Genomic DNA, 56271 nt, shown 5'->3' on the forward strand with positions numbered 1-56271 from the left:
AGTTCCGCCAGAGCGTGCGTGCCGCCAGCAAGGCGCTGCACCTGGCCAACACCACCCGCGATCCCAATCTGCTGGCGTTGTCGAACCGGGACCTGTCCATCGTCTACAGCTACTCCGGCCAGCTCGACAAGGCCGAGGAATTCGCCCGCGAATCCCTGCGCTACACCGCCAAGAATCCCAAACTCACGGTTGGCCCGGCCCACAAGGTGCTGGGTGACGTGCTGACCCGCCGGGGCGACTTCGCCGGCGCGGTGCTGGAATACGACCAGGCCCTGGCCAACAGCACCGAGCGCTACGCGCCGCTGGTGAAGGCCTCGCTGGTCAATGCGCTGATCGATTCGGGCGACACGGTGCGTGCCCGCCAGGTCTTCTCAGAACTCGCCAAGCCGCAGGACGCGACGCTGGCCCTGCAGATCGACCGCACCCGCGCCCGCCTGCTGCTGGCCGAGAAAAAGCCGGCCGAGGCGCGCGACGCCTACCTGCAACTGGCCGCGCGCAAGACCGGCAACGACGCGGGCTACTACCAGCTCTGGGCCTGGGACGGCGTGGCGCAAAGCGAGCTGGCCCTGGGCAATCCCAAGGCCGCGGCGGACGCCACCGGCAAGGCGCTGGCCGACATCGACTCGGTGCGCGCCAAGTTCCGCAGCGAGGAATTCAAGATGGGCCTGTTCTCCGACCTGCAGTCGGTGTTCGAGCGCGCCATCGACCTCTACGGCAGCACCGGCCAGACCCGCGAGGCCTTCGAGGTCAGCGAACGCAGCCGCTCGCGCGCGCTGCTGGATGCGGTGCGCGGCCGGGCCAAGGTGGGCGGCGAATCGCTGGCCACGGTGGACCTGGCCACGCTGCAGCGCGACCTGCGGCCGGACGAGCGGGTGGTGGAGTTCCATTCGCTGCCGGGGCGGCTGCAGGTCTGGCTGATCGGGCCGGACAGCATCCGCGGCAGCAGCGTCGCCATCACCCGCGACGCGCTGACCGAGCTGGTCGAGGGCTTTCGCAACTCGGTGGTGCGCGGCCGCCGCACGGCCATCGCCAATGCCGACAAGCTGGGCGCGGCCCTGCTCGGCCCGCTGGACCTGCAGCCCGGCCAGCGCCTGGTGGTGGTGCCGCACGGCCCGCTGCACTACCTGCCCTTCCAGGCGCTGCGGCTGAACGGCCGCTACGTCATCGAGACGCATCCGGTCTCGGTCGCGCCTTCGATGAGCATCGCGGTGCAGCTGGCCCAGCGCTCGCCGGTGGTCAGCGCCAGCCTGACGGCCTTCGGCAACCCGCGCATCGAAGACAAGTACGAGCTGCCCGGCGCGGCGGCCGAGGTGAAGGAGCTGGCCCGCATCATCCCGGCCAGCACGCTCTACACCGGCACGGCGGCCACCAAGACGCAGTTCCGCGAGGCGGCGTCGCGCACACCCATCATGCATGTGGCCGCGCATGCCGAGGCCGACCAGGTCGATCCGCTGTATTCGCGCATCCTGCTGGCCAACGAGAACGGCAAGCAGAACTTCCTGGAAGCCAACGAGATCATCGGTATGCCCTTGCAGGGGACGGCCCTGGTCACGCTGTCGGCCTGCGAATCCGGCCTGGGCCGCATCACCCAGGGCGACGAGGTGCTGGGCTTCACCCGCTCCTTCCTGTCGGCCGGCACTTCCAGCCTGATCAGCTCGCTGTGGCCGGTGTCGGACGACGCCACCGCCGTGCTCATGGGCACCCTGTATTCCGAACTCGCCAAGGGCAACGACGTGCAGCGGGCCATGCAGGCCGGCCAGCTCGCCGTGCTGAAGGATCCGCGCCTGGCGCATCCCTTCTTCTGGGCACCGTTCAACCTCATCGGCAACTGGCGCCTGAAAATCGGGACCCCGGCATGAAGCGAAAGAACCCCTGCGCGGCCCTCGCGGCCCTGGCCCTGGCGGCACCGGCCGTGTTCGCGGCCGACGACACCACGCTGCTGCCCACCGCCGATCCCTGCGCCGCCTGCAGCCGGCCGGCCAATCCGCAGAGCCTGCCGGCCACGCCCGCGCCGGCGGCCGTGCCGTCCTTCAGGCTCGAAGGCGTGCGGCTCACCGGCGCGCAGGCGCTGGGGCCGGCCGATACCGACGACATCGTCAAGCCCTATATCGGCCGCAACATCACCCTGGCCGACCTGGAAGTGCTGGCCCAGTCGCTCACCGCCCGCTGGCGCGAGCGCGGCTACTTCCTGGCCCAGGCGGTGATCCCGGTGCAGACGGTGCAGAACGGCGTGGTCGAGATCAGCGTGGTCGAAGGCCGCATGGGCCAGATCGAGGTGCAGGTGGCCCCCGACGCGCCGATCAGCGAGGCCCGGGTACGCGGCTTCCTGGCGCCGGTGGAGGTGGGCAAGGCGGTCAACGCGCCTTCCTACGAAAGGGCGATGCTGCTGCTGTCGGACCAGCCCGGCATCCGCGTGGGTTCCGGCCTGCAGGAAGGCCTGAAGACCGGCACCACCGACCTGGCGGTGGAAGTGACCGCCGCCCCCCGCTACAGCTTCGCCGCCGAGGCCGACAACCAGGGCACCAAGGAACTGGGCCGCTACCGGGTCGGCGGCACCATGCGCTGGCTGAGCCCGCTGGGCATCGGCGACAACCTCGATGCGCGGCTGCTGGTCTCCGACACCAACGCCCTGCAGTTCGGCCGCCTGGCCTACGAGGCGCCCATAGGCACCAGCGGCCTGCGCGCGGGCGTGGGCATAGGCCGCATCAACTACGAACTCGGCGGCGCCTTCACCGCGCTGGACGCGAGGGGCAAGGCCGACGTGGCCGATTTCTCGCTGAGCTACCCGGTGATCCGCCAGCGCCAGCACAACCTGTTCCTGCGCCTGACGGCCGACACCAAACGCCTGACCGACGAGTTCCGCGCCCTGTCCTACGAATCGAAGAAACACATCAACGGCCTGGGCCTGGGCTGGACCTGGGAGCGGCGCGACGATTATTTCGGCGGCGGCTACTTCGCGAGTTCCGGCACGCTCTACCGCGGCGACCTGTCCATCCAGAGCCCCGACGCGCTGAGCTTCGACCAGAGCCCGGCCGGCCATGCCACCGAGGGCACGTACCACAAGATCAACTTCCAGCTCTCGCGGCTGCAGGCGATCACGGCCCGGCATTCGCTGTATGTGTCGGTGGGCGCCCAGCGCGCCGGCGGCAACCTCGACCCTTCCGAAAAACTCTCGCTGGGCGGCGCCCGCGCGGTGCGCGCCTATGCCAGCAGCGAGGCGCTGGTGGACGAGGGCGCCATCGGCATCGTGGAATGGCGCTGGTCGTACAACGACGAGCTGACGCCCTTCGTCTTCTACGACGCGGCCCACGGCCAGCAGGTGCGGCGCACCACGCCCTTCGACGGTACCAACGGCATCAGCCTGCGCGGCTACGGCATAGGCGCGGCCTGGTCCAAGCCGGGCAACTTCTCGATCAACGCGACGCTCGCCTGGCGCGACGGCACGCGGGTCGCACTCACGGATGGCGGCGACCGCAATCCGCGTCTCTACATCCAGCTGCAGAAGGTCTTCTGACATGACGCGCGCCATCCAAACCCGCCGCCGGCTTCCGGGCCGCCTGAAACCCGTCGCCCTGGCGCTGGCCTGCATGGGGCTGGCGCCGGCCATGGGGCAGATCCTGCCGACCAACCCGACACTGGTCGGCGGCAGCGCCACCGTGGGGACGGCGCAGGCGCTGGCCAACGGCGGCCTGGCGCTGGGCATCAACCAGACGACCAACCGCGCCATCCTGAATTGGCAGAGCTTCTCCATCGGTGCGCTGGACCAGGTCAACGTGGTGCAGCAGGCCGCGTCGGCCGTGCTGCTCAACCGCGTGACGGGTCTGCAGGCCTCGACCATCGCCGGCAAGCTCACCAGCATGCTGGCCGGCAGCCCGGGCACGACCGGCGGATCGGTCTACCTGATCAACCCGAACGGCGTCACCTTCGCCAACGGCGCGGTGGTCAATACCGGCGGGCTGCTGGCGTCCACCATGGACATCGACGGGCCCGACATGGCCACCCGCAACGCCACCTTCATGACCACGGGCACCGTCCCCAACGGAGCGCGCGCCGAGCTGAGCTTTGCCGCCAACGGCACCAACAGCGGCCGTGTCACGGTGGAGCAGGGCGCCAGCATCACCGCCGTACCCGCCGCCTCCACCGGCACCGGCGGCGCGGTCACGCTGCTGGGCGCATCGGTGAGCAACGCCGGCACCATCAACGCCGATCGCGGCTCGGTCAACCTGGGCGCGGCCGCCAATGTGACGCTGATCGTCGATCCGGTCGGCGACGGCCTGACCACGCTGCGCATCAACTCGCCCTCGGCCATCGGCGCGCTGGTGGAGAACACCGCCACCGGCAGCATCAGCGCCGATGGCGGCGTGGTGGCCCTGCGCGCCGCATCCACCGCCGCCGAGACGGTGGTGCGCCAGGCCGGCGTGCTGCGTGCCCGCACCCTGGGCACACGCGGCGGCCAGGTCGTGCTGGACGGCAGCGCGGGCAACACGCAGAACATGGTCCGCATCGAAAGCGGCAGCAGCACCGATGCCATGGGTACCGACGGCGCGGCCGGCGGCAGCGTCACCGTCAACGCCCAATTGCTGCGTTTCGACGGCGGCAGCATCGACGCCAGCGGCAGCACCGGCGGCAGCGTCACCCTGTCGGCCGGCAACGCGCTGGCCATGGGCCCGCAGGCCAGCATCGCCGCCAACGGCAGCACCGGCGTGGGCGGCACGGTCCGCGTGCAAACCACCAGCATCGAGACGACCGAGGACCAGTTCGGCGCCAACACCGGCGCCGCCGCCCATGTCTCCGGCCAGATCAGCGCACGCGGCGCGACCGACGGCGGCAGCATCTATACCGGCGCGGGCACGCTGGAGATCGGTGCGACGGCGGTCATCGATGCCGCAGGCGGCACTGGCGCCAACGGCCGCTGGACGCTCGACTCCGGCCACGCGCTGACCATCGCGAACAGCGATTCGGGCGGCGCGCCGACCTATTCCTCGGGCAACTTCCCTTCGGGCAGCAACGAATCCTCCATCGCGGACCTGGCCATCGGCACCACGCTGGGCCTGGCCACCGACGTGGTCATCAACAGCCAGGGCAAGCCCGCCTACACCTACTACAACAGCGATGGCGTGCAGTTCGACTACGGCAGCTCCATCGCCAAGACGCAGGGCCGCGCCAGCACACTCACCGTCAATTCCGACACCACCATCAACATGAGCTTCAGCTCGGCGATCAGCGCCGTGGCGCCGGCCGGCGCGCTGAACGTCAACTTCAATTCCGATGCCAGCGGTGCGCCCCTGGGCGCTCCGGATATCCAGAACGCCTCGGACGGCCAGCAGCGCCGGGGCACGATCTTCCTGGACAGCGCCACCATCGCCACCAACGGCGGCGATATCCGTTTCTACGGCCAGAGCGATGCGGTCAACGGCCGTGCGGTGGGCGGCCCGCCGACCCAGTTCCTGGCGCGCCTGGCCGCCGTCAATTCCAACGGCAGCCAGGACGGCATCCAGATCTCCGGCAGCACACTCGACACCTGCGCCGGCACGAACTGCGGCGGCACCGGCGCCATCTCGCTGCGCGGGCAGGGCGCCACGGTGTACGACGGTTCCAGCTATCTCGACGGCGGCAGCGGCGTCGTGCTGCAAGGGACCGTGCTCCAGGCCGGCAGCGGCGGCATCACACTGGACGGCCGCGGCGGCCTGGGCGCCAACGGCGTGGGCATCGGGCTCTATTACACCGAGGGGCCGACCGTGGTTTCCTCGCTGACATCGACCGGCAACATCGCCATCACCGGCAGCAGCCGGGGATGGCAGGCGGGCGACCCGGTGGCCACCTACTCCAGCAGCGACAGCGCGGGCGTGGCCATCGACTCGGCGACCCTGTCGGCGGCCAACATCGCCATCACCGGCACCGGCGGGGACACCAGCGTATTGCAGGCCGCGCCGGGGTTCGCCAGCACCACCCTGAACTACTACGGCGGCAACAGCCAGACCTTCGCGGCATCCAACGGCGTCGCCCTCTCGGGCAGCAGCCTCACGGCCGGCAGCGGCGGCAACATCGCCATCACCGGCACGGCCGGCTCCGGCGCCTTCATCGTGCAGTCCGACAGCGGCAGCGGCAACGCCGTCGTGGTGCAGGACGCAGGCGCCTACGGCGTGGCCATGCTCGCCAGCGCCACCAACGGCCTGCAGGCCTCGGGCGGCCAGGTCAGCATCACGGCCGGCAGCGGCGACGTGCTGCTGCAGCAATACAGCGGCAACGCCACCCAGTTCGATGCGGTGGGCAACACGAATCTGTCGCTGATCGACACCAGCGCCAGCGGCACCGGCAACGGCGGCAACATCACGATCACCGGCCGCAACATCCTGATCCAGGGCGTGGACACCACGGCCACCCTCGATGCCCGTGGCCAGAACGGCGGCAACATCACCGTGCGCGGCACGTCGGACGGCGGCGCCAACGCCAGCGGTTTCGTGGCACTGGACAGCACCACCAGCCTGCTGGCCAGCGGCGGCAGCGCCGGCAACCTGCCGGGCAACGGCGGCAACATCACGGTGCTCGGCGATACCGCGCTGCTGGCTTACGGCCTGCTGCAGGCACGCGGCGGCAGCAGCGGCGGCAATGGCGGCACCATCGAGACCTCCGGCGGCGCGCTCGACCTCACCGGCCTGCGGATCGACGCGGGGGCGCCGGCCGGCACCGCCGGCAAATGGGTGATCGACCCCTTCGATGTGGGCATCGTGCACGGCAACGCCATCGGCAGCCTGCCGACCAATCCCTTCGTGGCGCCGGCCGCCTCCACCATCCAGGACGGCGACATCAACCGCGCGCTCAATGCCGGCACCAGCGTGACCATAGGCACCGGCGCCACCGGCAGCGGCTCGGCCTTCTCGGGCGACATCACCTTCGACTCCGGCGTGGACATCAACTACTCCGGCAACCTCGGCACGCTCACCCTGCAGTTCGACGCCAACCGCAGCATCCGCTCGCTGGCGCCGGACGTCACCATCCGGTCCACCGGCATCTCGGCGCTCAACGTGGTGTTCAATGCCGACGCCAACAACAGCGGCCCTTCGGTGGGCGGCGGCCAGGTGAGCTACGACGGATCCATCCTCACCAATGGCGGCAACGTCACCATGAAGGGCAACTGGTCGGCCACCGGCAACGGCGACACCGGCCTGCACCTCACCGGCCTGATCGACACGCGTGTGGGCCAGAGCGATGCCGGCGCGGGCGGCAACATCACCCTCACCGGGCTCACCACCACACCGGTGGCCAATCCGGATTCGAGCCAGCCGGGCGTGTGGCTCAACGGCGCCTCGCTGTTCGCCAGCACCGGCAACGTGACGGTGACCGGCAGCAGCACCAACAACACCGGCGTGCGCATCGACGGCGACGGCGGCGCGGGGCAGGGCATCTCCACCACCAGCGGCAACATCGTCATCACCGGCCTGGGCACCGACCGGCCGGGCTTCGGCTCCGGCCCGGCGCAGTCGTCTTCCGGCGTGGAGACGGTCGGCGCGGTGGCGATCGGCTCGACCACCGGCGCGATCGCGCTGCACGGCCGCGTGGCCGACACCGCCAAGTCCGGCTCGACCAGCGCGGGTGTGCACCTCGGCGGCAACACGCTGGTCAGCAGCAGCGTCAGCGGCGATATCGACCTGACCGGCAGCGCAACGGCCAACGGCCTGGGGCTGTGGAACGAGGCCACGGTGAGCACCGGCGGCACCGTGGTGCTGCGCGCGGGCAACGACGGCAGCAGCGATGCCATCGCGATCGCCGGGACGGTGCAGGGCAACACCGCCATCGACCTGCGCCCGGGCGGTGTCGATGCCAGCGGCGCGGTGGCCGACCGCAATACCGATGCGGTCGACATCGGGTCGGCCGCCGGCACCGGCTTCGCGCTGTCGGCCGCCGATTTCTCGCAGCTCTCGGCGCCCGCCGTCATCGTGGGCAGCAGTGCCTTCGCGGGCAATATCGGCGTCAATGGCGCGCTGTCCCGGACGGGCGCCCTGGCGCTGCAGAACGGGGGCGGCGGCAACATCACCATCGATGCACCGCTGTCGGCCACCGGCGCGCTGGGCCTGCTGTCGGGCGGCAACATCACGCAGACATCAAACGGCGCCATCACCGCGCCCAGCCTGCTGGCGCGCAGCACCGGCGGCAACGTCGACCTGCAGAACGTGGCCAACAACGTGGCGCTGGTCGGCGGCGGCGCTTCCGGCAGCTTCAGCTATGTGGATGCCGACCAGTTGGCCATCGCCGCCGTGTCCGCGCCCGCCTACGACGCCGCAGCGCAGCAGGCGCAGACGGCCACGGCCGGCCAGCTGACCAGCTCCGGCGCGACCCTGTTGCGCACGGTGACGCAGGACCTGGTGCTGCAGGCCGCGGTGAACTCCAGCGCCACCGTGGACCTGGTGGCCGGCGGCCTGTTCCGCAACTCCGGCAACAACAGCGTGACGGCCAGCCGCTGGAACATCTGGTCGAGCAGCTATACCGGCGAGATCCGCGGCGGCCTGGCCGGCAACGGACCCCTGCCCAATCTCTACGGCTGCACCTACCTGGGCACCTGCGCGGTGACGGTGCCTGCCACCGGCAACCACTTCATCTACACGCAGCGGCCGACGGCGACCGTCACCGTGGCCGACGCCACCCGGGTGGAGGGCACGGCCAACCCGGCCTTCAGCTATGGCGTGAGCGGCACCATCCTGGGCGATACCGCATCGAGCTTCAGCGGCACGCCCACCACCACGGCCACCGCGTCGAGCGCGCCGGGCAGCTACGCCATCGGCGGCAGCTTCCTCTCCACGGCGGGCTATCTCATCAACCTGGTGCCGGGGCGGCTGGTGGTGACGGCCGCGCCGCCGGTCGTCGTGCCGCCGCCGCCGGTGGTGGTGCCGCCGCCGGTCGTCACGCCGGTCACGCCGCCGGCCAGCCTGCTGGCGCGGGTGCCGCTGGCCGAAGCCATGGCCGATACCTCGGACATCCACACCTACACCTTCGACCGCAACATCGGCCCGCCGCCGATCTGCGCGGCTACCGGGCCGCTGGACGCAGACCGGGTGTCGCAGGGCAACGACGTGCTGGCGCGGGAATGGTCGCGGGTGCGCTCACGGCCCAATCTGGCCAGCTGCGTGGCCACCGAGCGGCGTAATGGCTGCGCCGACTTCTAGCCGGGCGATGCTTTCGTCGTGCCTGCCGCGTGAAACCTGACGGGAGCCCAACCGCGCAAAACGCATGGCCTCTGCCCGTCGCGCGGCAGGAGAGTGCCGATACTGGCGGCTTCACGACAGGGGCCCCGATGAACGCTCTTCCTTCGCGCAGCCATTACGTCCGCCAGCGCAATGCACCGCTGTGGCGACCGATCCAGGCGCGCCGCCGCCGGACCGCCGAAGTGCGCAAGAAACGCGAGGAAGCCTTCGGCGATTCGCTGTTCCAGCGCACCTGGCTGCCGCCGGAGGACCAGATGACGCCCTACGACCTGGAAACCCAGGCCTGGCCCGACTCCCGCCACCTGCGCTGGGCCGTGACGGTTTCCAGCCTGGTGGCATCGACCGTCATCGCCTGGCTGCTCTGGCGCATCTTCGTGGCGACCTGAGCCGGCCCGCCGCCCCTCAGTGCCGCGAACGCGGCCCGCAGGCGGCGTTGAGGATGCGGCGCTTGGGATCGGGCGAGAGGCCGCCGAAAGCCATGGGCTTTGGCTGAACGAAGGTCTCGGTGCGGCTCTCGCCTTGCCAGAACGGTTCTGGAAAACGCTCCTGGCTGTCGTGAAAAACCGACTGGCTGGCGCAGTCCACGGTGATGTGGGAGACATAGGACTGGTAGACCTCGCCACCGTCGAGCTTGCGCGCCTGGGCCAGGTTCACCCGGAAGCGCAGCATCAGCCGGTCGCCCTTGCGCACGAGGGTGGAGCTGTCGAGCTGCGCCGTGTCCACCGCCGGATCGTTCTTGTCGCCGATCAGGGTGAACCATTCGACGGCCTGCGCCAGGCCGCACGAACCGAAGAGAAGCAAAAAGGCCAGGATACGCGCGGACATCGCCCATGTTAGCGCGCCGCGCCACGCCCACCGGCGCCGAGCCCCCGTGCCGGCCTCAGAAGAAGCGGTTGGCCGGCCGCGCCAGGCCCAGGTGGTCGCGCAGGGTGGTGCCCTGGTATTCGGTGCGGAACAGGCCGCGCCGCTGCAGCTCCGGCACCACCTTGTCGACGAAGGCGTCGAGGCCGCCGGGCAGCCAGGGGAACATTACGTTGAAGCCGTCGCTGCCGCGGGTCTCCAGCCATTCCTCCATCTCGTCGGCGATGCTTTGCGCGGTGCCGACGAAGGCCATGCCGCCGTAGCCGCCCATGCGCTGGGCGAGCTGGCGCACGGTGAGGCCTTCGCGCGCGGCCAGGGCGATGGCGCGTTCGCGGCTGCTGCGGCTGGCGTTGGTGGGCGGGATGTCGGGCAGGGGCCGTCGGGGTCGAAGCCGGAGGCGTCGTGGCCGAGCGCGATCGAGAGCGAGGCGATGGCGCTTTCGTAGTGCACCAGGCTGTCGAGCCGGGCGCGGATGGCGCGCGCCTCTTCCAGGGTGTCGCCCACCACCACGAAGGCGGCGGGCAGGATCTTCAGCGAGCCCGGCGCGCGGCCGGCGGCGGCCAGGCGCTGCTGGATGTCGGCATAGAAGGCCTGGGCCTCGGCCAGGTTGCCGTGGGCGGCGAAGATCACCTCGGCCGTCTCGGCGGCGAGCTGGCGGCCGGCGTCGGATGCGCCGGCCTGCACGATCACCGGCCAGCCCTGGGGCGGCCGGGCGATGTGCAGCGGGCCGCGCACCGACAGGTAGTGGCCGCGGTGGTCCAGAGTGTGCAGGCGGGAGGGGTCGAAGAAGATGCCGCTTTCCGGGTCGCGCACGAAGGCGTCGTCGGCCCAGCTGTCCCACAGGCCGGTGACCACGTCGTAGAACTCGCGGGCGCGGTCGTAGCGCTCGTCGTGCTCCATGTGCTCGTCCATGCCGAAGTTGCGGGCGGCGTCGGGGTTGGAGGTGGTGACGATGTTCCAGCCGGCCCGGCCGCCGCTGATGTGGTCCAGCGAGGCGAAGCGGCGGGCGATGTGGAAGGGCGCGTCGAAGGTGGTGGAGGCGGTAGCGACCAGGCCGATGCGTTCGGTCGCCTGGCTCAGCGCCGACAGCAGGGTGAAGGGCTCGAAGGAGGTGGCGGTGTGGCTGCGCTGCAGGGCCGCCATCGGCATGTTGAGCAGGGCCAGGTGGTCGGCCATGAAGAAGGCGTCGAACTTCGCGCGCTCCAGCGTCTGCGCGAAACGCTTGAGGTGGGCGAAGTTGAAGTTGGCATCGGCGAAGGCGCCGGGATAACGCCAGGCGCCGGTGTGGATGCTGACGGGGCGCATGAAGGCGCCGAGATGGAGTTGGCGGTCGCGGGTCACGGGGACGTTGCTCCTGGGTGGGATGCGGACATCGGCCATTGTGGGTGGCTGATGTTCTCCTTGCCGCTGCTCGGCTATCGGCTTGGTGCTACACGAGCCCGAGGGCGGCCAGCGCCACCAGCGTGGGCAGGGCCGCGCCCAGCAGCAGGCGCGGCGCGCCCACCGATGCCCGGGCGAAGCCATGGCGCAGCAGGGCCACGCCGCCGGGGTTGGGGCCGTTGGCGAAAACGGTGAGGCCGCCGCCGGCGAGGGTGCCGGTCAGCAGGCTGTGGCGGGCCTCTTCGGAAATGCCGGCGACCAGCGCGGCCAGGCAGGCCAGGGTGGTGTTGTCGGCAAGGCTGCTCAGGGCCGCGGCGCCGAAGAAGAGCAGGCGCGGCGACAAAGCCGAGAGGGCCGGCTGCAGCCACCACTGCTGGCCGGCGCCCAGCACGATCAGCCCGGCGACGAACAGCGCGGCCAGCAGGGCCTGGCGCAGCAGGGGCGGGTCCTGGTGGCGCCGGCTGGCCCGGGTGAAACCGAGGTAGAGCAGAAACACCGCCAGGAAGGCCGGGGCCTGCCGGCAGAGCAGCACGGTGGCCGCCAGGAAGGCGAGGTGGGCCAGCATCAGCGGCAGCGGAACCTCGCGCAGGGCCGCTGGCTCGCGCGGCGTCCGCAGGTGTGCGCGCAGCGCCCAGGCGGCCAGCGTGGCGTTGGCCAGCATCGCCAGCACGGCCCGCCAGCCGAAGCTCGCCAGGCGCAAGCCCTCGTCCCATGTGCCCGCCGCGGCGGCCAGCCTGGCCGGCGGCGCCAGCGTGGTGAGCATGCCGCCCAGCGAGACATTGACGAAGAGCACGCCGAGCGCGAGGTACTTGAGGCGCTCCGGCATGTCGGGCCGGAAGACCAGCGGCGCCAGCGTCAGCGCCGCGATCGTCATCGCAGCCGGCCCGGTGATCAGCGAGCCGAGCATCGGCACGGCCGCCAGGCCCAGCCAGACCCGCGCCACCGCCTGCCGCGCGGGTAGGGCGCCGGCCAGCGCATCGATGGCGCCCAGCACCGCCTGCAGCACCGGCCGCGAGGCGGCGATCACCATCACCACGAAGACGAACAGCGGCTCGGTATAGCGGTAGGACCCGGCATGGGCCAGGGCCGGCGCGGGCCCGGCGACCAGGGCAATGGCCAGCAGCAGCACCAGCGCCCAGAGCGCGAAGGCGATCTCGATCTGACCGATCAGCCGCCACAGGCCGGCATGGCGGGGAAAGCGCAGCGACAGGCGCAGCAGCCGGGGAGCGGCAAAGCCGTGGAGGAGGGCGGCCGCGAAAAGCAGGGCGGCGAGGATGTCCAGGAAGGGCGCGTTCGGTGTCATGGCTGGCGTGTGCGGACCGCGTGGCGGCCCGACCATCGCTGACACCTGCCCGCCGGAATGTTCCGGCCGACACCTCTTGAGGCGGCGGATTCTATCGGCCCGCCGCGGCCCTGCCGGCGGCGCGGATCGCAAATAAATTTTCAGCGCCTGTAACCCGCAGCGGGCCTGGCACGAACTTCCATGGCGACCCGATGGTGGGCCGCAGGAGAAGAAGCCCCATGTCCCAAGCCGTGTTTGATGCGCCACTGCCGCCCATCCATCCCCTGTGGATGCGCATCAGCCATTGGCTCAATGCCGCAGCCGTGCTGCTGCTGGTGGCCAGCGGCTGGCGCATCTACGACGCCTCGCCCTTCCTGGGTTTCAGCATCCCCGCCGGCTTGACCCTGGGCGGCTGGCTGGGCGGCGCCCTGCAATGGCATTTCGCGGCGATGTGGCTGCTGGTGGCCAACGGCCTGTTCTACCTGGGCATGAACATCGGCACCGGCCGGCTGGCGCGCAAGTTCTTTCCCTTGACCGCCGCCGGGGTGCTGCGCGATGCGCTGGCGGCGCTGCGCGGCCGGCTCTCGCATGCCGATCCGCGCCACTACAACAGCGTGCAGCGGCTGGCCTATCTGTTCGTGATGCTGGACCTGGCGCTGATCGTGCTGTCCGGCCTGGTGCTGTGGAAATCGGTGCAGTTCGCCTTGCTGCGCGAGCTGCTGGGCGGCTACGAATTCGCCCGGCGCATCCACTTCGCCGGCATGGCGATGCTGGTGGCCTTCATCGTGGTGCACCTGGCGATGGTGGCGCTGGTGCCGCGCAGCCTGCTGGCCATGCTGGGCGCGCGCGGGCAGGAGAAGTCGGCATGAGTTTCTTCAAACGCCCCATTGCCACCCAGGTGGATGCCGACGCGGTGCTGATCGATGCCCGCAAGCTGATCGAGAAACGTCTGTCCCCATCGTCGCGCCGGCATTTCCTTCGCGGCTCGCTGACGCTGGGCGGGCTCTCGCTGCTCACCGGCTGCGCCCTCGACGGCGATGCCGATGTGGAAGCGGCGCTGCAGCGCATCTCTCGCTTCAACGACGGCGTGCAGGGCCTGCTGTTCGATCCCCGGCAGCTGGCGCCGACCTACAGCCAGGACATGATCACCCGGCCTTTCCCCTTCAACGCCTATTACGGCGAGGACCAGGTGCGGGTGGTCGAGGAGGCGGGCTACCGGCTGGAGGTTTCCGGCCTGGTGGCCGACAAGCGCCGCTGGACGCTGGCGCAGTTGCGCGCCATGGCGCAGCAGGAACAGATCACCCGCCATATCTGCGTGGAAGGCTGGAGCGCCATCGGCCGCTGGGGCGGCGTGCCCTTCGGCGATTTCCTGCGCCGCGTGGGTGCGGACCTGGGGGCGAAATACGTCGGCTTCCAATGCGCGGACGACTACCACACCAGCATCGACATGGCGACCGCGCTGCATCCGCAGACCCTGCTGGCGCTGAGCTACGACGGTGCGCCGCTGCCGCCCAAATACGGCTTCCCGATGAAGCTGCGCATGCCCACCAAGCTGGGCTACAAGAACCCCAAACACATCACGGCCCTGTACGTCACCAACAGCTTTCCAGGCGGCTACTGGGAAGACCAGGGCTACAACTGGTTCGGCGGCAGTTGAGCGGATTTCTCCGCTCCGCGCCGCGGACGCGCGACCGGGTCCGGCTGCGGACGCCGGCGCATTTTTCTCCATCCACCCCCTAAGGACTTCAGCATGAACAAGATCTCCACCGCCGTGTTCGCCGCCTGCCTGGCCGCAGCTTCCCTTTCCGCCCTGGCTGCCGACGAGATGGGCAAGAGCGGCAGCATGGCCAAGGATTCGATGGCCAAGGATTCGATGTCCAAGGATTCGATGTCCAAGGACGCGATGAAGAAAGACGGCATGAAGAAGGACGCCATGTCCAAGGACGCCATGAAGAAGGACGAGATGAAGAAGGACGAGATGAAGAAGGACGACATGGCCAAGCCCGACGCCATGATGAAGAAGTAATCCATCTGCAACCGGCCTTTCTGCCGGCTCGCCGCCCAAAGCGCGCTAGCCTGCGCGCACCATGACACCGCCGCTGTCCGAAAAAGACGCCATGCACCTCCAGGCCGAGCAGACCCTGCACGGCCTGATGCTGGCCGGGTTGGAAGGCGACGCGGCGGCCTACCGCCGCTTCCTGCAGCAGCTGGGCCTGCGGCTGCGCTCCTTCTACCGGCGGCGCCTGTCGGGCTGGCCGGACGATGTGGAAGATCTGGTGCAGGAGACCCTGCTGGCCATCCACAACCAGCGCCACACCTACCGGGCCGACCAGCCGGTGACCGCCTGGGTCTTCGCCATCGCCCGCTACAAGACCATCGACCTGCTGCGCGCCCGCCAGGTGCGCGAGAACCTGCACGACCCGATCGACGACATGGAGACCCTCTTGTTCGACAGCACCGACAGCGATGCCGCCGAGGCCCGGCGCGACCTGGGCCAGCTGCTGGCCACGCTGCCCGAACGCCAGCGCCTGCCGATCGAGCAGGTCAAGCTCGAAGGCCGCTCGGTGGCCGATGTGGCGCGGCAGACGGGCATGTCGGAGTCGGCGGTGAAGATCGGCATCCATCGCGGGCTGAAGGCGCTGTCGGCCCGCATCTCGGCCCTGCCGCGCAAGCGGGCCAAGGAATCCTCATGAAGACCGAAGACCTGATCGGGCTGCTGGCGGCCGACACCCTACCGGTGCGGCGCCATGTGGCAGCGCGGCGGCTGGCCGTCGGGCTGCTGCTGGCGCTGCCGGTGTCGCTGCTGCTGATGGCGGCGGTGCTGGGGCCGAACCCGGTGCTGGGCGCCTATCTGCGCCTGCCGATGTTCTGGGTGAAATTCGGCACGCCGCTGCTGATGGCCGCGGCCGGCCTGGCGCTGGTGGCGCGGCTGGGCCGGCCGGGCATTTCGAGCCGCGCGGCCTGGAGCGCCTGGGCGTTGCCGATCGCCGGCCTGTGGGCCTTGGGCGGCCTGGTGCTGTGGCAGGCGCCGGCCGCCGAGGCGCCGCAGCTGATGCTGAGCCGCACCTGGCGGGTGTGCGCCGAGAACATCGCCGTGCTGTCGCTGCCGATGTTCCTGGCGGCGATCTGGACACTGCGCGGCATGGCGCCGGTGCGCCCTGCGCTGGCGGGCGCCGCCGCCGGCGCACTGGCCGGTGCGCTAGGTGCGGCGGTGTATGCCTTGCACTGCCCGGAGCTGGCCGCGCCCTTCATCGCCATCTGGTATGTGCTGGGCATGGCCCTGCCGGTGGCCGCCGGCGCGCTGCTGGGGCCGCGCCTGCTGCGTTGGTAGGCGCTGACCCGCAACCAGGTTTTCCACGATGCGCAGGCGCCGCGCGGCGGCGCACCATGGGCGCTTCATCAAAGGAGACACGCATGCACGTCGTACCCCTGGAAGAGCGCTCGGTGGAACTGCACAACGGTGCGCGGGCCGCCCTGGCCACGCTGCACCGCTTCGACAGCGGCTGGCAGATCGATGTGGTGGCCGAGCCCGATGTTCCGGACCTGACCGACGACGACACCCTGTATCCCACGCTGCAGGCCGCACGCGATGCGGCGCTGCGCCTCTGGCTGACCTGAGTCAGTCGGCCAGTTCGACGATGGGCCCGGCCGGTTGGGCCGGCTCGGCCGGTTCGGCATCGCGGGCCAGCAGCCGGGCGCGCTCCTGCACCGCTTGCGTGAACCGGGTGTGGGTGGCGATCTGGCTGAGCAGCCCCTGTTCCGGCGAGCCGGCGGTGAAGCCGGGCAACCGGTTTTCCGCCTGCTGGCGCAGCTCGATCAGGGGCTGCACCGCCGCCAGCAGGACTTCGAAATCGTCCGCATGCGCTTCGATGGCCTGCACCACCGGCGGCAGCGCGGCGCGCACGGTGCGCAGCAGCTGCGCCAGTTCCGGGCTGGTGGCGCCTGCATCGCCCTGGGCGCTGTCGGCCCAGGCCAGCGCATCGGCCAGGCCGCGCCACAGGCTCATGGGAACGTAGTCGCGGCGCTGCGGCAGCTGGATGAGCCGCACATCCGGCGCGGCGGGCACGCCGATGGTGACGGCGGTCCATGCCGATGTCTGCGGATCCTGGTGCAGTTCGAAGTGGTGCTGCAGATCGAGCGCGCGCAGGGTGGCTTCGAGCGCCTCGCGGCTGACATCGGCCCGGCAGCGGATCGCCGGCCAGCCCTGCGCATCGACAAAACTTCCCGGGCCGCCGGGATATCCCGGCTGGCGCACCAGCACGGCCTGGGCGAATCGGCCGGGGCCGTTGGGCGCGACGCGCGATTCGTCTAGCAATGCGCCCAGCGTCGATGACAGCTGCGCGCCGTGCTGCTCGTCGGCGGCCGGCGGCAGCTGGAAACGCAGGCCGAACTCGGCGCTTGCCGGCTCCTGCCTGGTGCGAAAGCGGGTGGCGGCCAGATGGCTCAGGCCGCTGACCAGGGCGGGGTTGCCGGCGTCCGCATGGTCGATGAATTTCTCTTCGACGAAGGAGGGCAGGAAATAGTCCTGCTTGTTGTGGCGGGCATGGAAGTTGAACAGCATGTTGTCGGCAAATGCGTTCTCCTCGTCGGTGCCCAGCAGCTTGAACGCCAGGTCGTTGGAGCTGCCGTACACGCTGGGCTGGTAGGCGATGGTCAGCGTCTGCGGATCGACGCGGCAGCGCGTGTCCTGGCCGGTGCGCAGCAGCGCCTGCGCGGTGGCGAAGCAGAGCGCGTTTTCCAGCGCGGTGCGCCGGGCATCGTGGAAACACATCACGATGACCGTCTGCAGCCGCGTCGGCTCCGCCTCGGATGCCTGGCGGTGGTGCACGCGGATCTCCGGCACCAGGTTCAGCGGCGCCATGTGGCGCAGCGGGTCGGCGAGGTCGGGGTGCAGAGTGCGGGCCAGGGCCTGCACTTCCTGTGCGCTCGGCAGGCTGTCGACCTGGGCCTGCGAGGGGCCGTGGATCTCCTCGGTCCTGGGGTCGGTGTAGACATGGACCGGCAGGCCGAAATACGCGGGGCGCAGGCGGGCGATGCGGTCTTCTTCCGCGGCCTGCAGGTCGTTGCTTTCCTCGGCCTCGCGCTGTTCCGCCGCCTCGATGGCCTCGGCCCGTGCCAGGAATGGGGCGAAGTCCGGTTGCGGGCCGGAGCCGTCCAGCCAGGCCTGCAGGTCGCCGGTCAGTTCCTTGCGGAAAGAAAGGTTGCGCTTGTGTGTTCCGCAGGACGCGTTGCCGAGCTTGAACAGCGCTTCGGAAGAGAGCTGGACGCCCAGCAGTCCCGCCGCATCGAGCAAGGCTTGCAGCACGGCATCGGTATAGCCCGGCTTGGCGAGATAGCGCTTGAGGGTTTTCAGGCTGGCCGGCGTGTCTTCCTGCAAGAAGGCCTGGGCGGCATCGTGCAGGGCCTGCACCAGCGGCCGGTGCGCCGCGCGCACGCCGATCGAGTCGAGCACGCGGGCGATCTGCTCGGTGCTCGGGGTGAAGTCCTTGGCGGGCAGGCGGGCCAGCACCTCGGGCAGCAGGGTCAGGGTGTCGAGCGCCAGGGCCGCCGTGAGCAGGTCGGCCTTCGGCAGTGCATCGAGCAGGGCGAAGTAGCGCGGCGGCATGGCGCGCAGTTCGCCTTGCCGGCGCAATGCCGCTGTCACGCCCGGCAGGTCGGCGACCGGCTCCTGCAGCAGGCCGGAAGGGCGCTGCAGGAAGGCCGCCTGGTCCGCGCCGGTGCCCAGCTGGTCCGGGACGATGGGCGGCGATGCCGGCTGCGGCGGCGCATCGGTTCGGGCGGGAAGGGCAGTGTCGGTGGCCGTGGCCGAGGGGATGGAAGCGGCGCTTGCGAAGTGGATCATGTGTGGATGCCTGGTTCTGCAGATGCGATGAACCTCGAGCGTCCACGGCGCAGATTCGCATCAGAAGCGGCTGCGCGAAGAAAAGAGTTGCTGCGCGAAGGCGGGTGCGGAGGAGATCCAGTCTTCCGCGCGCCGGGTTTCAGGCTTTGCTCAACGCTTCCAGGCCAGGGGCTGGCGCGACATGCGGAGCCGGCGTCCTGTTGGCCTGCCACAAGTCGTACTGCAGCTGCGCGCGCAGCCAGGACTCGGCCGTCGGGCCGGTGCCATCGGCATGGCGAAGCCATTGCTCCAGCCGCCGCGCCAGCTCGATCGAGATGCCCGCCTGTCCCTGCAGCACGCGGGTGAGGGCCACGCGGCTGACGCCGAGCTGTTCGGCTGCTCTGGTCACCGTGAGGTTCAACGCGGGCAATACATCTTCGCGAAGCGTTTCGCCTGGGTGGGAGGGATGGAACATCGTGGTGTCCTAGTGGTAGTCCTGGTAATCGACCAGGATCGTGTCCTGGCCGTCGAAAGCGAACGTCAGCCGCCAGTTCGCATTGACCCAGACGGAATAGTGGCCGTCCAGGCTGCCATTGAGTCCATGCAAGATCGCTTGCCCCGTTTTTGTCGGCCGCGCCGATGATGCCGCGCGCTACGAACCGTTCGGCGGGAGCGGGCCGGGCAGCAGGCGGGCGATGACTTCGCGGTAGATCTCGGCCAGCAGCACCGGATCGGCCGGCTGGTCGGTCAGGCGGCGAAAGGCCGTGCCCTCGTGGAGCACAGCCATGAATTCGACACGCGCCGCGGCCTGGGCGGCATCGAGATGCGGATGGTCCAGCCGCACGGTGGCCACGGCCTGGGCATGCAGGCGGCGATCGGCCAGGCGCACGATCTCCGCCACGGCCGGGTTGCGGGCGGCCTCGGCGGTCACTTCCAGCAGCAGGGCGTGGTCCTCGGCATCCTCGTCGGACAGCATGCGGCCGGCCAGCACCCGCGGCAGGTCGGTCTGGCGGCCGGTGCTGGCGATCCAGGCAAGGCGGTCGGACACGATGCGCTCCACGATGGCGTGGACGATGGCTTCCTTGTTGGCGAAGTAGCGGTAGATCTGCCCCACGCTCATGCGCGCTTCCTCGGCGATCTGCGCCATGCTGGCCGCGTGGAAGCCGTGGCGCAGCACGCAGCTGCGCGCCGCGCCGACGATCTGCACGCGGCGCAGCTCGTCACGTTCGGGTTTGGAGGGCCGGGCAGGCGAGGGGGTTTTGTCAGCTGATTTCACGGTCTTTACCGCAGCGAAACTTGGACAATGTCAATCATAAGTGAGAATGAACGTTCACACCCAAGAACCATGGATATGAACGCACCGAGATTCTTCTCCATCGCCGCCAGTGTTGCCTGCTTCGCCATTGCCGGCTGCGGCAAACCCGCCCAGCCGCCGGCCCCGGCCCGGTCGAAGTGGGCGTGACGACCCTGAAGGCCCAGCCGGTGGCGCTGACCACCGAGCTGTCGGGCCGAACCTCCGCCTCCCTGACTTCCGACGTCCGGCCGCAGGTCAACGGCATCGTCAAGGCGCGCCGCTTCGAGGAGGGCGCCCTGGTGCGCGCCGGCCAGGTGCTCTACCAGATCGACCCGGCCAGCTACCAGGCGGCGGCCGACCAGGCCCAGGCATCGCTGGTCAACGCGCAGGCGGCGGTGTCGGCGGCGCGGCTCAAGGACGAGCGTTATGCCGATCTGCTGAAGATCGAAGGTGTCGCGAAGCAGGATGCGGACGACGCCCATGCCGCCTACCAGCAGGCGCTGGCCGCTGTTGCCATCCAGAAGGCGGCCGCCGCCGCGGCCCGCATCAACCTCGACTACACCCAGGTGCGCGCGCCCATCAGCGGCCGCATCGGCAAGTCCAGCGTCACGCCCGGCGCCCTGGTCACCGCCAGCCAGACCACCGCCCTGGCCACCATCCGCGCGCTGGACCCGATCTATGTGGACCTGACCCAGTCCAGCGCCGCCTTGCTGCGCCTGCGCCGGCTGCTGTCGGCCGACGGCATCCAGGCCGGCAGCGCCGAGGTGCAGCTCAAGCTCGAAGACGGCTCGGCCTACGCCCGCAAGGGCCGCCTCAAGTTCACCGAAGTGGCGGTGGACGAAGCCACCGGCTCGGTCACCCTGCGCGCTGAATTCCCCAACCCCGACGGCACCCTGCTGCCCGGCATGTATGTACGCGCCGTGCTGGCCGAGGCGGTGGACCCGCAGGCCATCCTCGCGCCCCAGGCCGGCATCAGCCGCGACCCCAAGGGCCAGGCGACGGCCCTAGTGGTGGGCGGCGACAACAAGGTGCGCAGCGCCTCGGTGACCACCCAGCGCTCCATCGGCGACCAGTGGCTGGTGTCCGACGGCCTGGTGGCCGGCGACCGGCTGATCGTGCAGGGCAGCCAGAAGGCCAAGGCCGGCGATACCGTCAAGCCGGTCGAGGTGACCGACAGCGCCGCCGCCGCCAAGGCCGCTGCCGCAGCGGAGCGCTGAGCCATGTTCGCCCGCTTCTTCGTCAACCGACCGGTCTTCGCCTGGGTCATCGCCATCGTGGTGATGCTGGCCGGCGCGCTGTCCATCTTCTCGCTGCCGGTGGCGCAGTACCCCGACGTGGCGCCGCCCACGGTGCGCATCTCGGCCACCTATACCGGCGCTTCGGCCGAGACGGTGGAGAACAGCGTCACCCAGATCCTGGAGCAGCAGCTCACCGGGCTGGACGGGCTGTTGTACTTCTCCTCCACCAGCAGCTCGGCCGGCAGCGCCAGCATCAGCGTGACCTTCCAGCAGGGCACCAACCCGGACACCGCCCAGGTGCAGGTGCAGAACAAGGTGCAGCAGGCCCTGACCCGCCTGCCGCAGGCGGTGCAGACCCTGGGGGTGACGGTCACCAAGTCGCAGACCGACTTCCTGATGATCGCCGCGCTCTACGACAGCACCGACAAGGCCACCGCCACCGACATCGCCGACTACCTGGTGAGCAACATCCAGGACCCGGTGGCCCGCGTCAACGGCGTGGGCGGGGTGCAGGTCTTCGGCTCGCAGTACGCGATGCGGATCTGGCTCGATCCCAACAAGCTGGCGGCCTACAGCCTGATGCCTTCGGACATCCAGACGGCGCTGACGGCGCAGAACACCCAGGTCTCGGCCGGCAAGATCGGCGCCATGCCGACCGTCGAGGGCCAGCAGCTCAACGCCACGGTGACGGCGCAGTCCAAGCTGCAGACACCCGCGCAGTTCGAGCAGGTGGTGGTCAAGCACGACAGCAGCGGCGCCACCGTGCTGCTGCGCGACGTGGCCCGGGTGGAGCTGGGCAGCGAGGGCTACGACAACGTGACCCGGCTCAACGGCCATCCGGCCTCGGGCGTGGCGGTGCAGCTGGCGCCGGGGGCCAACGCGCTGTCCACCGCGACGCGGGTCAAGGCGGTGATCTCGCAGCTGCAGCGCGGCATGCCGGCGGGCTACCAGGTGGCCTATCCCAAGGACAGCACCAAGTTCATCCGCATCTCGATCGAGGAAGTCGTGAAGACCCTGTTCGAGGCGATCGCGCTGGTGGTCGTGGTGATGTTCGTCTTCCTGCAGAACTGGCGCGCCACGCTGATCCCGGCGATCGCGGTGCCGGTGGTGCTGCTGGGCACCTTCGGTGTGCTGTCGGTGTTCGGCTATTCGATCAACACGCTCACCATGTTCGGCATGGTGCTGTCCATCGGCCTGCTGGTGGACGACGCCATCGTGGTGGTGGAGAACGTGGAGCGCCTGATGCGCGAGGAGGGCCTGTCGCCGCGCGAGGCCACCATCAAGTCGATGGGCGAGATCACCGGCGCGCTGGTGGGCATCGCCACGGTGCTGTCGGCGGTGTTCCTGCCGATGGCCTTCTTCGCCGGCTCGACCGGTGTGATCTACAAGCAGTTCTCGGTGACCATCGTGGCCTCGATGGCGCTGTCGGTGCTGATCGCACTCACACTCACGCCGGCCCTGTGCGCCACGCTGCTCAGGCACCATGACGAGGCCGCGGGCGGCAAGGGTTTCGCGGCCTGGTTCAACCGCAACTTCGACCGCATGCTGCACCGCTACGAAGGCCGGGTGAGCCGCATCCTGAAGACGCCGCTGCGCTGGATGCTGTTCTACGGCGTGATCGTGGCGGCGCTGGCGGTGCTCTTCCTGCGCCTGCCCTCTGGCTTCCTGCCCACCGAAGACACGGGCGAGGCCATGGTGCAGTACACGCTGCCGGTCGGCGCCTCGGTGGCGCGCACGCTGGACGTGGCCAAGTCGGTGGAAAAGCAGTTCCTGCAGGGCGAGAAGGACAACACCGAAGCCATCTTCACCATCGCCGGCTTCAACTTCGCCGGCAGCGGGCAGAACGCGGGCATGGCCTTCGTGGAACTCAAGGACTGGTCGGCGCGCAAGGGCGTGGAGAACCGGGCCGACACCATCTCGGGCCGGGCCACCGGCGCGCTGGCCTCGGTGCGCGATGCGCAGATCTTCGCGCTCAACCCGCCGGCCATCCAGGGCCTGGGGCAGTCGAACGGCTTCGAGTTCCAGCTGCAGGCCAATGCCGGCACCGACCGCAACACACTCAAGACCCTGCGCGACAGCCTCCTGGCCTCCTCGCGCCAGGACGGCCAGCTGAGCGCGATCCGCAACGGCGGGCTGGACGACACCCCCCAGCTCAGCGTGGACGTGGACCAGGCCAAGGCCTTCTCGCTCGGCCTGTCGCTGGCCGACATCAATGCCACGCTCAGTTCCGCCTGGGCCGGCACCTATGTCAACGACTTCATCGACCGCGCGCGGGTGAAGAAGGTCTACATGCAGGCCGACGCGCCTTTCCGCTCGCGGCCTGAGGACATCAACGATTGGCGGGTGCGCGGCGACTCGGACGCGATGACGCCCTTCTCGGCCTTCGCCACCACCCGCTGGACCTATGGGCCGGAGAGCCTGTCGCGCTACAACGGCCTGGCCAGCTACACCATCCAGGGCGCGGCGGCTTCGGGCGTCAGCTCGGGCAAGGCGATGGACGAGATGGAGAAGTTGGCCGGCGAACTGCCGCAGGGCAGCGGCTACGCCTGGAGCGGGCTCTCTTACCAGGAACGGCTGGCCAGCGGGCAGACGGCCAAGCTCTACGCCATCTCCATCCTGGTGGTTTTCCTCTGCCTGGCCGCGCTGTACGAGAGCTGGTCGGTGCCGATCTCGGTGCTGCTGGTGGTGCCGCTGGGCGTGATCGGCGCGGTGCTGGCGGCCACGCTGCGCGGGCTGGAGAACGATGTGTACTTCCAGGTGGCGTTGCTGACCACGGTGGGCCTGTCGGCCAAGAACGCCATCCTGATCGTGGAGTTCGCGGAAGCCGCGTATCTCGGCGGCAAGGGGCTGGTGGAGTCGGCCATCGAAGGGGCGCGGCTGCGGCTGCGGCCCATCCTGATGACCTCGCTGGCCTTCATCGCGGGCGTGACGCCGCTGGCGCTGTCGAGCGGCGCGGGGGCCAACAGCCGGATCTCGATCGGCACCGGCATCGTCGGCGGCACGCTGACGGCCACGGTGCTGGCGATCTTCTTCGTGCCGCTGTTCTTCGTGCTGGTGCGCAAGCTGTTTGGCGGGACGACGAAGAAGAACAAGGTCGAGGGGCAGGAGCCATGAAGATGATGAAGAACCGGCTTCTGCCGATATCCCTGGCCGTGCTGCTGAGCGCCTGCAGTTCGCTGGCGCCGAGTTACCGGCAGCCGGCCGCGCCGGTGCCGCAGGCCTGGCCGGTGGGCGCGGCCTATGCGCCGACCACGCAGGGCAGGGCGACCGACATCCCCTGGCAGGATTTCGTGCTCGACGAGCGCCTGCGCCAGGTCATCGCCCAGGCCCTGGCCAACAGCCGCGACCTGCGCAAGACCGTGGCCAGCATCGAATCCGCCCGCGCCCAGTACCGGGTGCAGCGGGCGGCGCTGCTGCCCACGGTGGCGGCGGGTGTCAGCGGCACCAGGGCGCGCAGCGCGACCAGCAGCACCAACGGCGGCGAGCTGGCGACGGTGCGCACCCAGAGCACCAATGCCGGTGTGAGTGTCAGTTCCTACGAGCTGGACCTGTTCGGCAAGGTGCGCAGCCTGTCGGACGCGGCGCTGGAGACCTATCTCGCCACCGAGGAAGTCTCCCGCGCCACCCGCATCAGCCTGATCGCCGAGACCACCAGCGCCTGGCTCACCCTCGGCGCCGACCGCAGCAAGCTCGCCATCGCGCAGCAGACGCTGGAAAGCGCCCAACGCTCGATGGCGCTGACCCAGAAACGGCTGGAGGCCGGCGTGACTTCGCGGGTCGACGTGCGCCAGGCCGAGACCGTCTACCAGCAGGCACGCGCCGACCTGGCCAGCACCACCACCCAGATCGCGCAGGACCGCAATGCGCTGGAGCTGCTGGCCGGATCGCCTGTTGCCGATGCGCTGCTGCCGGCCGAGCTGCCATCGACCGACGGCGTGGTGCTGGCCGATGTGCCGGCGGGGCTGTCCTCCCAGGTGCTGCTGGGCCGGCCGGATGTGCTGCAGGCCGAGCACCAGCTGAAATCGGCCAACGCCAATATCGGCGCGGCGCGGGCGGCCTTCTTTCCCTCGCTGTCGCTGACGGCCAGCGGCGGCGTGGCCAGCGCAGCGCTGGCGGGGCTGTTCAGCGGCGGAGCGGCAACCGTGTGGTCGCTGGCGCCCTCGCTCAGCGTGCCGATCTTCGATGGCGGCGCCAATCGAGCGAGCCTGGCGTATTCGCAGGCCCAGCAGTCGCTCTACCTGTCGAGCTACGAACTGGCGGTGCAGACGGCCTTCCAGGAGGTGTCGGATGCATTGGCCCGGCGCGGCACCATGGCCGAGCAGTTGGCGGCGCAGACGGCGCTGGTGGATGCGGCGGCCGACAGCTACCGCCTGGCCGACGCGCGCTACCAGAAGGGCGTGGATACCTTCCTGACCGCGCTGGATTCGCAGCGCACGCTCTACACCGCGCAGACCACCCTGGTCACCACCCGGCTGACCGCGCTGGACAACCGGGTGACGCTCTACCGCGTGCTGGGCGGCGGCGTTTCGGGCTGATCGGGCCGGTCGGCCACCGGCGCATCGAACTTGCGCCGCTCCACCCGCTGCGCCCGGTAGATGCCCGCATGCCCCGAGGCCAGGTAGCTGGCGATGCAGCCCACCGCCGCCAGCGGGCCGATGGCCGGCCCGAACAGCTCCACCGCCATCACGATGGTGGCGATGGGCGTGTTGGCCGCGCCGGCGAACACGGCCACGAAGCCGATGGCCGCCAGCATCGAGAAGGGCAGTTGCAGCAACGGCGCCAGCGCATTGCCCAGCGTGGCGCCGATGTAGAACAGCGGTGTCACCTCGCCCCCTTTGAAGCCGGTGCCCAGCGACACCACGGTGAACAGCAGCTTGCCCAGCCAGTCGTACCAGGCCAGCGGCTGCTGCAGCGATTCGACGATGGTGGGAATGCCCAGGCCGATGTAGCGCCAACCATCGAGCGCGAACACGGCCGCGGCCACCACCACCCCGCCGATCAGCGGCCGCAGCGGCGGATAGGCCACCCACCCGCGCATGCGCGCGCCCAACGCGTGGGTGGAGACGGCAAAGAGTCGGCCCGCCAAGCCGAAGAGCACACCCGCCAATGCCACCGCCAGCACGCTGCGCACGGCCATAGGCGCCACTTCCAGCACCGCGTAATGCGTGTGGTGCACGCCCCAGGCCAAGCCGACCTGGTCGGCGGCAATCGCCGCGATCAGGCAGGGAAACAGCGCGTCGTAGCGCATGCGGCCGATGGCCAGCACCTCCAGCCCGAACAGCGCGCCGGCCAGCGGCGTGCCGAAAACCGAGGCGAAACCGGCGCTGATGCCGGCCATCAGCAGGATGCGCCGGTCCTCCGGCTTCAGCCGGGGCAGGCGCGCGATCTGGTCGGCCAGCGCGCCGCCCATCTGCACGGCGGTGCCTTCACGGCCCACCGAGGCGCCGAAGAGATGCGATACCAGGGTGCCGCCCAGCACCAGCGGCACCATGCGCAGCGGCACGGTGGCCTTGGGATCGTGGATCTCGTCGATCAGCAGGTTGTTGCCGGCCTCCACCGTCTTGCCGAGCTTGTAGTAGATCCAGCCGACGGCGAAGCCGGCCAGCGGCAGCAGCCAGACGATGGGGCGGTGCGCCTCGCGCAGGGCGGTGGCGCGCTCCAGCGAGAAGAGGAAGAAGGCCGAGGCCGATCCCGCCAGCACCGCCACCAGGCCGGCCAGCAGCAGCCATTTGAGGAGATAGGTCAGGAGCTGCAGGGGCTCGGTCAGGCGTGGGCGGGGCATGGGGCGGCATTCTCGCCGCATCGCGGCCCGGGCCGCTCAGCCCATCAGCGCGTTGACAGCAGTATTGACCGCGAAGCCGCCCAGCAGCAGCCAGGCGAAGAGCACAGCGGCCAGCCCCAGGGGCCGCAGGCCGGCGCTGCGGATGGCGCTGACCCGCGTGGTCAGGCCCAGCCCGGCCATGGCCATGGCGAGCAGGGCGGTGTCGGCATCGATGGCGAAGTTCATCAGCGGACGCGGCAACTCCACCAGCGAATGCAGACCCGCGACGGCGACGAAACCCAGGGCGAACCAGGGGATGGTGATGGCACGCGGCACCGGTTTGCCGGCCGCGTCGCCCTCGGACGGCGAACGCGCCAGCCAGGCCGACAGGCCGATCAGAAAGGGCGCCAGCATCATCACCCGCACCATCTTGGCGATCACCGCGGTATCTGCCGCCTGCTCACCGACCGCCCGGCCGGCGGCGACCACCTGGGCCACTTCGTGGATGGTGGAGCCCGCATACACGCCATAGGCCGAGGGCGACATGGCGATCAGGCCATGCTCCGCCAGCAGCCCATAGGCCACCGGATAGAGAAACATCGAGAGCGTGCCGAACACCACCACCGTCGCCACCGCCACCATCACCTGTTCGGCCCGCCCGCGCACCACCGGCGCGGCGGCCATCACGGCGGCGGCGCCGCAGATGGAGCTGCCGGCGCCGATCAGCATGGCGGTCTGCCGGTCCAGGCCGAACACCCGGCGGCCCAGCCAGCAGGCCAGGCCGAAGGTGCTGCACAGCATCACCGCGTCGATGGCCACGCCGCTCCAGCCCACATGGGCGATGTCCTGGAAGGTCAGGCGCAGGCCGTACAGCACGATGCCCAGGCGCAGCAGGCGCGCCTTGGAGAAGGCCACGCCGTCGGCGGTGGAGGCTTCCAGGCGGCCGTAGACGGTGTTGCCCGCCAGCATGCCGAGCACGATGGCCAGCGTCAGTGCGCTGATGCCGCGCGCCTGCAGCCAGGCCGACTGCGCCAGCAGCATGGATGCCGCGGCGATCGCACCGGTGAGGAGCAGTCCGGCCAGCAGGCGGTGGCGGGGCAGAGCGGGGAGGGCGGCGGTGGGCGGCAGGGAAGACATGCCGCCACTTTGCGACCTGGGCCGCAATCCGCCAAACGGGTTATTAAGATATAACCAAACGGTTCAGCCAATTGATGGAGTGATTCATGCGCCTCAGCCTGCGCCAGCTGCAGATCTTCATCGCCGTGGCCGACACCGGCAGCACCAGCGCGGCCGGGCAACGCATCGCCCTGTCGCAATCGGCCACCAGCGGCGCGCTCAACGAGCTGGAGGCGCTGCTGGGCGCCCAGCTTTTCGACCGTGTCGGCAAACGCCTGCTGCTCAATGACAACGGCCGCACGCTGCTGCCGCGCTCACGCGAGCTGCTCGATGCGGCGCAGGAGATCGAATCCCTGTTCGACCCCGACGCCGCCCGGCTCCTGTCCAGCCGGCTGCGCCTGGGCGCCAGCACCACCATCGGCAATTACCTGCTGCCGGCGCTGGTGGCTGGCTTCGAGCGCGAATGGCCCGCGGCGGCGGTGGACATGGTGATCGACAACACCCGCGGCATCGCCGCCCTGGTGGCGCGCCTGGAGGTGGACCTGGGCCTGATCGAAGGGCCTTGCCCCGAGCCCACGCTCAAGGTGCTGGCCTGGCGGGAGGACGAACTGGTCATCGTCTCGGCCGCCGACCATGCCCTGGCGGCCGAGGCGGCGCGCGCGCCGCTGTCGCTGGACGCCCTGCGCAGCGCCCGCTGGCTGCAGCGCGAGCCCGGCTCCGGCACCCGCGAGGCGGTGGAGCAGGCGCTGCTGCCGCATCTGCACCACCTGGGCAGCTCGCTGCAGCTCGGCAGCACCGAGGCGATCAAGCAGGCGGCGGCGCAGGGCATGGGCCTGGCCTGCCTGTCGCGCGCGGCCGTCGAGGACCTGGTCACGCTGGGCCGCCTGGCGGTGCTGAGGACCGCCTTGCCGCGGCTCGGCCGGCGCCTGTACCTGATCTGCCATCCGCAGAAGCGCTTTTCTGCCGCGCTGCAGCGTTTTTTGGCGCATATCGAGCTGGGGGTTTAAAAGTGCTCGTTTTTGTGTGTAGAATCGAAGGCTGATCTGAAATGCCCAGGTGGCGGAATTGGTAGACGCACTAGTTTCAGGTACTAGCGAGTAACATCGTGGAGGTTCGAGTCCTCTCCTGGGCACCAAACACAAAAAAGCCGCTGATTCGTCAGCGGCTTTTGCGTTTGCGGAGGATGTTTGTGGGCCGCTTGCGCGGCCCTTTTTCCTCTCAGCGTGCGTGCAGCACCCGGCCCTTGGCGGCCACGTACTCTTCTTCGCTGATCGCGCCCTCGGCCCGCAGCTTGGCCAGCTCCTTGAGCGACTCGGCCGCCGAATTCGCCGGGTAACGCGAAGGCTCGTTCACGATCACATAGGGATCGTTCTCTTCCCCGCCGCCCACCGCCTCCACGGCCACCTCGGCGCGGCGCACCGCCCACACCATGGCGACGACCCAGCCGATCACCGTCCAGCCCAGCAGGATATCGACCAGCGCGATCGGCACCAGGCTCGGGTGGCGGCGCTTGGCCGCCTCGTAGGTCGGCAGTAGATACAGCGCGATCAGCGACACCCAGAACAGGATGTGCATGGCCATGCTCGGCGAAGCCGAAACACTCATGCCGGTGGTGTAGCTGTAGAACACCAGGAAGAGAAGAGCAATCAAGCGTACGAAGACCATGCAAGCACCTCAGTGGGTGTTAAGAAAGACAACAGAGAGTAAGTATCTTAAATCCGGCGCTGGAATTGGTAACAGAACCGCATTTCTACGGAATGTCAGCATCTTGCAAGAGACGGGCGATTCGTGGTGGAGCCCGGCATGAGCCGATTGGCCATAATTGCCGGGTGCGACACAAGATCGCTGTTGCTAACAAGGAGTCAAGATGTTTCGTAGTTCCCTTCCGTCGCGCCGCCGTGCCCTCGCCGTTGCCGCCCTTGCAAGCATCACCGGCCTGCAGGCATTCGCCCCCGCATTCGCCCAGGATGCCTACCCTAGCCGCCCCATCACCGTGATCGTGCCCTTCCCGGCCGGCGGCACCACCGACATCGTGGCCCGCCTGGCCGGCCAGGCGCTTTCGCAGGAGCTCGGCCAGCCGGTGGTGATCGACAACCGTCCCGGCGCCGGCGGCAACATCGGCTCGCAGATGGTGGCGCGTGCGCCGGCCGACGGCTACACCCTGGTCATGGGCACCGTGGGCACCCATGCGATCAACCCGGCGCTCTACAAGAAGATGCCCTACGACCACCTGAAGGATTTCGCGCCGATCTCCCGCGTGGCCAATGTGCCCAACCTGCTGGTGGCCAATCCTTCGCAGCCCTACAAGACGGTCAAGGAACTGATCGCCTACGGCAAGGCCAACCCGGACACCATCAGCTTCGCCTCCTCCGGCAACGGCACCTCCATCCACCTGGCCGGCGAACTGTTCAAGACGCTCACCGGCGTGAAGATGCAGCATGTGCCCTACAAGGGCAGCGCGCCGGCCCTGGCCGACCTGATGGCGGGCCAGACCAACATCATGTTCGACAACTTGCCGTCCTCGATCTCCTTCGTGCGCAGCGGCAAGCTGCGGCCGATTGCGGTGACCACGCTCAAGCGCTCGCCCGAGCTGCCGGACGTGCCGACCATCGCCGAATCCGGCGTGCCGGGCTTCGACGCTTCTTCCTGGTTCGGCCTGCTGGCGCCGGCCGCCACGCCGCCGGCCGTGATCAAGCGCATCGACGACGCGCTGATCAAGGTGCTGGCCAATCCGGAACTGCGCAAGAAGATCATCGAGCAGGGCGGCGAGCCGGTGGGCGAGAAGCCGGAGCAGTTCGCCGCCTTCATCCGCACCGAAACCACCAAGTGGGCCAAGGTGGTGAAGGAATCGGGCGCCAGCGTCGATTAAGACCGCCCCGGCGCGGCCGCGGCCAGCGCCTGCGGCACCTGGTCCAGCGATTCGATGGCGAACTGGGCCGGGTGGCCGTCGGGCCCGATGGCGGCCACGGCCGCCGCATTCTTGGGGCACAGGCCCATGCAACTGGTGAGGACCACACGGGTCTTCATGCGCGCCTCGCGGCCTTCGCTCTTGAATTCCTGCGCCAGGTGTTTGGGCTTGAACTTCTTCGGCCCGCTGCTGCGTTTGCCGCAGGCCTTGCAGACCAGCACCATGGCGTCTAGCCGAAAGGGCAGTTCCCGGGGGGATTCGTTTTTCATGGCGGCCTTGTCGGTAAGGCTTGCATGCTGGCGCTTGCGCGCGCGCCGCGGCGCAAGACAGCAGGCGCAGGCCGGGTGGGTGCAGCCCTACAGGCTCAGGCCGGGCGGATAAAATCCCGCCCCCTCCGCGCCGCTTTCAACCAGCGGCCTTTTTTCCGAGCCACCGCATCCGCCTGACCGTCTGCCCGCATGAACATCGTCGTCAACGAAGAACTCAAAGCCTATATCGATCCCCTGACCGCCGAGGAGCACGATGCACTCGAGCGCAGCCTGCTGGCAGAAGGATGCCGCGACGCCCTGGTGCTTTGGGGCGATGTGCTGGTGGACGGCCACAACCGCTACGGCATCTGCACCAAGCACGGCCTGCCCTTCAATACCGTGCAGAACACGCGGTTCCAGAGCATGGAGGACGTGCACCTCTGGATGATCGACCAGCACCTGGGCCGCCGCAGCGTGTCCGACTTCCAGCGCGGCGTGCTGGCGCTGCGCAAGAAGGAGATCGAGTCCGAGCGCAAGACCCGCAGCCGGGCCGAGACCACCGCGCCGCAGGCTTCCGCCGCGATGGAGGCGAACGACGGCAGCGCGCCCTGGGACACCGACGGCGAGCAGCCCGCCGCCGCCGTCCCCACGCCCGCGGCCGTGCCAGCCGCGCCGGTGCTCGACACCCGCGAAGCCGTCGCCCGCGCCGCCCGCCTGAGCAGCGCGCAGGTCGCGGCCATCGAGAAGATCCAGAAGCAGGCGGCGCCCGAGCTGGTGGCCGCCGTGCGTTCGGGCACCATCTCCATCAACAACGCCGCCGTGGTGGCCAGCCTGCCGGTGGATGAGCAGGTGGCCGCCGCCGTCGCCGGCAAGGACGAACTCAAGCAGGCCGCCAAGCGGGTGCGCGATGCCAAGAAGAAGCCGCGCGAGGAAAGCGAAGCGGATTCCGCCGCGGCCGAGGACCAGGCCGCCGACATGGTGCTGGGCCTGCGCCGCCGGGTGGAAGAGCTGACCGCCGAGAACGAGGCCCTGCGCGCCGAGGTCGCCGAACTGCGCGAGATGCTCGGCTGAGCGGTTTCAGGGCCGTTGCCCGATGCTGCGCCGGCCGTGCAGCACATGCCAGGCGAAGGCGAGCAGGGTGGCGCCGCCCATGCCGGTGTGAAGCCAATGGACGGCCGGGTGCCAGGCTTCGTTTCCGTAGAGCAGCAGCAGGGCGCTGCCCGCCGCCAGGACCATCGCGCTGAGCGTCAGCGCCCCGGGCACGCGGTTGCGTCGGTGGCGCCAGGCCGCGGGCACATGCTGCGGCAGCACCAGGCCCAGCGCCACCAGGGCCAGCATGCCGCAGCTGCCGTGCAGCACCCACCAGAACACCAGGCGCGGCGGCGGCCAGCCCAGGCCGTCCAGCAGCAGCCACCAGACCAGTCCGCTGATCCCGCACAGTCCCATCACGCCGTGGATGGCGCGCCGCTGCCAGCGTGCCACGCGGCCCACCCGCAGGGCGCCGTGGTGCCCGGTCTTCACAACACCAGGCCCTGCGCGCCGAAGCGTTGCAGGCAGGACGGGCCGAGCGCGCCAGCCACCGCCAGCGCCTTGGCCAGCCCGTCGGCGACCGCGCACAGGGGCGCCAGCACGGTGAAGCTGCGCCGGTCGGCCACGGCGCAGCGGGTGAAAGGATCGACCAGGGCGCAGCGGTCCGGCCGGCCGGGCATCTCGGAGAAGTAGCGCGCCGAAGTGGCCGCCGCGCCGTCGCACAGAAGGCCGGCGAACCGCAGGCGCGCGGGCGCCCGCGGATCGCGCACATGCAGCGGGCGAGGCACCGGGCCCAGCACACGCAGGTCGCCGCCGGCATTGACCACCGCGCAACGCACGCCGGCCGCGGCCAGTGCGTCGATCGCCCGGTCGACGGCGAAGCCCTTGGCGATGCCGCCCAGGTCCAGGCAGACGGGCCGGTGCAGGCGGACCTCGCCGCGGCCGGCATCGATGCCCAGATGCTGCGCGCCGCCACCTGCCTGCGCGGCTGGCCGGCGTCCGTGCGGGGCGCCCGGCAGCATGCCCCAGGCCTGCAGCGTGCCGCCCACGCCGCAGTCGAAACAACCGCCGGTGGCGCCGTGGAGCTCCTGCGCCAGCAACAGGACCTCGGCCGTCCACCGGTCCACCGGGATCACGCTGCCGGCGCCAGCCGCGTTGATGCGCGACAGGTCGCTCGCCGGCGCATGGAAGGACATGGCATGCTCAACCCGGCCGATGGCGGCGAAGGCCTGCTCCACCGCCGCCAGCACGGCGGCCCGTGCGCCAGCTTCCTCGCAGGCCGCGCCGATCTCGACATAGGTGCCCAGGGCAGGGCGGCAGCGGCGCAGCAGCAGTTCGGGCACGGTCAACGCGCCTGCAGCACCAGCCGGTATGCCGCCAGCACCCGCTTGACGCCATCGGCCACATGCTTGGCCGACAGCGTGGCGCCGCCGATGTTCTGCACATCGCGGCCGAGCTGCAGCGGCGCCTCGACCGTCTTGCCGACAAACTGTGCCAGCCATTTCTGTTCGGCGACCTCGTAGCCATAGGACTCGCGGTATTCGAGCACCTCGACCCGCCGCACGCTGCCGTCGGCGTTGATGCCCACCGCATAGGTGACGAATTCGTGTTTGCCCACCACCTCGTCGACCACGAACCAGCTGCCGTCCGCCGTCTTCCAGATGCGGTTGCCCTGGAAGGGCAGCGATACCGAGGATGCCGCGCGCAAGACCTCCTGCTGCGCCGCGGTGAGCGCCACCGGATGGGGCGTGAGGGCCAGCGCGCCGAACATCTCCCGCTGGGCCTGTTCGACCGACACATAGATCCTGGCCTGCGCGGCGACCGGCGCCAGCGCCGCGCCCAGGGCGGCCAGCGGCAGGGCGCTGCCGGCGGGAAACCATTGCATGCGAGGGCTCCTAGTTCAGCAGATAGCCGACCTTGAGCATGATCTGGTCGCGGCCGTGGCTGTCCCAGACATGGCCGAGCGAGCAGTCGGCCGTGCCGCCGCCATAGCAGCTGCCGCCCACCTGGTGGCGCCAGGCGGCGGTCAGCCACCAGCGTTCGGCGCTGTAGTGCACGTTGGGGCCGATGAAGTTGGCGGTCTGCGTGTGCTGCTCGAAGCGGTAGCCGTCGTGGTCGGTGTGCAGCCGGCCTTCGAAGCCGGCCGACCAGCGCGGCGCGAAACGGTAGCTGGCGCCGTAGAGCAGGTCGGCCATCGAGTTGCGGATGATGCCGTTGGCCGGGTCGTATTTCTCGCGCTCCATCTCGACCAATGCGTTGGCCGCGAGGACCAGCCGGTCGTCCAGGAAATTGGACTGCAGCAGCAGCCGGAACTCCAGTGAATCCTCCAGCTTGCCCCAGGTCGGCTCGACATACAGGCCGACACCGACGGGTGAAGTCACCGGGTTGGAAATACGCCAGATCGCTTCCAGCGAGGCACCGTCGATGCCGCTGCGGCGGTAAGCGCCGCCGCTGCTGGCGGTGCCGGGCACGCCGAAGCCGGCGGTGCAGGGCGTGGTGGCGCAGACTTCGTCGCTGAGATAGTTGTCCTGCGCGCGGATCGAGAAGGCATTCAGGTAGGCGCCGATCTGAAAATCATCGCTCAGGCCGTATTCGATTTCCGTGCGGTATTGGTTCCAGTCGTATCGGCCCACCGCCTGGCGGTGCGTCATATCGACTCTTTGTTCCACTTCGGCTTTTCCCCGCGGTTGCAGGTCGAGTGAATAAAGCCAGCCGAATATGCCTTCACCAGCGAATGCCGGCGCCCCGAATGAACCGCCGGCAAAGGCCAGGACGAGAGCGGGCGCCCCGCGCCAGGCGGCCGCCGCGATGGAGGAAATCGAAATCAAGAGAACATCTCCCGTCTTGTTGGATAAGACGTGTTCTCATTCTAGGGAGCCGGATTTCGATAATGGTTTATTAAATCGAGATGCTGCGTTCTGATTTAAATATGTAGTGTCGACCGAATCGAAGCGCTCGAATCAGGCCAGGCTCGGCTGCGTCTGCACGGCCGTGAGGTAACCGACCGCCGCGCCCGAACGCTGCTTGTAGTTGGCATCGATCAGCGGACCCAGCGGACCCTTGACCTTGGCGTGGATGGCGCCCCAGTCGCCGGCATGCTGGAAGTTGCTCATCACATAGGTCCAGCCGTGGATCTCGTCGACCGCATGCAGACCGGTCGATTCGCCGCCCGAGGGGATGGACATCACACGCGCGAGCTTCTTGGTGTCGATGTTGTAGGCCCACAGGAAGTTGTTGACGTGCTGGCCGCTGTCCTCGCCGATGAAGAGGGTGCGCATCTTCTCGGAGAACTTCAGGTTGTCCGGGTTGGCGATGCGGTCGGGGTTGGCGGTGTTGCCCAGGGCGTCGGAAGCGATGTCCTCGCCCACGATCAGGGCGCGGGTGCGCACCGGCATCCATTCGCTGGCGATGGCCTGGCCGCTGGTGTCGCTCACGCCGCCGGCCAGGTCGTGGGCGAAGACGCCGCCGGCCTGCAAGGCCTTGTCCACCGTGATGTTGTGCGACTCGCGCCAGGCCGCATGGCCGCGCACCATCGAGGTCTGGATGTTCTGCAGGGCCGAATAGGCCACCTTGTCGCGCACGTTGACGGTGGTGCCTTCGAGCTTGGTGAAACCCATGCTGGCGCCCATCAGGTTGGCGTAGCGGTGGGTCTCCAGGAAGGCGGCGGCCTTCTCCATGCCGGGCTCGACCCGGATCCAGTTGGGGATGCCGTCCACGATCACCTTGGTGTAGCTCTTGTCGCCCGGATCGGTCTTGCTGACGGCCATGATGTCGCTGGGCCGCAGGGCGGTGAGGGACTCGATCTCGTCGCTGGTCGCATGGCCCAGGCGCACCCACTGCAGGGCGGCGCCGGGCGCCTGCGGGTCGAGCGAGAAGCCCGGGCCCAGCCTGGCGACGTAGAGCGTGCCGGCGGAGAGGTCCTTCTCGCGGTCGGCCACGAACACGAAGAGGCCGCCGTTGGTGTAGTCGTCGCCCATCAGCACGGTGCGCTGGTCGGGCATCACCTGCACCAGCTCGTGCGAGATGCGGCCCAGGCAGTAGTGCTTCTTCACCCGGCCGGTGCCGTCGGGGTTCACCGTGATCTCGGGCAGGTGGCCGTAGTGGTAGGGGTTGGCCACGGATGCGTCGCCGAAGGTGTTCAGGCTGTAGGCCTTGAACTGGGAGGTGGTCGCGGCGAAGGGGGCGTCGGGCTCGTACTCCTCGCTGGAGAGGTGGGTGTTCCAGGGCGAGAGGCTGGCGCCGCAGGTGATCCACAGGCCGTGGGCCGATGCCATGTCCACGTTGTGGTACTTGACCAGGCTCAGCTTGCCGGTGGCCGGGTCCTGGTCGAGCGTGAGCACGGCGATGGGCGAGGGCAGGGTGGCGTAGGTGCTCTCGCCCTTCAGGTTGCGGGTGTTGTATTCGAACTGGACGACGGCGAAGACGGTGTTGCCCTTCACGCCGGCCACCTGCGCGCCGGGGATGGTGAGCAGCGAGGTGCCGTCGGGCGAGTCGGAGAAGAACTGGCGTTCCTTGCCGGGCACCGAGCGGTCGATGATGGGCTGGCCCTTCATGTCCACATAGCCGCCGGCCAGCACCTGGCCGCCCTTGCCGTCGGGCACCAGGTCGCCGGTCACGAAGAAGGGCTGGTAGGCCAGCTGGTAGTCGCGCCGTGTGCCGTCGGCCAGCAGCACGTTCATGCTGGAGCCGACGCTGGTGGTGGCCATGGCGGCCGGGTCGGCCAGGCTGGGCGCGGCCATGCCGGTGAACTCCACCGATCGCACCCGCGCGCTGCGGTCGCCCGCCGCCGTGGCGCAGCCTTGCAGCGCGGCGCCCAGGGGCAGCAGCGGAACGCCGGTGATGAACTTCAGGGCCAGGCGGCGGGAGCGCTTGAGGGTCATCATCGTGTCGTTTTCGTCGGGTGGATCTGGCGGGGACGTGGTGGCCCCGCGCGAATGCTAGGCCGCGCGCATGACGGTTTGTTGAATGCCCGGGCCATGCTCGCTCTGCCCCAGCAGCCAGGAACGGAAGATCTGCAGCGGCTTCATGCCCGCGGCCTCTTCCGGATAGACCAGGTAGTAGCCCTTGCTGTAGCGCAGCTGCCGGCGCGACAGCCGGCGCAGCCGGCCGGCGGCCACGTGGTCCTCGGCCATGTAGCCCGGCAGCAGCACCACGCCCATGCCGGCGACGGCGGCATTGAGGGCCATCGACATGATTTCGTAGCGCGGGCCGTCGCGCCCGGCGCCGCCCGGTATGCCGTCCTGGATGAACCATTCGTCCCAGACGCCGGGCAGGGTGCCGTGCTGGATGAGCGCGGCGCGCGGCGTATCGGCATCCAGGGTCCGGCCGTGAAGCCCGGTCCAGGACGGCGCGGCGTAGGGCGACAGCACCAGCGGCAGCACGAAGTCGCAGCGCAGGCCGGGGCGCTGGCCGTCGCTGAATTCCAGCGAGGCATCGATCGGGCTGGCGCTGAAATCCACCGGCCCCACCCGGGTGCCGAGGTTGAGGGTGATCTCGCCATGCTCGCGGGTGAAATCGGGCAGGCGCGGAATCAGCCAGTACGCGCCCACCGAGGCGCCCACCGACAGCGCCAGCGCGCCGCCGCGGCCCTTGAAGGCCATGACGTTGGCGGTGGCGCGGTCTAGGCGCTGCAGCAGGGGCGCGATCTCGTCGAGGTAGTAGCGGCCGGCGTCGGTCAGGGCCAGGGCCTCGCGGCGGCGGATGAAGAGCTTCACGTCCAGCCGCTGCTCCAGCGCCTGGATCTGGCGGCTGACTGCGCCCTGGGTCAGGTGCAGCTCGTGCGCCGCGCCGGTGAAGGAGCGCAGGCGCGCGCTGGCTTCCAGGCACAGCAGGGACATGGTGGAGGGCGCTCTAAACATCGTGGTGCATGAGAAAAGCACTTGCGAGGTGCATGAATCGGGAAATACCCGCTGGGAGGCTTCGATTCAGTGCATGAGCAAATTGCATGCTAGGCCGAGGATTCGTGGTTTGCCCGAGCGGGGCCCGGCGGCCGAACATGCGCCGCATCGCAACATCACCCAAGTCGAAGAAAGGTGCAGGCCCCATGAGCTCCCATCGCCACGCCAGCGGACTGTCCCGCCGCCAAATCCTGCAGGCCCTGCCGGCCGCCGCCGCGCTCGCCGCTTCCCCGCTGGTGCGGGCCGCGGGTTATCCGGAACGGCCGATCCGCCTGGTCGTGCCCTCGGCCGCCGGCGGCTCGCCGGACGCCATCTGCCGTGTCATCGCCAATGCGCTGCAGAGCACCATGGGCGCCACCTTCGTCATCGACAACAAGCCCGGCGCCAGCGGCAACATCGGCATCGTGGACGTGGCCCATGCGGCCGGCGACGGCTACACCCTGGGTTATGCCAACGTGGGCACGCTGGCGATCAACAAGTCGCTCTTTTCCAAGCTGCCCTACGACGCCGAGAAACAGCTCGCGCCGGTCGCCCTGCTGGGCTTCGTGCAGAACGCCCTGGTGGTGCGCAAGGAGCTGGGCGTGAACAGCGTCAAGGAGCTGATCGCGCTGGCCAAGGCCAAGCCGGGCACGCTGAGCATGGGCTCGGCCGGCAGCGGCACCACCGGCCACCTGGGCGGCGAACTCTTCAAGACCATGACCGGCACCTACATCGTGCATGTGCCCTACCGCGGCAGCCCGCAGGCCATCCAGGACCTGATGGGCGGCCAGATCGACCTGATGTTCGACAACCTCAGCTCGATCGCCCCGCACATCCAGGCCGGCCGGCTCAAGGTGCTGGCGGTGACCGGCGCCAAACGCAGCCCGCTGTTCCCGGACATTCCCACCGTCGCCGAATCCGGCGTGCCGGGCTACGACGTGGTCGCCTGGGGCGGGCTGGTGGCGCCGGCCGCCATGCCCAAGGCGCTGATCGCCCAGCTCAACGGCGCGATCAACACCGCCATCGCCACGCCGTCCTGCCAGGAGAAATACGCGGCCATCGGCTTCGAGACCCTGCAGGGCCCGCCGGAAGCGCTGTTCGACCGTGCTCGGCGCGAGACGCCGATCTGGGCCGATGCGGTCAAGCGCTCCGGCGCCCAGGTGGGATGAAGGGCGGCCGATGTTCGACCTGATCATCGAAGGCGGCACCGTCATCGACGGCAGCGCCGCGCCGCGTATGCGTGCCGATGTGGGCATCACCCAGGGCCGCATCGCCGCCATCGGCGAGCTGTCGGGCAGCGCCGCCGGCCAGCGGGTGGATGCCGGCGGGCTGATCGTGGCGCCGGGTTTCATCGACGTGCACACCCACGACGACCGCCTGCTGCTGGATGCGCCGGAGGGCGCGCACCCCAAGCTTTCGCAAGGCGTGACCACGGTCGTCACCGGCAACTGCGGCATCAGCCTGGCGCCGCTGCTGGCGCGGCACACGCCCGTGCCGCCGCTGGACCTGCTGGGCGAGGACGCTTGGCGCTTCGACCGCTTCGGCGACTACCTCGATGCGCTGGAACGCTCCCGCCCGGCCACCAACGCGGCCTGCCTGGTCGGCCATTCCACGCTGCGGGTGCGCCACATGGCCGACCTCGACCGGGTGGCCACCGCCGCGGAAACCGCCCTCATGGCGGCCGACATGGCCGAGGCGATGGATGCGGGCGCGATCGGCATGTCCACCGGCCTCTACTACCCGCCGGCCCGCGCCGCCAGCGCGGAGGAGGTGATCGCCGTCGGCGCGCCGCTGACCGCGGCCGGCGGCCTGGTCGCCATGCACATCCGCGACGAGGCCGACGATATCGACGAAGCCCTGCGCGAGGCGCTGCTGATAGGCCGCCGGCTCGGGGTGGACACGGTGCTTTCCCACCACAAGCTGATCGGCCGCAACAACCATGGCCGCTCCGCCGAGACCCTGGCCTTGATCGAGGCGGCCGCGGCGGGGCAGGGCGTGTGTTTCGACTGCTATCCCTACAACGCGTCCTCCACCATGCTGCTGGCCTCGCGCATCCGGCAGTCGGACGATGTGCTGGTGACCTGGTCCCGGGCCGACCCGTCCGCCGCCGGCCGCTCGCTGTTCGAACTGGCGCGGGAGCGCGGCTGCGATCCGGTGGAACTCGCCGGGAGGCTGCAGCCGGCCGGCGCGGTGTATTTCGCGATGAGCCAGGACGATGTGAACCGCATCCTGTCGCACCCCATGGCGATGGTCGGCTCCGACGGGCTGGCCCACGATGTCAGCCCGCATCCGCGGCTGTGGGGCAGCTTCCCGCGGGTGCTGGGCCACTACGTGCGCGACCTGCGCCTGTTCTCGCTGGAGACGGCGGTGCACAAGATGACCGGGCTGAGCGCCCGCCGTTTCGGCCTGCGCGGGCGCGGCCTGCTGGCCGTCGGCCATGCGGCGGACGTGGTGCTGTTCGATGCCGCCACGGTGGCGGACCGGGCGAGCTTTGCCGAGCCGACGCTGGTCAGCGCGGGTGTCGAGGCGGTCTATGTGAACGGCTCCCTGGCCTGCAGGCGCGGCGAAACCCGCGACGTGCATGCCGGCGCCGTGCTGCGCCGCCAGAGGAACTGACCCGGCAGTTCGTTAAGCTGGCGGACTCGCCCGTTTCCCAGAGTCCGCCCCGATGCCCTTCATCAGCCTGCAGCACCTTCGCGGCATCGCCGCCTTGTTGGTGGTCTGCGTGCATCTCCAGCTCCAGCTCGAACGCATGGACTACCACGGCTGGTGGCCCTCCTGGGGCTATACCGGCGTGGACATCTTCTTCGTGCTCAGCGGCTTTTTGATGTGGCACACCACCGTGGGGCGGCAGCAGGGGCCGCTGAGCTTCTACCGCCGCCGCCTGGTGCGGATCGCGCCGCTGTACTGGCTGCTGACGAGTGTGGTGGTGGCCGTGCTGGTGGCGGCGCCGCAGCTGCTGCAGTCGGCACGGCTGGACTGGCTGAAGGTGGCCGGCTCCTATCTCTTCTTCTTCACGCCCTCGGCCGGCGGGCGGGTGGATCCGGTGCTGGTGGTGGGCTGGACGCTCAACTACGAAATGCTCTTCTACCTGGTCTACGGCGCAGCGCTGCTGCTGCCCGCGGCTTGGCGCTTTTGGGCGACCACGGCGACGATCGCGCTGCTCGTGGCCCTGGGCCTGGGCGGCTGGGCGACCAGGCCGGTGGCGCAGGCCTATACCTCCTCGATCATGCTGGAGTTCGTCTTCGGCATGGCGGTGGCCCGCTGGTGGCAGGGGGCCGTCGGGCGTGAGGGGCCGGCATGGACGGGACCCTGCCTGCTGCTGGCCGGCTTCGCGGCACTGATGGCCTTCGCCGAACACGGGCCCACCGTGCCTTCGGCGCTGGCCACCGGGCTGCCCGCCACCATGGTCGTCGCCGGCGCCCTGCTGTGGGAACGTTCCGGCCGCCTGCCGGCCTGGCGCGGGCTGCGCTGGCTGGGCGACATTTCCTACAGCGTTTACCTTTCGCATCCCATCGTGCTGTCTGCTTTCTCGCAGCTCTGGCGCCGGCTCGGGCTGCACCTGCTGCCGGGCGGCACCTGGCTGTTCGCCGTGGCGGCCGTCCTGGTCTGCGTGGCCGTCGGCGAGCTGGTCTACCGCTGGCTGGAGCTGCCGATGACGCGTCGGCTGGGGGCCTTCACCGGCGCGCGCGTGGAGCGTTCCGCAGCGCGCGAAGGCTGAGGCCGTGTATCGGCCTGATGTGGGATTTATGTCCCTCCCGTGAAAATTTGATTGATAGGAGTTCGCATTCGCAAATAGAATGCGCCCGCGTTCGAAGATGGGGGGAGGGACTCCTCGCTGGGACGTTTTTCATCAAAACACGAGGGGATTCCATTCCATGGCCAAGACTGCCGAGCCGACGTTCGGGCGCACGCCTGCCTTTACCCACCCGGAACAGGCGCTGACGCCCCTGGGCGCCATGATGCTGGCGGCTTCCGTCACCGGCTGGGCCATGCCCGCCACCGCCCAGACCCTGCCCGCCGTCACCGTGACCGAGCAGGCCGACGTGCAGGGCAAGGACGCGCTGCTGACCAAGAAGACCAATATCGGCAAGGGCACGCAGGACATTCGCGACATCCCGCAGTCGATCACCGTCATCACCGAGAAGCTGATCGACGACATCAAGCTCGACACCCTGAAGGACGCGCTGCACTACACCGCCGGCATCACCTTCGCCGCCACCGAGAACGGCACCGACCAGGACATCCGCCTGCGCGGCTTTCCCATCGCCACCACCGGCGACCTGATGATCGACGGCATGCGCGACCCCTCGCAGTACGACCGCGACACCTTCAACACCGAGCGCATCGAAGTGATGAAGGGCTCGGCCTCCATGCTCTTCGGCCGCGGCTCCACCGGCGGCGTGGTCAACCAGGTGGCCAAGAAGCCGATGCTGCTCGACCAGTCCGACGTGACCGTCTCCGCCGGCACCATGGGCTATCTGCGCACCACGGTCGACGTCAACAAGCGCCTGACCGAAACCACCGCCCTGCGCCTGAACGCCATGTACAACAAGGCCGACAACGACGGCGCCAGCATCGACAAGAACGGCATCGCGCCCAGCTACAGCTGGGGCCTGGGCACGCCGGACGAGTTCACCCTCGGCGCCTTCTACCTGAACAACAACAACGTGCCGCCGTCCGGCATCGGTTACGTGGGCGGCAAGCTGGCCCCGGTCAAGGCCGGCGCCTTCTACGGCACCGATTCCGACTACGCCGACGGCAACGCCACCTATGTGCACGGCAACTGGAAGCACCTCTTCGGCGACGGCTCCGAGCTGCGCACCCAGTTCCGCAGCGGCGTCTTCGAACGCCAGACCTGGATCACCCAGGCCCGCATCGGCACCACCAACGGCGTGGCCACCACCGCCGCCAACTTCGGCGACAACACCATCCTGACCCGCGTCGGCCTGGCACCGCGCAAGGACCGCTTCAAGAGCACCTATGTGCAGAGCGACTACAGCAAGTCGCTCGAGCTCGGCGGCATGCGCCACGAACTGCTGGCCGGCATCGACGCCGCCCACGAGCAGGCCCTGCGTTTCGGCGGCTACGGCACCGTCGGCACCAACTACGCCAAGGGCAACACCACCGTCGGCAACCCCGACGACGGCACCCGCCTGAACGTGTCGCCCACCTACCGCGGCACCGAAGGCTACAAGTCCGACGCCCTGGGCCTTTACCTGCAAGACCTGGTGCAGGTCGCCCCCATGTGGAAGGTGCTGGGCGGCGTGCGCTACGACAAGTTCGATGGCAACTACGAGCAGTACACCTACGCCAACGCCAACAGCACGGTGCGCACCGCCACCGCCTCGAACAGCTTCGACTTCTCGCCCTGGAGCTACCGCGCCGGCCTGTTGTTCCAGCCGAGCACCACCCAGTCCTACCACCTGTCCTACGGCACCTCCTTCACCACGGCCGCCGACACCTACCGCTTCACCAACGCGCAGAACGCCAACACGCCGCCGGAGAAGAGCCGGAACATCGAACTCGGTGCCAAGCTCGACTGGCTCGACGGCAACCTCTCCACCCGCGGCGCCATCTTCCGCAGCGAGAAGTTCAACGAACGCACCACCGATGCCGACTTCGGCAACATCGCCTACACCCTGTCCGGCAAGCGCCATTCGACCGGCGTGGAACTCGACGTGGTCGGCCGCATCACGCCGCAGTGGGAGGTCTACGGTTCCTTCACCTGGATTCCCGATGCCAAGATCGACGCGGCCGGCTCCGCCGCCACCGCCCAGGCCACCGTCGGCCAGCGTGTGGGCCTGACGCCCAAGCGCTCGGGCGCCCTGTGGGTCAGCTACCAGGCCAACGCCAAGTTCCGCGTGGCGCTCGGCGGCCATGGCTCCTCGGAGAACTTCGCACTGGCCGGCACCAGCGGCGCCATCTCGCCCAACGCACGTGCACCGGGCTTCATGGTTTTCGACGCCATGGCCGAGTACAAATTCACGCCCGACCTCTACGCCCAGCTCAACGTGAGCAACCTCGGCGACAAGGCCTACGGCGATGCGCTGTACCCCGGCTTCGCGGTGCTCGGCGCCAAGCGCCAGGTGCTGGCCACCATCGGCATGCGTTTCTGACCACCGCGGATATCCTGCGCCCATGCTGCTGCACGTCAAGGAAGTCCTGAGCAAGGACGAAGTGGCCCGGGCGCGGGCGATCCTGGCCGAGGCCCCCTGGGCCGACGGCCGGATCACCGCCGGCACCCAGTCCGCCCAGGCCAAGAACAACCGCCAGTTGCCGGAAGACTGCGAAGCCACCCGTGCCTGCCAGCAGCTGTTGCTGCAGGGCATGGAGCGGCATGCGCTGTTCTTCTCGGCCGCCCTGCCCAAGCAGATCTCGCCGCCGCTGTTCAACCGCTATGGGGGCGAGGCCAACGCCTTCGGCAACCATGTGGACAGCGCCGTGCGCTACATGCGCAACGGCGCGCGGGTGCGCACCGACATCTCCTGCACCCTGTTCCTCTCGGAGCCGGACGAATACGACGGCGGCGAGCTGATGATCGAGGACACCTTCGGCGAACACCGGGTGAAGCTGGCCGCCGGCGACCTGGTGCTGTATCCCGGCACCAGCGTGCACCGGGTGGAGTCGGTCACCCGCGGCGAACGCATCGCCAGCTATTTCTGGATCCAGAGCATGGTGCGCAGCGACGAGCAGCGCCGCCTGCTCTTCGACATGGACAACCATCTGCGCCGCCTGCGTTCGGACTCTTCCTTGGGCGAGGCCGACCCCTCCGTCATCGGCCTCACTTCCACCTATCACAACCTGCTGCGGATGTGGCTGGACGTCTGAACCGCGTCCCGCCCGATCTTCAGCCCGAAACCCGATCGACATGAAACGACTCCTCATCGCCCCCGCCCTGGTCCTGGCCTCGGCCGCCGCCCTGGCCCAGCACGGCAATATCCAGTGCAGCCCCGAAGCACACAAGTCCGAATGGCGCGGCCAGATGGAACTGCAGAAAACCCTGGAAGAACGCGGCTGGAAGGTGCGCCAGGTCAAGACCTACAACAGCTGCTACGAGGTCTACGGATTCGACGAGAAGGGCGCGCGGGTGGAGGTGTTCTTCCATCCCAAGACCTTCGAGAAGGTGGCGGAAGTCCCGCAGGACAAGTGAAGCCCGGCACCGTCCGCGTCTGGGACTGGCTGGTGCGTCTCACGCACTGGCTGGTGGCCGTGGGCGTGGCGCTGGCCTGGTTCACCTCCGAGGGCTCGGAGGCCTGGCACATCCGCATCGGCTACACCATCGCCGCCGCGGTCGCGGTGCGTGTGGCATGGGGTTTCATCGGCAGCCGGCATGCACGTTTCGCCGACTTCCTGCGCGGGCCGCGCGCCACGCTGGCCTATGCACGACGACTGATGGCCGGAAGGGAAGAGCGCCACCTGGGCCACAACCCGCTGGGCGGCTGGATGGCCGTGGCGCTCTGGCTGACCGTCGCCGGAACCTGCTTCACCGGCTGGCTCTACACGACCGACGCCTTCTTCGGCCTGGCCTGGCTGGACCAGCTGCACCAGCTGCTGGCCTGGACCGTGGTGGCCCTGGTGCCGCTGCATGTGGCGGGCGTGGTCTTCACCAGCCTGCGCCACCGCGAGAACCTCGTCGCCGCCATGCTGGCCGGCGACAAACGCGCCGAAGACTGATTACTTCTTCAGGCAGTCCGACATGAAGGCCTTGCGCTCGTCGCCCTTCTTGCCGGTCGCGTCGGTATTGCACATCTTCATCTTTTCCTGCTGACGCTTCTTGCCGTCGGACAGGCAGCTGCTCATGAAGGCCTTGCGTTCCTCGCCCTTCTTGCCGGTGGCTTCGGTATTGCAGGTGCCCATCAGGTTCTGCTGGGCGCTGCCGGCTGCGTGAACGCCCGAGGCCAGAAGCAGGCCGAGCAGGGAGGCGGTGATGATCTTCTTCATGTGTTGTGTGTGTTGGAGCGCGCCGGGACAGCGCCCGAAGATTGCAGCATGCGGTTACAGATAAAGCAATCCGCCTGACGGTCCCCAATACCCCACGGCTATCAACTTCGCCCAAAACGATATTGGACGGCCCAGCTACCAGGGCCAAGAATCGGCTGAGCGACGCCCGGACGGCAGCAGCCGGGCGCGAGGAGACCCGCCTTCATGCATCCTTTGTCCGGTATCCGGGTCATCGACCTGTCCACCGTCGTCTTCGGCCCGCTCGCCAGCCAGGTGCTGGCCGACTACGGCGCCGAGGTCATCAAGATCGAAGCCCCCGGCGGTGATTCCACCCGCCACACCGGCCCGGCGACGGAAGCCGGCATGGCCGCGATCTTCCTGGGATCGAACCGCAGCAAGAAGAGTGTGCTGCTCGACCTGAAGCAGGCCGAGGGCAGGGCGCAGCTGCAGGCATTGCTCGCCAACGCCGATGTCTTCATGCACAGCATGCGGCCGCAGAAGCTGGCGGCGCTGGGCATCGCGCCGGAGCAGCTGCGAGCCAAGTTCCCGCGCCTGGTCTATGCCAGCCTGCACGGCTTCGCCGAAGGCGGGCCCTATGCCGGACGGCCGGCCTACGACGACGTGATCCAGGGCATGTCCGGCACCGTCGGCCTGGTGCAGGAGCAGACCGGCGAGGCCCGCTACCTGCCCACCATCGCCGCCGACAAGACCTGCGCCCAGGTGGCGGCCCACGCCATCCTGGCCGCCCTGGTGCAGCGCGGCCGCACCGGCGAGGGCTGCGCGGTCGAGATCCCGATGTTCGAGACCATGGTCGCCTTCAACCTGGTCGAGCACCTCTACGGCGCCCACTTCGATCCGCCCGCCGGCCCGGTGGGCTACAGCCGGGTGACCACGCCCTGGCGCCGGCCCTGGCGCACCACCGACGGCCATGTCTGCCTGATGCCCTACACCAACCTGCACTGGCAGCGCTTCTTCGACCACGTCGGCGCGCCCGAACTGGCGAGCGACCCGCGTTTCGTCGACATGACACAGCGCACCCGCCATATCGGCGAGCTGCTGGAAACCGCCGGCGCCTTCGTGGCGCGCGACAGCACCGCCTACTGGCTGGACGCCTGCGCGCGCATGGAGATCCCCGCCGCCCCGGTGCAGACCCTGGCCCAGCTGCTGGACGACCCGCAGCTCGCCGCCCTCGGCTTCTTCGAGACCCTCGAAGACCCCGCCATGGGCCGCATGAGATTTCCCGCTTCGCCGATCCGCTTCGACGGCCAGCGGGCCCCCGTGCGCATGCCGCCGCGCCTGGGCGAACACACGCAGGAATGCCTGGCCGCCGCCGGCTGGCCGGGCGCCGCGTCATCGAAAGAAAACGGAGACAAGACAGCATGCCCCATCACTTCCGCAACCGGCCCCGCGTCGCCCTGAAGGGCCGGCGCCTGGCCCTGGCCGCCGCCGCGTTCCTGGCGGCCTCCTTCACCCAGCAGGCCGCCCAGGCCCAGTCGCCCTGGCCCCAGGCCAAGCCGATCACCATGGTCGTGCCCTTCCCGCCGGGCGGCCCCACCGATCTGGTAGCGCGGGTGCTGGCGCAGAAGATGTCCGAGCAGCTCGGCCAGAGCATCCTCGTCGACAACCGCGGCGGCGCCAACGGCAATATCGGCGCCACCCTGGTCGCCAAGGCGGCGGCCGATGGCTACACGCTGCTCTACAACACCTCCTCGATCACCCTCAGCCCGGCGCTCTACAAAAGCGTGCCCTACGACGTGCAGCGCGATTTCACCCCCATCGCCCTGACGGCGGTGGTGCCGTTGGCGCTGGTGGTCAACCCGCAGCTGCCGGTGCAGACGGTGCAGGAGTTCGTCGCCTACGCCAAGGCCAACCCGGGCAAGCTCAGCTACGGCTCGGCCGGCAACGGCAACGTCACCCACCTGGGCGCCTTCCAGGTGGTGCGGGCCTTCGGCATCGACGCGGCCCATGTGCCCTACAAGGGCAGCGCGCCGGCCGATGTGGACCTGGCGGGCGGGCAGATCGGCTTCATGACCGACACCATCAACTCGGTCATCCCCTTCATCCATGACAAACGCATCCGCATCCTGGCGGTGAGCACCGCCAGACGCATGTCGCTGTTCCCCGATGTGCCGACGCTGGCCGAATCCGGCATGCCCGGCTTCGAGGTCGGCGCCTGGCAGGGCCTGCTGGCGCCCACCGGCACGCCGCCGGCCGTGGTGCAGCGGCTCAACGCCGAGGTGAAGAAGGCGCTGCAGAACCCCGACCTGCGCGCCAAGCTGGCCCAGCAGGGCGCCGAGCCGCTGGGCTCCACGCCGGAGGAGTACGGCGCCTATATCCGCAAGGAGCTGGCGCGCTGGAGTTCGGTGGTGAAGGCGACCGGGGTCAGCCTGGATCAGTGAGCAGGCTCAGGCGGCCGCGGCGAGTGCATTGCTGTACTCGCGCGCCGCCATCTCCCGAAAACGCAGCGCCGCCGCGCTCTCGCGTTCGGGCTTGAAGGCCAGGGCCAGGCCGATATCGGCCGCTTCCGGCAGGTCGACGAGCCGGCGGAACACCATCTTCTGGCTGGTGAAGCGCTGCGTCACCGAAGGCACCAGGGCCACGCCCAGGCCGCTCTCCACCATGGCCAGCACCGTCTGGATCTGGGTGGCTTCCTGCGCCACCAGCGGCACGAATCCGGTGGCCTGGCAGGCCAGCATGGTGGCGCTGTGCAGGCCGGCGGCGAAGGCGCGTGTGTACATCACGAAGGGCTGCTCGGCCAGGTCGGCCAGGCGCAGCTCGGCGCGCGCGGCCAGGGCATTGCCCCGGGGCAGGGCGGCCACGAAACAGTCGCGCTCCAGCGGCAGCAGGCGCGCGGTGCTGCTCTCCAGCAGGGGCGTGCGCACCAGGCCCACATCAAGTTCGTCGCCCACGATCTGCTGCATGATCGCGCCCGAGGTGGACTCCCGCAGGATCAGCTCCACCCCCGGGTATTCCGCCCGGAACTGCGGCACCAGCTTCTGCAGCATGCCCGAGGCGGTCGAGCCCACGAAACCCACCAGCAGTTGCCCGCTGGTGCCCTGCGCCGCGCTGCTGGCCTGCTCGCGGAACTGCTCGTTGTAGAACAGCACCCGCCGCGCCTCGGCCAGCGCCGCCCGGCCGCTGGCGGTGAGCGCCACGCCGCTGGTGCTGCGGTCGAACAGGCGGGTGCCGAGTTCGGCCTCCAGCTTCTGGATCGACACCGACAGCGGCGGCTGCGCCATGTGCAGCCGCTCGGCGGCGCGGCGGAAGTTCAGTGTCTCGGCCAGGACGACGAAATGCCGGATGCGGCGCAGGTCCATGGATGTCGCGCGGTGGCTCTCGTGGGTCGGGCGGGACAGCATACGCGAGCCTGCGGCCATGCTTTTTCAGCCGAACTTCGGCGCGCGTTTTTCCAGGAAGGCGTCCACCGCCTCCTTGTGTTCGGGCGTCTGGTGCGAGACGGCCTGGAACATCGCCGCCATCTCCAGCACCGTGTCGAGCCGGGAATGCAGGCTCTCGCGGATCAGGCGTTTGGTCAGCCGCACCGCATGGGTGGGATTGGCGGCGATGCGAGCGGCCATGACGCGCGCCGCATCCATCAGCTCCGTCGCCGGCACCACCCGCGAGACCAGGTTCCATTCCAGCGCCTGGCGCGCATCGATGGTCTCGCCGGTGAAGGACATCTCGGCCGCGCGCGACAGCCCGATCAGCTTGGGCAGTAGCCAGGAGCCGCCGTCGCCCGCGATCAGGCCGAGCTTGACGAAACTCTCGGCGAACTTGGCGTGCTCCGAGGCGATGCGGATGTCGCACATGCAGCTCAGGTCCAGCCCCGCGCCCACGGCCGCGCCGTTGACGGCGGCGATCACCGGCACCTCCAGGTTGAACAGCGCCAGCGGCAGGCGCTGGATGCCGCCGCGGTAGTCGCGGCGCAGCTTCATCGGCCCATGGTCGCCGGTGGCCTGCTGCTGCATGGTGCGGATGTCGCCGCCGGCCGAGAAGGCGGTGCCGGCGCCGGTCAGGATCACCACCCGCACGGCATCGTCGGCCTCGATGCGGGCGATGGCTTCCAGCAACCGGTCCACGATGTCGTTGCCGGTGAGCGGATTGCGGCGCTCGGGGTCGTTGAGGGTGAGGGTGACGACGGGGCCGTCTTGTTGGTAGAGCAGGGTGTCCGGCATGGGCTTGTCTCGCTTGTCTGGTCTTGTCTTGCGGCAGGAGCGGGCAGCTTAGGCAGGCGGGGCAGGGGCGTCCAATATCGATTCCGAGATGGCTGATACACGGTACGGGATCAGCCTAGGGTTGATCCCGATGGTTGATATGTCCCACGTATCGCCCTCGGTTCAATCGATATTGGACGCCTGCGCCAGCCCGTCCTTAAGCTCCCTCCAACACAAAAATGAGAGACAAGGAACGCCGCCCATGGCCACCGCACTGGGGCATCTGAAGGTGCTGGACCTCACCCGCGTCCTCGCCGGCCCGTGGGCCACGCAGAACCTGGCCGACATGGGCGCCGAGGTCATCAAGATCGAACGTCCTGTCGTCGGCGACGACACCCGCGCCTGGGGCCCGCCCTTCCTGAAGGACGGCCAGGGCCAGGAAACCACCGACTCGGCCTACTTCCTCAGCGCCAACCGCGGCAAGCGTTCGGTCACCTGCGACATCGCCTGCGCCGAAGGCCAGGCCCTGGTACGCGAGCTGGCCCTGTGGGCCGACGTGGTGGTCGAGAACTACAAGGTCGGCACCCTGGCGCGCTACGGCCTGGGCTGGGACGACCTGCAGAAGATCAACCCGCGCCTGGTCTACTGCTCCGTCACCGGCTTCGGCCAGGACGGCCCCTATGCCGCGCTGCCCGGCTACGACTTCGTCTTCCAGGGCATGGGCGGCCTGATGAGCATCACCGGCCAGCCCCAGGGCACGCCCGGGGACGAGCCGATGAAGGTGGGCGTGGCGATCAGCGACCTGCTCTGCGGCATGTACGCCACCAGCGCCATCCTGGCCGCGATCGAACACCGCCATCACAGCGGCCAGGGCCAGCACATCGACCTCTCGCTGCTCGACTGCGTGGTGGCGGTCAGCTCCTACCAGGCGATCAACTACTTCCTCTCCGGCCGCATCCCCCAGCGCATGGGCAATGCGCATTCGAACATGGTGCCCTACCAGGTCTTCGCCTGCCGCGAGGGCAGCCTGATCCTGGCCGTGGGCAACGACGGCCAGTACCGCGCCGCCTGCCGGGTGATAGGCCGCGAGGACCTGGCGACGGATCCGCGCTTCACCAGCCCCGGCCTGCGCAGCGTGAACCGCGAGGCGCTGATCCCGCAGTTCGCCGCCGCCTTCCTCACACGCACCATGGCCGAATGGGTCACGGCGCTGGAAGCCGCGAATGTCCCCTGCGGCCCGATCCACGACATGCGCCAGGTCTTCGAAGACCCGCAGGTGCGCCACCGCGGCATGCGGCTGGACCTGCCGCATGCCAGCGGCGTGCAGGCCCCGGCCGTCGCCGGCCCGATCCGCTTTTCCGCCACGCCGATCCGCTACGAACGCGCCGCGCCCACCCTGGGCGAGCACACCGACGCGGTGCTGGGCGGCGTGCTGGGCCTGGATGCCGCCGGCATCGCGGGCCTGCGCGAGCGCGGCGTGATCTAGATCCCGACCCAGAACCGGAGCCAGCCCAGACCGATGTCCTCCCCCCTGCTAGACCAACTCCACCTGGCCACGCTGCCGCCCGAGGCCCAGGCTTTCCGCGCCGAAGTGCGCCAGTTCCTCGCCACCGAAATGCCCGAGCTGCCCGCCGATGTGCGCGCCCGATCCTGGATGGGTTTCGACGCCGCCTTCAGCCGCCGTCTGGCCGCGCGCGGCTGGGTCGGCGTGACCCTGCCGCGCGAATACGGAGGCGCGGCGCTCGACGCCTTCTCGCGTTTCGTGCTGGTGGAGGAACTGCTGGCCGCCGGCGCCCCCGTGGCCGGCCACTGGATCGCCGACCGCCAGAGCGGCCCGCTGATCCTCAAATACGGCACCGCCGCCCAGAAGGACTTCTACCTCCCGCGCATCTGCGCCGGCGAGGCCTTCTTCTGCATCGGCATGAGCGAGCCCAACGCCGGCTCCGACCTGGCCAGCGTGGGCAGCCGCGCCACGCCCGCCGATGGCGGCGGCTGGCGCCTCAACGGCCGCAAGATCTGGACGACCAATGCGCAGAACTGCCAGTACATGATCGCCCTGGTGCGCAGCTCCGGCACGGCGGAGGACCGGCACCAGGGCCTGTCGCAGTTCATCGTGGACCTGTCCCTGCCGGGCGTGACCATCCGCCCCATCCGCGACCTGGCCGGCGACGCGCATTTCTCGGAAGTCTTCTTCGACGACGTGGCCCTGCCGCCCGAGGCCCTGATCGGCCAGGAGGGCAGCGGCTGGGAGCAGGTGACGGCCGAACTCGCCTTCGAACGCAGCGGGCCGGAGCGCCTCTACTCCAGCATCGTGCTGCTGGACCGCTGGCTCACCGTGTTGCGCGCCAGCGGCCAGGCCGCCCGCCATGCCGCCGTGCTGGGCCGCTTCGCCACCCATCTGAGCGTGCTGCGCAACCTGTCCATCGCCGTCACCGCCCAGCTGGCATCCGGCCAGAGCCCGGTGATCGCGGCGGCGCTGGTCAAGGACATCGGCACCGAGTTCGAACAGGCCGTTCCCGCGCTGATCGAGGCCGCCCTGGGCGCCGACCCCGAAGAGGCGCTGGACGCCGAACTGCAACGCGCCTGCGCCTACGTCAGCCAGGTCGCACCCACCTATTCGCTGCGCGGCGGCACCCGCGAGATCCTGCGCGGCATGATCGCCCGCGGTCTCGGCCTGCGCTGAGGAAGAGCCCATGTTCACCGAAGCATTCGAAGACATCCTGCGCGACCGCTGCACCCCCGCCGTGGTGCGCGCCATCGAGGCCGGCGGCGACCACCAAGCCTTGTGGGGCGCCATCGCCGAGGCCGGTTTCCTGGAGCTGATGGCCGCGGAGGAGGCCGGCGGCGCCGGCCTGCCGCTGGCCGAGCTGTATCCCATCGTGCGGCTGCTGGGCCGTTATGCGCTGCCGCTGCCCGTTGGGCAAAGCCTGGCCGCGCGGGCGCTGCTGCCTTCGGGCGAAGTGCCTGCCGGCCTGATCACCCTTGCGCCGGCGGTGCAGCCAGGGCAGGGCGGCTGGTTCTGCCCGCAGGTGCCCTACGGCCGCGTCGCCGACTGGCTGCTGGCCGACGACGGCGCATCCCTGCTGCTGCTGGACTGCAAGTCCGCCCGCCGCGAAACAGCCGGCGTGCCGCTAAGCCAGACGGCCAGCCTGCATTTCCCCGCCGATACGCCCGTGCGCCGCTTTCCCCGGCTAGCCGATGCCCAGCGCGCCATGGGCGCCGCCCTGCACGCCGCGCTGCTGGCCGGCGCCGCCTCGCGGGCCTTCGAGATCACCCTGCAATACGGCAACGACCGCAGCCAGTTCGGCCGCTCCATCGGCAAGTTCCAGGCGATCCAGCACTCGCTCAGCGTGATGGCCGAACAGGTGGCCGCCGCCGGCATGGCCGCACAAGCCGCCTTCGCCAGCGGCCCCACCGTGCCCACTCTGCTGGCCGCCGCCGTCGCCAAGGCCCGCACCAGCGAGGCGGCTTTGCCCATCGCCAACACCGCCCACGCGGTGCACGGTGCCATCGGCATCACCGAGGAATACGACCTGCAGCTGTTCACCCGCCGCCTGCACGAATGGCGCATCGCCCATGGCTCGGAGGACCACTGGCATGCGGTCGTGGGCCGGGCGCTGGTCGCGTCCGATCTGCCCATGGCGGAGTTCGTACGTTCCATCGCCGCCTGAGCAATAAAAAAAGGAGACAAGACACATGACATCCCTGGACCGCCGCAGCTTCATCGCCGCCACCCTGGCCCTGGCCGCCAGCTCACGCGCCCTGGCGCAGGACTTCCCCTCGCGCCCCATCCGCTTCATCGTGCCCTTCGGCCCGGCAGCGGCACCGACACGTCGGCCCGCTACTTCGGCCGCAAGCTGCAGGAGCTGACCGGCCAGCCGGTCATCGTGGACAACAAGCCCGGCGGCAACGGCTTCATCGCCGTGCGCCAGGCGCTGGCCGCGCCAGCCGATGGCTACACCGTCTTCGTCGGCAGCAACTCCACCCTGGCGGTGAACGTGGCCCTGTTCAGGAAACTGCCCTACGACCCGCAAGCCGACTTCGCACCCCTGTCGATGATGATGCGCGCCCCCGCGGTGCTGGTAGTGCCGCCCGGCTCGCCCTACCACTCGGTGGCCGAGCTGATCGCCGCCGCCCGCGCCCAGCCCGGCAAACTCAATTACGGCTCCGGCTCGGCCGGCTACCAGCTGATGGCCGAGGCCTTCAACGACATCGCCAAAGTCGAGGCCCGGCAAGTGCCCTTCAAGAGCGCGGCCGAGGCGCTCACCGCCGTGGCCTCGGGTACGGTCGACCTGTCCTTCGCCGACATCACCGCCGCTTTCGAACTGGTCAAGGGCGAAAAGCTGCGCGCCCTGATGGTGGCCGCCGACCGCCGCCAGGCCGCCTTGCCCAAACTGATGACATCCGCCGAGGCCGGCCTGCCCGGCTTCGCCGCCTCGGTCTGGGTGGCCGCCGCCGTGCACGCCAGGACGCCAAAGCACGAAACCGACCGCCTCGCCAGCCTGTTCGCCCAGATCGAGGCGCTGCCCGAAACCCGCGATTTCTACCTGCGCCTGGGCGCCGAAACCATGCAAGGCGGCGCCGAGGAAATGCGGGCCTTCCAGGCGCAGGACATCGAACTCTGGAAACGCATCGCCACCAAGGCCGGCATCCAGCAGGAGTAAGCCGTGCCGAAAACAGATTAATACTGCTTTTCGATAATTGGAGGCTTATTTTGTGGTTGGCGCCCACAATATCGGCCGGTGGGCACGCTTAGGACGTAAGAGCTAAAGCGAGTCGAGGAACTTCGATGGGGAATGGAGAAAGATCGGCCGCTCTTTCCACCCATTTGCCACCGGAGTCATCATGCGTTTCAATACCAAGTTGGCGGCGCTGCTGCTGAGCACCGCCGCAACGAGCTCATTCGCGGGAGTCGTGCTTTACACCGGCAGGCCGGAATTCTCCTCGCAAGGCTCGATCAGCTATGACAGCGATTTCCAGAGTTATGGCTCGTCGATTGTATTCGCCACTCCCGCTACCCCGTTGACGCTGGGCGACGTTACCTATCCGGGCCCGCAGAATACGATTATCGGATCCCTGCATCCAAGTTCCAACTTGGGGAAAACCAAAAATGTTCTCGTCACCGGCTCGTTCGGTGCGTTGACAGGACAAATTAATTCGGTGCCAAAATACACCATGCTGGCCTTCGACGGAGCAGTGACCAGCGGTGTGGTGAATATATTGATCTCGACCAACCTGGCCAGCTACGGCTTCTCGGACGTCCCCTTTGTCGATGGCTCATCGGGCCTCACTTTCGAGGGCTTCAAAACCAACTCGCCCAACGAGTATTTCGTCGCGTTCTCGCTGTCCACTGCCGATCCCAGCCAGGTGCCCGGCATTACCGATATCACCATCGGCCATGCCGTCATGGCCGCGGTACCGGAGCCGCAGGAAATCGCCATGCTGCTGGCGGGCCTGGGATTGATAGGCCGGAGCATCCGGCCCCGAAAATCTAGCGCGCCAAAGCCGACTTGATCGCCTCGGCCAGCACCGGGCTGTCCACCGTGATGTCCGGCGCGAAACGGCCGACCACGCTGCCGTCCCGCCCGATGAGGAATTTCTCGAAATTCCACATCACATCGCTGTCGTTCTTCGGCAGCAGGCCGTGCTGGGCCAACTTGCCCTTCAACACGCTGTCCGAGCCGGCCTGCGCCTGCGGCGCGGCTTCGATCAGCGCCGCATACAGCGGATGGCGCGGCGCACTGTTCACATTGAGCTTGCCGAACATCGGGAACTGCACACCGAAGGTGCCGCGGCAGAAGGCGGCGATGCTGTCGTTGTCGCCCGGCTCCTGCGCCGCGAAATCGTTCGACGGAAAACCCAGCACCACCAGGCCCTGCTCGCGCTGCGCCTCGTAAGCCGCCTCCAGCCCCTCGTACTGCGGCGTCAGCCCGCACTTGGACGCCACGTTGACGATCAGCACCACCTTGCCGCGGTACTCGGCCAGCGTGGCATCGCTGCCGTCGATCTTCTTCAGGGGGATGTCGTAGAGGGAGGAGGTGGCCATCATGGGTTCTCGGTTGGGAATCGACCATTCTCGCCATCCGCGGGATTTCCTGCCGGCCGCAGGCGCCTCAGCCTTCTTATGCGGATTCCAAGCTTAGCAACTCACTAGTGATT

The 56271-nt window shown here is 69.2% G+C and carries 50 protein-coding genes, 1 tRNA gene and 2 pseudogenes (1 of these 53 running past the window's edge); 32 read left to right on the forward strand and 21 right to left on the reverse strand.

What is annotated here, in order from left to right:
* The 4 genes from GT347_RS25185 to GT347_RS25200 all read left to right on the forward strand — a co-directional run.
* On the forward strand, positions 1–1859 hold the 3' portion of the coding sequence (locus tag GT347_RS25185; protein ID WP_160554803.1) for a CHAT domain-containing protein. 238 nt of this gene lie to the left of the window's left edge; 1859 of the gene's 2097 nt are visible here — the last part of the coding sequence; its start codon lies beyond the left edge, outside the window; the stop codon is at positions 1857–1859.
* Positions 1856–3514 carry a ShlB/FhaC/HecB family hemolysin secretion/activation protein gene (locus GT347_RS25190; protein ID WP_160554804.1) on the forward strand — a complete coding sequence of 553 codons (1659 nt, stop codon included), beginning with the start codon at positions 1856–1858 and terminating at the stop codon, positions 3512–3514. Before GT347_RS25185 ends, GT347_RS25190 begins: the two co-directional genes overlap by 4 nt.
* Before the next feature lies 1 nt (position 3515).
* A complete protein-coding gene (locus GT347_RS25195; protein ID WP_160554805.1) occupies positions 3516–9161 on the forward strand; it encodes a beta strand repeat-containing protein in 5646 nt (1881 codons plus the stop codon).
* A 128-nt stretch (positions 9162–9289) separates the two neighbouring features.
* Positions 9290–9586 carry a hypothetical protein gene (locus GT347_RS25200; RefSeq protein ID WP_160554806.1) on the forward strand — a complete coding sequence of 99 codons (297 nt, stop codon included), beginning with the start codon at positions 9290–9292 and terminating at the stop codon, positions 9584–9586.
* A gap of 16 nt (positions 9587–9602) precedes the next feature.
* Here the strand turns inward: GT347_RS25200 and GT347_RS25205 are convergent, their stop codons facing one another.
* From GT347_RS25205 to GT347_RS25215, 3 genes and pseudogenes are all read right to left on the reverse strand, one after another.
* Entirely contained in the window at positions 9603–10025 is a 423-nt protein-coding gene (locus GT347_RS25205; protein WP_160554807.1) for a surface-adhesin E family protein, read from the reverse strand.
* Between the two features lie 55 nt (positions 10026–10080).
* Positions 10081–11441: pseudogene (locus GT347_RS25210) on the reverse strand (LLM class flavin-dependent oxidoreductase).
* A 49-nt stretch (positions 11442–11490) separates the two neighbouring features.
* Positions 11491–12744 (reverse strand): putative Na+/H+ antiporter, encoded by a 1254-nt coding sequence (locus GT347_RS25215; RefSeq protein ID WP_160554808.1) that lies wholly within the window; start codon positions 12742–12744, stop codon positions 11491–11493.
* A 218-nt stretch (positions 12745–12962) separates the two neighbouring features.
* On the opposite strand from GT347_RS25215, the gene GT347_RS25220 reads away from it, so the two are divergent.
* The 6 genes from GT347_RS25220 to GT347_RS25245 all read left to right on the forward strand — a co-directional run bounded on the left by GT347_RS25220 (position 12963) and on the right by GT347_RS25245 (position 16341).
* On the forward strand, positions 12963–13592 hold the full coding sequence (locus GT347_RS25220; RefSeq protein ID WP_160554809.1) for a cytochrome b/b6 domain-containing protein: 630 nt from the start codon (positions 12963–12965) through the stop codon (positions 13590–13592).
* A complete protein-coding gene (locus tag GT347_RS25225; protein WP_160554810.1) occupies positions 13589–14380 on the forward strand; it encodes a molybdopterin-dependent oxidoreductase in 792 nt (263 codons plus the stop codon). Before GT347_RS25220 ends, GT347_RS25225 begins: the two co-directional genes overlap by 4 nt.
* A gap of 93 nt (positions 14381–14473) precedes the next feature.
* Complete coding sequence (locus GT347_RS25230) at positions 14474–14749, forward strand: pentapeptide MXKDX repeat protein (protein ID WP_160554811.1); 276 nt, start codon at positions 14474–14476, stop codon at positions 14747–14749.
* A gap of 91 nt (positions 14750–14840) precedes the next feature.
* Positions 14841–15416: a sigma-70 family RNA polymerase sigma factor gene (locus GT347_RS25235; protein ID WP_160554812.1), complete on the forward strand. Its 576-nt coding sequence runs from the start codon at positions 14841–14843 to the stop codon at positions 15414–15416.
* Complete coding sequence (locus GT347_RS25240; RefSeq protein WP_160554813.1) at positions 15413–16054, forward strand: NrsF family protein; 642 nt, start codon at positions 15413–15415, stop codon at positions 16052–16054. The genes GT347_RS25235 and GT347_RS25240 overlap by 4 nt, the downstream gene beginning before the upstream one ends.
* A gap of 83 nt (positions 16055–16137) precedes the next feature.
* Positions 16138–16341, forward strand: coding sequence for a hypothetical protein (locus GT347_RS25245; RefSeq protein ID WP_160554814.1), 204 nt, complete (start codon positions 16138–16140; stop codon positions 16339–16341).
* A gap of 1 nt (position 16342) precedes the next feature.
* Here GT347_RS25245 and GT347_RS25250 read toward each other — a convergent pair whose 3' ends face one another.
* The 4 genes and pseudogenes from GT347_RS25250 to GT347_RS25265 form a co-directional block, all read right to left on the reverse strand.
* Positions 16343–18565, reverse strand: a complete 2223-nt coding sequence (locus GT347_RS25250) for a hypothetical protein (RefSeq protein ID WP_160554815.1) — start codon at positions 18563–18565, stop codon at positions 16343–16345.
* A 139-nt stretch (positions 18566–18704) separates the two neighbouring features.
* A complete protein-coding gene (locus tag GT347_RS25255) occupies positions 18705–19019 on the reverse strand; it encodes a HigA family addiction module antitoxin (protein WP_160554816.1) in 315 nt (104 codons plus the stop codon).
* Between the two features lie 9 nt (positions 19020–19028).
* Positions 19029–19148, reverse strand: a pseudogene (locus tag GT347_RS25260) (type II toxin-antitoxin system RelE/ParE family toxin); the annotation flags it as partial.
* A gap of 48 nt (positions 19149–19196) precedes the next feature.
* A complete protein-coding gene (locus GT347_RS25265) occupies positions 19197–19820 on the reverse strand; it encodes a TetR/AcrR family transcriptional regulator (protein ID WP_229722498.1) in 624 nt (207 codons plus the stop codon).
* 182 nt (positions 19821–20002) lie between these two features.
* On the opposite strand from GT347_RS25265, the gene GT347_RS25270 reads away from it, so the two are divergent.
* From GT347_RS25270 to GT347_RS25280, 3 genes are read left to right on the forward strand one after another with little or no spacing between them, the layout of a single operon-like run.
* A complete protein-coding gene (locus GT347_RS25270) occupies positions 20003–21055 on the forward strand; it encodes an efflux RND transporter periplasmic adaptor subunit (RefSeq protein ID WP_229722499.1) in 1053 nt (350 codons plus the stop codon).
* A gap of 3 nt (positions 21056–21058) precedes the next feature.
* The gene (locus GT347_RS25275) at positions 21059–24190 is read left to right on the forward strand and encodes an efflux RND transporter permease subunit (protein ID WP_160554817.1); all 3132 of its coding nucleotides are present in this window, start codon (positions 21059–21061) and stop codon (positions 24188–24190) included.
* 5 nt (positions 24191–24195) lie between these two features.
* The gene (locus GT347_RS25280; RefSeq protein ID WP_160554818.1) at positions 24196–25611 is read left to right on the forward strand and encodes an efflux transporter outer membrane subunit; all 1416 of its coding nucleotides are present in this window, start codon (positions 24196–24198) and stop codon (positions 25609–25611) included.
* On the opposite strand, the gene GT347_RS25285 is transcribed toward GT347_RS25280, so the two are convergent.
* Both GT347_RS25285 and GT347_RS25290 read right to left on the reverse strand, forming a co-directional pair.
* A complete protein-coding gene (locus tag GT347_RS25285) occupies positions 25578–26858 on the reverse strand; it encodes a voltage-gated chloride channel family protein (protein WP_160554819.1) in 1281 nt (426 codons plus the stop codon). The two genes, GT347_RS25280 and GT347_RS25285, sit on opposite strands and share 34 nt — an antisense overlap.
* A gap of 36 nt (positions 26859–26894) precedes the next feature.
* The gene (locus GT347_RS25290; protein ID WP_160554820.1) at positions 26895–27974 is read right to left on the reverse strand and encodes a YeiH family protein; all 1080 of its coding nucleotides are present in this window, start codon (positions 27972–27974) and stop codon (positions 26895–26897) included.
* A gap of 86 nt (positions 27975–28060) precedes the next feature.
* Here GT347_RS25290 and GT347_RS25295 point away from each other — a divergent pair, with 86 nt between their 5' ends.
* Both GT347_RS25295 and GT347_RS25300 read left to right on the forward strand, forming a co-directional pair.
* On the forward strand, positions 28061–28960 hold the full coding sequence (locus GT347_RS25295) for a LysR family transcriptional regulator (RefSeq protein WP_160554821.1): 900 nt from the start codon (positions 28061–28063) through the stop codon (positions 28958–28960).
* A 43-nt stretch (positions 28961–29003) separates the two neighbouring features.
* Positions 29004–29088, forward strand: a tRNA-Leu gene (locus tag GT347_RS25300).
* An 83-nt stretch (positions 29089–29171) separates the two neighbouring features.
* Here the strand turns inward: GT347_RS25300 and GT347_RS25305 are convergent.
* Positions 29172–29618, reverse strand: coding sequence for a superinfection immunity protein (locus tag GT347_RS25305; protein WP_160555516.1), 447 nt, complete (start codon positions 29616–29618; stop codon positions 29172–29174).
* A gap of 202 nt (positions 29619–29820) precedes the next feature.
* Here GT347_RS25305 and GT347_RS25310 point away from each other — a divergent pair, with 202 nt between their 5' ends.
* Positions 29821–30822: a Bug family tripartite tricarboxylate transporter substrate binding protein gene (locus tag GT347_RS25310; protein WP_160554822.1), complete on the forward strand. Its 1002-nt coding sequence runs from the start codon at positions 29821–29823 to the stop codon at positions 30820–30822.
* On the opposite strand, the gene GT347_RS25315 is transcribed toward GT347_RS25310, so the two are convergent.
* Positions 30819–31130 carry a (2Fe-2S) ferredoxin domain-containing protein gene (locus GT347_RS25315; protein ID WP_160554823.1) on the reverse strand — a complete coding sequence of 104 codons (312 nt, stop codon included), beginning with the start codon at positions 31128–31130 and terminating at the stop codon, positions 30819–30821. The genes GT347_RS25310 and GT347_RS25315 overlap by 4 nt on opposite strands.
* 189 nt (positions 31131–31319) lie before the next feature.
* Between GT347_RS25315 and GT347_RS25320 the strand changes: the two genes are divergently transcribed.
* Complete coding sequence (locus GT347_RS25320) at positions 31320–32180, forward strand: ParB N-terminal domain-containing protein (protein WP_160554824.1); 861 nt, start codon at positions 31320–31322, stop codon at positions 32178–32180.
* A 6-nt stretch (positions 32181–32186) separates the two neighbouring features.
* Here the strand turns inward: GT347_RS25320 and GT347_RS25325 are convergent, their stop codons facing one another.
* The 6 genes from GT347_RS25325 to GT347_RS25350 form a co-directional block, all read right to left on the reverse strand.
* Positions 32187–32630 (reverse strand): hypothetical protein, encoded by a 444-nt coding sequence (locus GT347_RS25325; RefSeq protein ID WP_160554825.1) that lies wholly within the window; start codon positions 32628–32630, stop codon positions 32187–32189.
* Positions 32627–33481 carry an FAD:protein FMN transferase gene (locus tag GT347_RS25330; RefSeq protein ID WP_160554826.1) on the reverse strand — a complete coding sequence of 285 codons (855 nt, stop codon included), beginning with the start codon at positions 33479–33481 and terminating at the stop codon, positions 32627–32629. The genes GT347_RS25325 and GT347_RS25330 overlap by 4 nt, the downstream gene beginning before the upstream one ends.
* 2 nt (positions 33482–33483) lie before the next feature.
* Complete coding sequence (locus tag GT347_RS25335) at positions 33484–34023, reverse strand: FMN-binding protein (RefSeq protein WP_160554827.1); 540 nt, start codon at positions 34021–34023, stop codon at positions 33484–33486.
* A gap of 10 nt (positions 34024–34033) precedes the next feature.
* The gene (locus GT347_RS25340) at positions 34034–34789 is read right to left on the reverse strand and encodes a DUF6662 family protein (RefSeq protein ID WP_229722501.1); all 756 of its coding nucleotides are present in this window, start codon (positions 34787–34789) and stop codon (positions 34034–34036) included.
* Between the two features lie 309 nt (positions 34790–35098).
* Complete coding sequence (locus tag GT347_RS25345; RefSeq protein ID WP_160554828.1) at positions 35099–37021, reverse strand: PhoX family protein; 1923 nt, start codon at positions 37019–37021, stop codon at positions 35099–35101.
* Between the two features lie 54 nt (positions 37022–37075).
* Positions 37076–37975, reverse strand: coding sequence for a LysR substrate-binding domain-containing protein (locus tag GT347_RS25350; protein WP_160554829.1), 900 nt, complete (start codon positions 37973–37975; stop codon positions 37076–37078).
* 206 nt (positions 37976–38181) lie between these two features.
* On the opposite strand from GT347_RS25350, the gene GT347_RS25355 reads away from it, so the two are divergent.
* The 7 genes from GT347_RS25355 to GT347_RS25380 all read left to right on the forward strand — a co-directional run bounded on the left by GT347_RS25355 (position 38182) and on the right by GT347_RS25380 (position 45691).
* Positions 38182–39183, forward strand: a complete 1002-nt coding sequence (locus tag GT347_RS25355) for a Bug family tripartite tricarboxylate transporter substrate binding protein (protein ID WP_160554830.1) — start codon at positions 38182–38184, stop codon at positions 39181–39183.
* 10 nt (positions 39184–39193) lie between these two features.
* Positions 39194–40630: an N-acyl-D-amino-acid deacylase family protein gene (locus tag GT347_RS25360; protein WP_160554831.1), complete on the forward strand. Its 1437-nt coding sequence runs from the start codon at positions 39194–39196 to the stop codon at positions 40628–40630.
* A gap of 52 nt (positions 40631–40682) precedes the next feature.
* A complete protein-coding gene (locus GT347_RS25365) occupies positions 40683–41735 on the forward strand; it encodes an acyltransferase family protein (protein ID WP_160554832.1) in 1053 nt (350 codons plus the stop codon).
* A gap of 157 nt (positions 41736–41892) precedes the next feature.
* Entirely contained in the window at positions 41893–44133 is a 2241-nt protein-coding gene (locus GT347_RS25370) for a TonB-dependent receptor (RefSeq protein ID WP_229722503.1), read from the forward strand.
* Between the two features lie 22 nt (positions 44134–44155).
* Positions 44156–44845 carry a Fe2+-dependent dioxygenase gene (locus GT347_RS25375; RefSeq protein WP_160554833.1) on the forward strand — a complete coding sequence of 230 codons (690 nt, stop codon included), beginning with the start codon at positions 44156–44158 and terminating at the stop codon, positions 44843–44845.
* 40 nt (positions 44846–44885) lie between these two features.
* On the forward strand, positions 44886–45167 hold the full coding sequence (locus GT347_RS27760) for a PepSY domain-containing protein (RefSeq protein ID WP_229722505.1): 282 nt from the start codon (positions 44886–44888) through the stop codon (positions 45165–45167).
* Positions 45164–45691 carry a cytochrome b/b6 domain-containing protein gene (locus GT347_RS25380; protein ID WP_229722507.1) on the forward strand — a complete coding sequence of 176 codons (528 nt, stop codon included), beginning with the start codon at positions 45164–45166 and terminating at the stop codon, positions 45689–45691. Before GT347_RS27760 ends, GT347_RS25380 begins: the two co-directional genes overlap by 4 nt.
* On the opposite strand, the gene GT347_RS25385 is transcribed toward GT347_RS25380, so the two are convergent.
* A complete protein-coding gene (locus tag GT347_RS25385; RefSeq protein WP_160554835.1) occupies positions 45692–45958 on the reverse strand; it encodes a PsiF family protein in 267 nt (88 codons plus the stop codon).
* A 204-nt stretch (positions 45959–46162) separates the two neighbouring features.
* Between GT347_RS25385 and GT347_RS25390 the strand changes: the two genes are divergently transcribed.
* Together GT347_RS25390 and GT347_RS25395 are read left to right on the forward strand one after the other, a co-directional pair.
* On the forward strand, positions 46163–47377 hold the full coding sequence (locus GT347_RS25390) for a CaiB/BaiF CoA transferase family protein (protein WP_160554836.1): 1215 nt from the start codon (positions 46163–46165) through the stop codon (positions 47375–47377).
* Positions 47338–48357 (forward strand): Bug family tripartite tricarboxylate transporter substrate binding protein, encoded by a 1020-nt coding sequence (locus GT347_RS25395; RefSeq protein ID WP_160554837.1) that lies wholly within the window; start codon positions 47338–47340, stop codon positions 48355–48357. Before GT347_RS25390 ends, GT347_RS25395 begins: the two co-directional genes overlap by 40 nt.
* Positions 48358–48363: 6 nt before the next feature.
* Here GT347_RS25395 and GT347_RS25400 read toward each other — a convergent pair whose 3' ends face one another.
* Positions 48364–49275: a LysR substrate-binding domain-containing protein gene (locus GT347_RS25400; RefSeq protein WP_160555519.1), complete on the reverse strand. Its 912-nt coding sequence runs from the start codon at positions 49273–49275 to the stop codon at positions 48364–48366.
* A gap of 66 nt (positions 49276–49341) precedes the next feature.
* Positions 49342–50133, reverse strand: coding sequence for a crotonase/enoyl-CoA hydratase family protein (locus GT347_RS25405; RefSeq protein ID WP_160554838.1), 792 nt, complete (start codon positions 50131–50133; stop codon positions 49342–49344).
* 241 nt (positions 50134–50374) lie between these two features.
* Between GT347_RS25405 and GT347_RS25410 the strand changes: the two genes are divergently transcribed.
* The 6 genes from GT347_RS25410 (at position 50375) to GT347_RS25430 (ending at position 55626) form a co-directional block, all read left to right on the forward strand.
* Positions 50375–51598 (forward strand): CaiB/BaiF CoA transferase family protein, encoded by a 1224-nt coding sequence (locus tag GT347_RS25410; protein WP_160554839.1) that lies wholly within the window; start codon positions 50375–50377, stop codon positions 51596–51598.
* Between the two features lie 33 nt (positions 51599–51631).
* A complete protein-coding gene (locus GT347_RS25415) occupies positions 51632–52795 on the forward strand; it encodes an acyl-CoA dehydrogenase family protein (RefSeq protein ID WP_160554840.1) in 1164 nt (387 codons plus the stop codon).
* A gap of 10 nt (positions 52796–52805) precedes the next feature.
* Complete coding sequence (locus tag GT347_RS25420; RefSeq protein ID WP_160554841.1) at positions 52806–53783, forward strand: acyl-CoA dehydrogenase family protein; 978 nt, start codon at positions 52806–52808, stop codon at positions 53781–53783.
* Between the two features lie 25 nt (positions 53784–53808).
* Complete coding sequence (locus GT347_RS27765) at positions 53809–53982, forward strand: hypothetical protein (RefSeq protein ID WP_229722511.1); 174 nt, start codon at positions 53809–53811, stop codon at positions 53980–53982.
* Between the two features lie 17 nt (positions 53983–53999).
* Complete coding sequence (locus GT347_RS25425; RefSeq protein ID WP_229722513.1) at positions 54000–54776, forward strand: Bug family tripartite tricarboxylate transporter substrate binding protein; 777 nt, start codon at positions 54000–54002, stop codon at positions 54774–54776.
* A 181-nt stretch (positions 54777–54957) separates the two neighbouring features.
* Entirely contained in the window at positions 54958–55626 is a 669-nt protein-coding gene (locus GT347_RS25430) for a PEP-CTERM sorting domain-containing protein (RefSeq protein WP_160554842.1), read from the forward strand.
* On the opposite strand, the gene GT347_RS25435 is transcribed toward GT347_RS25430, so the two are convergent.
* Entirely contained in the window at positions 55604–56158 is a 555-nt protein-coding gene (locus GT347_RS25435; protein WP_160554843.1) for a glutathione peroxidase, read from the reverse strand. The two genes, GT347_RS25430 and GT347_RS25435, sit on opposite strands and share 23 nt — an antisense overlap.
* Between the last annotated feature and the right edge of the window lie 113 nt (positions 56159–56271).

Origin of the sequence: Xylophilus rhododendri, from assembly GCF_009906855.1 — a bacterium.
In the GTDB taxonomy this organism is placed as follows: Bacteria; Pseudomonadota; Gammaproteobacteria; order Burkholderiales; family Burkholderiaceae_C; genus Xylophilus; species Xylophilus rhododendri.

Bases quoted from the DNA above. Each gene is read 5' to 3' on its own strand.
- GT347_RS25190 (WP_160554804.1), top strand. From the start codon at position 1,856: ATGAAGCGAAAGAACCCCTGCGCGGCCCTCGCGGCCCTGGCCCTGGCG.
- GT347_RS25195 (WP_160554805.1), top strand. From the start codon at position 3,516: ATGACGCGCGCCATCCAAACCCGCCGCCGGCTTCCGGGCCGCCTGAAA.
- GT347_RS25200 (WP_160554806.1), top strand. From the start codon at position 9,290: ATGAACGCTCTTCCTTCGCGCAGCCATTACGTCCGCCAGCGCAATGCA.
- GT347_RS25205 (WP_160554807.1), bottom strand. From the start codon at position 10,025: ATGTCCGCGCGTATCCTGGCCTTTTTGCTTCTCTTCGGTTCGTGCGGC.
- GT347_RS25215 (WP_160554808.1), bottom strand. From the start codon at position 12,744: ATGACACCGAACGCGCCCTTCCTGGACATCCTCGCCGCCCTGCTTTTC.
- GT347_RS25220 (WP_160554809.1), top strand. From the start codon at position 12,963: ATGTCCCAAGCCGTGTTTGATGCGCCACTGCCGCCCATCCATCCCCTG.
- GT347_RS25225 (WP_160554810.1), top strand. From the start codon at position 13,589: ATGAGTTTCTTCAAACGCCCCATTGCCACCCAGGTGGATGCCGACGCG.
- GT347_RS25230 (WP_160554811.1), top strand. From the start codon at position 14,474: ATGAACAAGATCTCCACCGCCGTGTTCGCCGCCTGCCTGGCCGCAGCT.
- GT347_RS25235 (WP_160554812.1), top strand. From the start codon at position 14,841: ATGCACCTCCAGGCCGAGCAGACCCTGCACGGCCTGATGCTGGCCGGG.
- GT347_RS25240 (WP_160554813.1), top strand. From the start codon at position 15,413: ATGAAGACCGAAGACCTGATCGGGCTGCTGGCGGCCGACACCCTACCG.
- GT347_RS25245 (WP_160554814.1), top strand. From the start codon at position 16,138: ATGCACGTCGTACCCCTGGAAGAGCGCTCGGTGGAACTGCACAACGGT.
- GT347_RS25250 (WP_160554815.1), bottom strand. From the start codon at position 18,565: ATGATCCACTTCGCAAGCGCCGCTTCCATCCCCTCGGCCACGGCCACC.
- GT347_RS25255 (WP_160554816.1), bottom strand. From the start codon at position 19,019: ATGTTCCATCCCTCCCACCCAGGCGAAACGCTTCGCGAAGATGTATTG.
- GT347_RS25275 (WP_160554817.1), top strand. From the start codon at position 21,059: ATGTTCGCCCGCTTCTTCGTCAACCGACCGGTCTTCGCCTGGGTCATC.
- GT347_RS25280 (WP_160554818.1), top strand. From the start codon at position 24,196: ATGAAGAACCGGCTTCTGCCGATATCCCTGGCCGTGCTGCTGAGCGCC.
- GT347_RS25285 (WP_160554819.1), bottom strand. From the start codon at position 26,858: ATGCCCCGCCCACGCCTGACCGAGCCCCTGCAGCTCCTGACCTATCTC.
- GT347_RS25290 (WP_160554820.1), bottom strand. From the start codon at position 27,974: ATGTCTTCCCTGCCGCCCACCGCCGCCCTCCCCGCTCTGCCCCGCCAC.
- GT347_RS25295 (WP_160554821.1), top strand. From the start codon at position 28,061: ATGCGCCTCAGCCTGCGCCAGCTGCAGATCTTCATCGCCGTGGCCGAC.
- GT347_RS25305 (WP_160555516.1), bottom strand. From the start codon at position 29,618: ATGGTCTTCGTACGCTTGATTGCTCTTCTCTTCCTGGTGTTCTACAGC.
- GT347_RS25310 (WP_160554822.1), top strand. From the start codon at position 29,821: ATGTTTCGTAGTTCCCTTCCGTCGCGCCGCCGTGCCCTCGCCGTTGCC.
- GT347_RS25315 (WP_160554823.1), bottom strand. From the start codon at position 31,130: ATGAAAAACGAATCCCCCCGGGAACTGCCCTTTCGGCTAGACGCCATG.
- GT347_RS25320 (WP_160554824.1), top strand. From the start codon at position 31,320: ATGAACATCGTCGTCAACGAAGAACTCAAAGCCTATATCGATCCCCTG.
- GT347_RS25335 (WP_160554827.1), bottom strand. From the start codon at position 34,023: ATGCAATGGTTTCCCGCCGGCAGCGCCCTGCCGCTGGCCGCCCTGGGC.
- GT347_RS25340 (WP_229722501.1), bottom strand. From the start codon at position 34,789: ATGACGCACCGCCAGGCGGTGGGCCGATACGACTGGAACCAATACCGC.
- GT347_RS25345 (WP_160554828.1), bottom strand. From the start codon at position 37,021: ATGATGACCCTCAAGCGCTCCCGCCGCCTGGCCCTGAAGTTCATCACC.
- GT347_RS25350 (WP_160554829.1), bottom strand. From the start codon at position 37,975: ATGTCCCTGCTGTGCCTGGAAGCCAGCGCGCGCCTGCGCTCCTTCACC.
- GT347_RS25355 (WP_160554830.1), top strand. From the start codon at position 38,182: ATGAGCTCCCATCGCCACGCCAGCGGACTGTCCCGCCGCCAAATCCTG.
- GT347_RS25360 (WP_160554831.1), top strand. From the start codon at position 39,194: ATGTTCGACCTGATCATCGAAGGCGGCACCGTCATCGACGGCAGCGCC.
- GT347_RS25365 (WP_160554832.1), top strand. From the start codon at position 40,683: ATGCCCTTCATCAGCCTGCAGCACCTTCGCGGCATCGCCGCCTTGTTG.
- GT347_RS25370 (WP_229722503.1), top strand. From the start codon at position 41,893: ATGGCCAAGACTGCCGAGCCGACGTTCGGGCGCACGCCTGCCTTTACC.
- GT347_RS25375 (WP_160554833.1), top strand. From the start codon at position 44,156: ATGCTGCTGCACGTCAAGGAAGTCCTGAGCAAGGACGAAGTGGCCCGG.
- GT347_RS27760 (WP_229722505.1), top strand. From the start codon at position 44,886: ATGAAACGACTCCTCATCGCCCCCGCCCTGGTCCTGGCCTCGGCCGCC.
- GT347_RS25385 (WP_160554835.1), bottom strand. From the start codon at position 45,958: ATGAAGAAGATCATCACCGCCTCCCTGCTCGGCCTGCTTCTGGCCTCG.
- GT347_RS25390 (WP_160554836.1), top strand. From the start codon at position 46,163: ATGCATCCTTTGTCCGGTATCCGGGTCATCGACCTGTCCACCGTCGTC.
- GT347_RS25395 (WP_160554837.1), top strand. From the start codon at position 47,338: ATGCCCCATCACTTCCGCAACCGGCCCCGCGTCGCCCTGAAGGGCCGG.
- GT347_RS25400 (WP_160555519.1), bottom strand. From the start codon at position 49,275: ATGGACCTGCGCCGCATCCGGCATTTCGTCGTCCTGGCCGAGACACTG.
- GT347_RS25405 (WP_160554838.1), bottom strand. From the start codon at position 50,133: ATGCCGGACACCCTGCTCTACCAACAAGACGGCCCCGTCGTCACCCTC.
- GT347_RS25410 (WP_160554839.1), top strand. From the start codon at position 50,375: ATGGCCACCGCACTGGGGCATCTGAAGGTGCTGGACCTCACCCGCGTC.
- GT347_RS25415 (WP_160554840.1), top strand. From the start codon at position 51,632: ATGTCCTCCCCCCTGCTAGACCAACTCCACCTGGCCACGCTGCCGCCC.
- GT347_RS25420 (WP_160554841.1), top strand. From the start codon at position 52,806: ATGTTCACCGAAGCATTCGAAGACATCCTGCGCGACCGCTGCACCCCC.
- GT347_RS27765 (WP_229722511.1), top strand. From the start codon at position 53,809: ATGACATCCCTGGACCGCCGCAGCTTCATCGCCGCCACCCTGGCCCTG.
- GT347_RS25430 (WP_160554842.1), top strand. From the start codon at position 54,958: ATGCGTTTCAATACCAAGTTGGCGGCGCTGCTGCTGAGCACCGCCGCA.
- GT347_RS25435 (WP_160554843.1), bottom strand. From the start codon at position 56,158: ATGGCCACCTCCTCCCTCTACGACATCCCCCTGAAGAAGATCGACGGC.